Consider the following 57671-nt stretch of genomic DNA (forward strand, 5'->3'; position numbering starts at 1 on the left):
TCATCCTTGATCCTTGAAATGTCTGTCATCAGCTTCTCTATTTCAACAGCAAGGGCACTGCCCTGCAGTGATCGTCCACAAAACCTTTACTATGGTAAAGTGTTAACAAAGTAAAGGATACTGTTATCCTACCATGTGAGGTATTAACCGTCAATTCCTTGAATATGTTTTTGTTCACACCGGATGGACAAGCCTTCCTTTCGATGACAGGTAGTCCACTTTTATTGTCAAATTGTTACGCAGGTATACTTAATGGACTAATCACTTATACTGCAGCGGATTTTTCTTTCTGCTTCAGCAGCTCGAGTCTCGACTTTCGTGAATCGCCAGGCCGGCTGCCAAGCAGAAAAGGCGCTCCAGGGATCCAACGGAATGTGAAGGCCGCTACTCCCCAGGCCAGGAACAGACTAACCGGTACCCCCGCCCAAACCCAGACCAGGTAGGGAATCGATGCCGGATTCAGCGTATAACGGAATCTCCGGTAGATCAGCAGGAAGATCGGATGCAGCAAATAAATCGCGAACGATAGGGCCCCTAACCTGGACAGAAAGGACAAAACCGCCAAAGAGGCCTTCCGGTAAACCCAAAACGAAACCTGCAGCAGGACAAAAGCCGATAGAAACGTATGTATGTTCCAAAGCGCCTCATACCATAAGGAGTTGACCCATTTTCCATAGGCACGGCCATTATGATAAAGCTGAACGTGGACAAGGGCCGCTGTCAGCCAGCCGATCCATAAAGCGGCGGTAAGTCCTTTTTGACGTGAGGTCTGCTGCCGGTAGGCACGGGTGAGCCATCCTTTTATGTAATCAAAGTAATAAGCTAGAAATGCCCCCAGCAAATAATAGGACATATAAGTCGGCGCATAGCTGGCTTTGTTTACTAATTGGAGGTCATATTTATTCCATACCGCGAAACCCCATTGGATCAGAAATCCGGCCGGGAGCGCCCAGGCGATCAGGCGGGGGAACTTTTGAAACAGAAGCAGGAACAAAGGAAACATCAGATAGAACTGTAAGTTGATGAAGACGAAGTACAGGTGGGTATACGCCGTACCCGTGGCCAGATCCTGAGCCAGCCAAATCAGGTGGGAGCTGACATGAACATTCGGATTAAAAAAGCTCTCCGCCCCGCTGTACATATGTACTACGATGTAATAGCACAACGAAGCAGCCGTATAGGGGACAAGTATGTAAAGGAGTCTTCGCTTGTAAAAGCGGGCCATCAGCTCTTTGCCGGCCGGTCTGCCTAAATAGTTGTAGAACAAAACAAAGCTGCTCAGAAAGATGAAGCACGGGGTTCCGAATTTAAAGAAGATATTGACCAGGTTGAACCAGTAATAATAGGGGGAATCGACGGCTTGTACGCCTGCGGCATAGGAAGTGGCATGAACGTGAATCACGCCAAGGATAGCAAAAGCCCGGAAGAGATCGAGCTCGGGAAGCCTTTCTTTTTTCGCTGGGTCTTTCACAAGCATCTACTCCAATCTTTGGGATGGGTTCAATACAAGCGGCAACTTTGCGGTCTAATTTAGCGTTTATGTAACTATTTTACATGATTTAAAACGATTTTCCTTCCCTAGCGGTCTTATTTATAGAATTAGATTTCAGACTTACAGATTTAAAGGTTGGCCAAAGAGAGGGGGACATACGAAGCGTGCAGGACAACGAGTGGGCTGCAGCCGCCTGTTCGGGGGATGAGGAAGCCTTTAATCGGCTAATGACTTTGTACAGGCGCAGATTATACGGAATTGCCTACAGCTATGTAGGGAACGAAAATGACGCCTTGGAGGTGCTGCAGGAAGCCATCTGCCGGGCCTGGATCACGGTTCCTTTTTATAAAGGAGCCACTATCGAAAGTCCTATTACCGCTGTGTGGAAAGAGAAGAATTAAACAAAGGCAGGATGACGGCGGGCATTTAAGCCCTCCACTATCCTGCCTTTCTCTTTTTGGCTTGACGCTTAGCCTAAACTCACGGCCTCAGCTTTTCCCTGCCTTGATCACCTGCAGCGGATTCCCGCCCACAAACGCCCCGGGCGCTACATCGGTATGGACGACCGACCCCGCAGCCACTACGGCCCCGTCGCCGATCGTTACCCCGGCCAGGATGGTCGAATTGGCTCCTATCATTACTTCGCTGCCTATTCGCACCTCGCCAAGCCGGTATTCCTTAATCAGATACTCATGCGCCAGAATAGTCGTGTTGTAGCCGATAACGCTGTTGTCGCCAATGGTGATTTTCTCAGGGAAAAACACATCCACCATCACCATCAGCCCAAACGCCGTCTGCTTGCCGATCCGCATGCCCAGCACATGCCGGTAGATCCAATTTTTCAGCGGAAGAATTGGACAATACCGGGCAAATTGAATGAATATGAAATTGCGAATGCCTTTCCATGGACTGACGGTCCGGTAGAGCTGCCACAATGCATTAGGGCCCTCCACCGGATGACGCTCCAGCTTCCTCACTAGGCCTCGGACTCCATTCCCACAAGTTGATACAGATCCCGCATGTCATTCAGGATGTAATGCGGCCCGTATTCCAGCAGTTTTTCTTTGCCTTTCAGCGACCAGGCCACTCCCGCAGCCTGCACGCCGGCAGCCAGCGCCGACTGAATGTCGGCCGGACTGTCGCCGACCATCAGCGTAGTCGCCGGATTGGCTCCCAGCCGTTCTACAGCCGTCAAGACAGGCTGCGGGTCGGGTTTGGGATGCTCCACGTCTTCGAGTGTGACGATGGTGGACAGATATTTTTTCATACCGAACATCTCCAGCACCCGGTCCGTAGAGAACTTAACCTTCGTCGTCACCACGCCGAGCGTATAGCCCTGCTCATGCAGTTTGGCCATCACTTCGTCCACATGGGGGAATTCCTGAATCAGCGCATCATGGTGAATAGCCTGATAAGCTCGGTAATCCTTGACCATCAATTCTACATCCGTCATCCCTGTAAAAGCCTGGAGCTGCTGCTCCAGCGTCTGTCCCATGAAAGGAATGATCTTCTCGCGGGCGTAACCTGGCTGTCCCTGTTTCTCCATGATGTGCTGAAAACATTTGATGATTAATTCATTGGTATTTACAATAGTTCCATCCAGATCAAACAGTATGGTTTCTATTTTACTCATATCCTACTCCTATTCTAATCCTCTTTACGCTCTATCTCTGTTATCTCCTTATCTTCGGAGGATGATGTTTCGTTGCCGTCCACAGCCGGCGCAGCAGGGACTGTTGCTGCTTCTGTACGCGGAGCGGAAGCTTCCGCAACAAAAGCATCCTGCTTCGATTGTTTCGTTGAAACAATCGGATCCGAATAACGTGCAGGCCGAGGCTTCATATTCCGTCTCCAAACAATCAGCACCACCGCAACTACAACAAACAGAATCGCCAGCAGCTGCGAAATCCGTACGTTTCCGTACATCGGATCAAGGGCGCCGTGCTCAAATCCAAACCATTCCATCGGTTTCCACAAGCCGTTAACAAAAGCCGCCAAAGCATCGGAGCCTTGGAACGCCAGGCTGTCCGTACGCAGCCCTTCGATGAAGAAACGGCCAATCGAATACCAAATGAAATAGCTGAAGAACAATTCTCCGGCACGCAAGAATTTCTGTCTGCGAAGCACCAGCAAAATAATCAGGCCCACCAAATTCCAAAGCGATTCGTACAAGAAGGTCGGATGATGATATACACCATTTACATTCATTTGATTCACAATAAAGGCCGGAAGATGCAGATGATCTCGCAAAAAGGTTTCCGTAGTCGGCCCGCCATAGGCCTCCTGGTTCACAAAGTTCCCCCAACGGCCAATCATTTGGCCAACAATCAGAGAAGGAGCACAAATGTCGACGATTCTCCAGAAATTATAACCTTTATAACGGACGAAGAAAATCGCGCAAATAATCGCGCCGATCAAAGCTCCGTAAATCGCAATCCCGCCGTTCCAAATCTTGAAGACATCCCAGAGATTATTTTTGTAGTCATCCCACATAAACGCCACAAAATAAATCCGTGCGGCGATAATCGCCGAAGGAACGCCGAACAACAGCAAGTCCATAAAGAAGTCCTGCGGAATGCCAAAACGCCGGCCTTCATAAATGGCCATAAGGAGCCCCAGCAGGGCTCCGGCGCCGATAATCAGACCGTACCAGTGCACTTCCAATGAGCCGATCGAGAAAGCGATCGGGTTGAGCAGCAAAGTCTTCACTTGTTCACACTCCTAATCCAAATCATCGATATCTTCTGCAATGGTCTCGGTCAGTTTCGCTGTAAATTGAAGCGCTGCGTTGTAGCCCATCCGCTTCAGGCGGTAGTTCATCGCCGCCACCTCGATAATAACTGCCAAGTTCCGGCCTGGACGAACCGGAATCGTGACGAGTGGAACATCCGTATCAATAATCCGCGTCGTTTCCTCATCCAGCCCAAGACGGTCATACTGCTTCTCCTGCTGCCAGGCCTCAAGACGGACAACCAGCGTAATCCGTTTGTTGTTGCGGATCGCTCCTGCCCCAAACAAGGTCATCACGTTGATAATGCCTACCCCGCGAATCTCCAGCAGATGACGAATGAGTTCTGGCGCTGTACCGTGAAGCTGATTGTCCGACGTCTGGCGAATTTCAACCGCATCGTCCGCAATCAGCCTGTGTCCACGTTTGACAAGCTCCAGCGCGGTTTCACTTTTCCCGATGCCACTGCTGCCTGTAATGAGCATGCCCACACCATATACGTCCACCAGGACGCCGTGGATCGTTGCGGTCGGCGCCAGCTTGCTCTCCAGAAAGCCAGTAATGCGGCTGGATAAAATGGTAGTAGCCAACGAGCTTCGCAGCACAGGCAGTTGATTTGCTGAGCTTGCCTGGACAAGCTCCTCAGGCACCTCGAGACCACGCGTCACAATAATGCAGGGGGTCTCTTCGCTTTGACACAAACGTTCGATTCGCTCCTTGCGCTCGTTCGCCGGCAGCATACCTATAAAGTGAAGTTCCGTTTTACCGAGGATTTGCACCCGCTCAAGCGGATGATATTCAAAATAACCCGCCATCTCCAAACCGGGGCGATACAAGTCATCCACGGTGATGGTCCGCTTCAGGCCTTGTTCTCCGGATATAACCTCAAGCCCAAACTGGTTGACTAGCTCCGATACTTTTACCTTTTTAGCCATGACTGTTCTCCTTTATCCCCCAACTACTCGGGCGTACTTCAACACATTCCTTCTCCCATCGTAATGGAAAATGAAGTCTAAATCAATTGTATGCTGCACGCTTCCATTTTTTATCCTGGCACCCCAAATGTTAAAAAGCCGCCCAGGAGGGCGGCTTTTCTTACTTGTTCAGCTGAGCTTGAACTTAATGACAGCTTGTTATTAGCTGAAGAAAATGTTCAATTCAGTTTCTTTATCGAAGATATGAACTTTATTCATGTCGATCGCGAGTTTCACGTTTTCGCCTTCGCGAGTTGTGGAACGTCCGTCTACGCGTGCAATAATTGTGTCATTGCCGGCGCCGCTCAGGTAAAGCAGCATTTCGTGACCAAGGTTCTCAGTAACGTCTACACGGCCTGTGAATACAGTGTTTGGAGAAGCTTCCATGAATACTGGCTCTTCGTGAATGTCCTCAGGACGAACGCCCAGGATCACTTCTTTACCAATGTAGCCGCCTTGTTTCAGGATGCCCGCTTTGCCTTGAGAAACTTCCAGCTTCAGGCCTGGAGCCGTGAAAGTAGTAGTACCTCCTTGCTCAGTCAAAGTACCGTTAACAAAGTTCATTGTCGGGGAACCGATGAAACCTGCAACGAAGATGTTCGTTGGCTGGTTGTAAAGCTCTTCCGGAGAAGCCGCTTGTTGGATGATACCGTCTTTCATAACGACGATACGATCGCCCATTGTCATGGCTTCGATCTGGTCATGCGTTACGTAGATACAAGTAGTTTCCAAACGTTTAACCAGTTTAGTGATTTCGGCGCGCATTTGACCACGAAGTTTAGCATCCAAGTTGGACAAAGGTTCGTCCATCAGGAAGACTTGCGGGTTACGCACGATAGCGCGGCCCAAGGCCACACGTTGACGTTGACCACCGGAGAGAGCTTTTGGTTTGCGATCCAGCAAATGCTCGATGTCGAGGATTTTTGCGGCTTCGCGTACACGTTGGTCGATTTCTTCTTTTTTCGTTTTGCGAAGTTTCAAACCAAAGGCCATGTTTTGATATACGTTCATGTGAGGGTACAAGGCATAGGATTGGAATACCATTGCGATGTCACGGTCTTTAGGAGCTACGTCGTTCACGACACGGTCACCGATGTACAGTTTACCTTCACTGATTTCTTCCAGACCTGCGATCATGCGCAGCGTTGTGGACTTACCGCAACCGGAAGGACCAACCAGAACCAAAAACTCCTTATCGGCAATATCAAGATTGACGTCTTTAACCGTTGCTTTGTCGGAACCTGCATATTTCTTGTAAATGTGCTCTAAACGTACACCAGCCATCGTCATTTCCCCCTAAAAATTAATTTGAAGTATGATAAAATAAATTTTGAAATCGTATACATTTCACACTTTTATATTAACCGATTCAGCACCTGCCTGCCATACACAAACTGCACAAAAAACCTATTTTCTTTTCGTGACTTTATACAATAATAACGTCAGCTTCACTAAAACGGCGTCTTTAAAGCTTCGAACGTCCAGTCCGGTCTCCTGTTTAATCTTGTCCATCCGGTATAAAAGCGTGTTCCGGTGGATATAAAGCCGCTTGGCCGTCTCGCTTACATTGCAGTCCAGCAGAAAAAAGGTTTCGAGCGTCGACAGCGTCTCCGGATCGTTAAAGATGCCCATGGCAATATCGGTACGAGCCATAAACTGCTTGCGCTGCTTGTCCGGAATGCTGTAGACAAGCCGCTCCAGATAGAAATTCCAGGGCAAATGAATCTGCTCGGATACATGGAACATTTTCCCGAGGATCAAGGTTTCACGGAGCAGTTCCGTTACTTCCACCAGGCTCTGTTCAGGTATTACCGGCTGGGCCACGGATATGTGAAAATTCCCGACCCATTCATTTGCAATCAGCTCATAAACCCCTTGACCAAGATCGCCCAGCATCGCGCGTTCTGCCTCACGGCTCTCTTCGCTGACCTGACGGAGATCCTCCAGCTGGCCCTCGCCGACTAAAATCAGCCATTCCTGCTCTTCAACCGGAATCAGCAGCAGATCCGCTCCGAAATAACTCTTCAGCAGCTTGTTCAGCTTCTGATATTGCATATGCGGTTTGGTACGGCTTTCACTGCTAAGCAGAAAAGGGACACTGGCTTCCGACAGCCGCTTTTTTAATACAAACCGGTCCGGAACGATCTCCTGCGGGAGGTCCTCCTTTAATTGGGTACGAAGCCAGGCGCCAAGCTCGAGCACGGCTGCTTCCTCATTATCTTTGTCCGCTTGGGAAGGGCGCACCTGATTGGCCGCCGTCTGCAGAAGCAGTTCGATCAGCTGACTTTCCGAATCCTGAAGACTTGAGGGATCAATTTCCCATACATTCACATAATCCTCACTGAAAGACCAGGGCCAGCAGCACACTCCATCTATAATGAGTGGAAGACCGATCTGCCTGCTTTCGTTCCCACCAAGCTCCAGCCATTTAGGCCAAGGGATGGAATTCTCGCTTAGAGGAGCGTCAATGATTTGTTCGATTCTGTGTCTTAAATCAATCATGTTCATATCGGAATCTCTCCCAGCCTGAATCATTAATCTAAGTTGCTAGTAATGACTTATACCTTAAATCGATTGTAACACATAACCTCAAGCGCCGGAAAACAATCAGAACCACCCGTCCAACGGGTGGTTTGCACTAGGGGTATAACCCCTTGTTGCCAAACTGCGCCTAAAGACGCTAGCCTGACCACAAAGCGTTCAGGCTCAGTGTTATTTGTCTCTTTCACTTACCAGTTAAACTGGTTTTACTTTTTCTTGCTCTTGTTGCTGCTGAATGGATCTTCATACTCTTTTACACTCAGCTTATCCACTGCCTGGTCATGTGCCTCTTGCTCTCGAATGTATTTGGCGACGGTGGCTTCATTTAGCCCCACTGTACTTACGTAGTAGCCTTCCGCCCAGAATTTACGATTCCCATACTTATACTTCAAATTGGCATGCTTCTCAAAGATCATGAGTGCGCTTTTCCCTTTTAAATAGCCCATAAAGGAAGACACCCATATTTTCGGTGGAATCGCCACCAGCATGTGCACATGATCCGGCATCATATGTCCTTCTAATATCTCGACTCCCTTGTATTTACATAGACGCTTCATGATTTCAATTAGATCTCGTCTCACTTGATTGTAGATCTCTTTACGTCTATACTTCGGGGTGAACACAATGTGATACTTACACATCCACTTTGTGTGCGCTAAACTAAAGTTTTTATTTGCCATTTAAGACCATCCTTTCGAATTGAGCCTGAACATCTCAATTTTATCGGGATGGTCTTATTGGTGTAACCCTAGATCCCTCCACCCGCATAGCGGGTGGTTTTATATTTCGCGCGTTTCACGCGCTCAACAGGCTGAAGCCTAAAAACAAAAAGACCGTCAACATAATGTTAACGGTCTTCTGTACAGCGGATGAGCCATGAAGGACTCGAACCTTCGACACCCTGATTAAAAGTCAGGTGCTCTACCAACTGAGCTAATGGCTCTTAAAACTGGTGGAGGCTGATGGATTCGAACCACCGAACTCGTCAGAGAACAGATTTACAGTCTGCTGCGTTTGGCCACTTCGCTAAGCCTCCATGATCACTGGTGCCGGCGAGAGGACTTGAACCCCCAACCTACTGATTACAAGTCAGTTGCTCTACCAGTTGAGCTACACCGGCTTATTCAGTTTTAAATGGTGGCTCGGGACGGAATCGAACCGCCGACACGAGGATTTTCAGTCCTCTGCTCTACCGACTGAGCTACCGAGCCATAATTTTGGTCAAAAAAATAAAGTGGTGGAGTTTGTATCCTTCCCACTTTGCTGTGGAACTATACAATTGATAATAATGGCGGAACCGACGGGATTCGAACCCGCGGTCTCCTGCGTGACAGGCAGGCATGTTAGGCCTCTACACCACGGTTCCGCAATATTATTCCTGGTGCCGGCGAGAGGACTTGAACCCCCAACCTACTGATTACAAGTCAGTTGCTCTACCAGTTGAGCTACACCGGCGTATATGGTGGAGGCTGAGGGGATCGAACCCCCGACCCTCTGCTTGTAAGGCAGATGCTCTCCCAGCTGAGCTAAGCCTCCATATACTAATTATAAAATTGGTAGCGGCGGAGGGGATCGAACCCCCGACCTCACGGGTATGAACCGTACGCTCTAGCCAGCTGAGCTACACCGCCATATTAGAAATCACTTGAATGCTTGTACAATGGCGGAGAGAGAGGGATTCGAACCCTCGCACCACTTACGCAGTCTAACCCCTTAGCAGAGGGTCCCCTTATAGCCACTTGGGTATCTCTCCAAAAGTGAGCATTCAAGATTGATCCTTGAAAACTGGATACGAAACAATCAATTGCGATTTAGATACTTTTGGATAAGCCCTCGACCGATTAGTACTGGTCAGCTCCATGCATTGCTGCACTTCCACCCCCAGCCTATCTACCTCGTCGTCTTCAAGGGGTCTTACTAATTGGGAAATCTCATCTTGAGGGGGGCTTCACGCTTAGATGCTTTCAGCGCTTATCCCTTCCGCACTTAGCTACCCAGCTGTGCTCCTGGCGGAACAACTGGTGCACCAGCGGTGCGTCCATCCCGGTCCTCTCGTACTAAGGACAGCTCCTCTCAAATTTCCTACGCCCACGACAGATAGGGACCGAACTGTCTCACGACGTTCTGAACCCAGCTCGCGTACCGCTTTAATGGGCGAACAGCCCAACCCTTGGGACCTACTTCAGCCCCAGGATGCGATGAGCCGACATCGAGGTGCCAAACCTCCCCGTCGATGTGGACTCTTGGGGGAGATAAGCCTGTTATCCCCAGGGTAGCTTTTATCCGTTGAGCGATGGCCCTTCCATGCGGTACCACCGGATCACTAAGCCCGACTTTCGTCCCTGCTCGACTTGTCAGTCTCGCAGTCAAGCTCCCTTTTGCCTTTGCACTCTTCGAATGATTTCCAACCATTCTGAGGGAACCTTGGGGCGCCTCCGTTACTCTTTAGGAGGCGACCGCCCCAGTCAAACTGCCCACCTGACACTGTCCCCATACCGGTTCACGGTACTAGGTTAGAACTCCGATACGATCAGGGTGGTATCCCAACGGCGCCTCCAAGGAAGCTTGCGCTCCCTCTTCCTAGGCTCCCACCTATCCTGTACAAATCGTATCAAAGTCCAATATCAAGCTGCAGTAAAGCTCCATGGGGTCTTTCCGTCTTGTCGCGGGTAACCTGCATCTTCACAGGTATTAAAATTTCACCGGATCTCTCGTTGAGACAGCGCCCAAGTCGTTACGCCATTCGTGCGGGTCAGAATTTACCTGACAAGGAATTTCGCTACCTTAGGACCGTTATAGTTACGGCCGCCGTTTACTGGGGCTTCAGTTCATAGCTTCGGAGTTACCTCCTAACCACTCCCCTTAACCTTCCAGCACCGGGCAGGCGTCAGCCCGTATACTTCGCCTTGCGGCTTCGCACAGACCTGTGTTTTTGCTAAACAGTCGCTTGGGCCTTTTCACTGCGGCCCCCTCGGGCTATTCACCCTACCGAGGCACCCCTTCTCCCGAAGTTACGGGGTCATTTTGCCGAGTTCCTTAACGAGAGTTCTTCCGCGCGCCTTAGAATTCTCTTCTCGCCTACCTGTGTCGGTTTACGGTACGGGCACCTTCACCTGGCTAGAGGCTTTTCTTGGCAGTGTGAGATCATGACCTTCGCTACTGCAATTTTCGCTCCCCATCACAGCCCAAGGTTATGTAGCACGGATTTGCCTATGCTACCCTCTCACTGCTTGGACGGACATCCATCAGTCCGCGTCACTACCCTGCTGCGTCACCCCACTCGCTCATAACGGTTTACGGTGGTACAGGAATTTCCACCTGTTGTCCTTCGACTACGCCTGTCGGCCTCGCCTTAGGTCCCGACTTACCCTGAGCGGACGAACCTTCCTCAGGAACCCTTAGGCTTTCGGCGGATCAGATTCTCACTGATCTTTTCGTTACTCATACCGGCATTCTCACTTGTGTACTCTCCAGCGCTCCTTACGGTACACCTTCAACGCATACACAACGCTCCCCTACCCCTGATGCAAAGCATCAAGCCATAGCTTCGGTGGTGTGTTTAGCCCCGTTACATTTTCGGCGCAGAGTCACTCGACCAGTGAGCTATTACGCACTCTTTAAATGGTGGCTGCTTCTAAGCCAACATCCTGGTTGTCTGTGCAACTCCACATCCTTTCCCACTTAACACACACTTGGGGACCTTAGCTGATGGTCTGGGCTGTTTCCCTTTTGACAATGGATCTTAGCACTCACTGTCTGACTCCCGGTTAATCAGTCTATGGCATTCGGAGTTTGACTGAGCTTGGTAACCCTTGCGGGCCCCGCACCCAATCAGTGCTCTACCTCCACGACTGTACCACCGAGGCTAGCCCTAAAGCTATTTCGGGGAGAACCAGCTATCTCCGAGTTCGATTGGAATTTCTCCGCTACCCCCACCTCATCCCCGAACTTTTCAACGTTCGTGGGTTCGGGCCTCCAGTGCGTGTTACCGCACCTTCACCCTGGACAGGGGTAGATCACACGGTTTCGGGTCTACGCCCACGTACTATACTCGCCCTATTCAGACTCGCTTTCGCTGCGGCTACGGCTTCTCACCTTAACCTTGCACGGGAACGTAACTCGCCGGTTCATTCTACAAAAGGCACGCCATCATCCATAGATCGGACTCTGACTTCTTGTAAGCACACGGTTTCAGGATCTCTTTCACTCCCCTTCCGGGGTGCTTTTCACCTTTCCCTCACGGTACTGCTTCGCTATCGGTCACTAGGGAGTATTTAGCCTTACCAGATGGTCCTGGCAGATTCATACGGGGTTTCACGTGCCCCGCACTACTCGGGATCCGTCTCGGAGGGAATAGACTTTCGGTTACAGGGCTTTTACCTCTTCTAGCGGGCCTTTCCAGACCTCTTCGCCTACCCTATTCCTTTGTAACTCCATGTGAGACGTCCCACAACCCCAAGAGGCAAGCCTCTTGGTTTAGGCTCTTCCGCGTTCGCTCGCCGCTACTGACGGAATCACTACTTGTTTTCTCTTCCTCAAGGTACTTAGATGTTTCAGTTCCCCTGGTCTGCCTCTTCGCAACCTATGTATTCAGTTACGAGTGACTGGCTATTACACCAGCCGGGTTTCCCCATTCGGACATCCCCGGATCAAAGCTTGCTTACAGCTCCCCGAGGCCTTATCGTTGTTCGCCACGTCCTTCTTCGGCTCCTAGCGCCTAGGCATCCTCCGTGTGCTCTTAGTAGCTTAACCAACTACTAAACACTTGTTTTTGACACAAGTTTCAGCTAAAAAAGAATGTTCTAATTCGCATTTGTTGTTTCGTTATCCAGTTTTCAAGGATCAAAGCAGTTTCGAAAAACTGCGAACCTGTGTGAATTTCGATCAAACTATTTAGAATGATAAAATTCATGCGGTTATTTGAATCAATTATGGTGGAGCCAAGGAGGATCGAACTCCTGACCTCCTGCTTGCAAGGCAGGCGCTCTCCCAGCTGAGCTATGGCCCCATACTATATTCCAAAAGGGAATAAACTTATGAGAGTTAGGAATGGTGGGCCCTAGTGGACTCGAACCACCGACCTCACCCTTATCAGGGGTGCGCTCTAACCAGCTGAGCTAAGGGCCCTAACTTGCTATATAGTTGTAACCCTAGTTAGGGTTGCGCTTGGCGACGTCCTACTCTCCCAGGACCCTGCGGTCCAAGTACCATCGGCGCTGGAGGGCTTAACAGTCGTGTTCGGGATGGGTACGTGTGGAACCCCTCCGCCATCATCACCAAACGCATTGCTTGAAAGAGGCTTGCTCTCTCAAAACTGACCAACGAGTGAGAATATTTTGGTTAACTCATGGTTAACCGGTATTTGTACCGCTTCGCTGCGGAAGCGAGGTACTCCATAGAAAGGAGGTGATCCAGCCGCACCTTCCGATACGGCTACCTTGTTACGACTTCACCCCAATCGTCTACCCCACCTTCGGCGGCTGGCTCCCCTAAGGGTTACCCCACCGACTTCGGGTGTTGTAAACTCTCGTGGTGTGACGGGCGGTGTGTACAAGACCCGGGAACGTATTCACCGCGGCATGCTGATCCGCGATTACTAGCAATTCCGACTTCATGCAGGCGAGTTGCAGCCTGCAATCCGAACTGAGACCGGCTTCTAAAGATTCGCTCCAGATCGCTCCTTCGCTTCCCGTTGTACCGGCCATTGTAGTACGTGTGTAGCCCAGGTCATAAGGGGCATGATGATTTGACGTCATCCCCACCTTCCTCCGGTTTGTCACCGGCAGTCACTCTAGAGTGCCCAGCTTTACCTGCTGGCAACTAAAGTCAAGGGTTGCGCTCGTTGCGGGACTTAACCCAACATCTCACGACACGAGCTGACGACAACCATGCACCACCTGTCTCCCCTGTCCCGAAGGAAAGGCCTATCTCTAGACCGGTCAGGGGGATGTCAAGACCTGGTAAGGTTCTTCGCGTTGCTTCGAATTAAACCACATACTCCACTGCTTGTGCGGGTCCCCGTCAATTCCTTTGAGTTTCAGTCTTGCGACCGTACTCCCCAGGCGGAATGCTTAATGTGTTAACTTCGGCACCAAGGGTATCGAAACCCCTAACACCTAGCATTCATCGTTTACGGCGTGGACTACCAGGGTATCTAATCCTGTTTGCTCCCCACGCTTTCGCGCCTCAGCGTCAGTTACAGCCCAGAAAGTCGCCTTCGCCACTGGTGTTCCTCCACATCTCTACGCATTTCACCGCTACACGTGGAATTCCACTTTCCTCTTCTGCACTCAAGTCACCCAGTTTCCAGTGCGACCCGGAGTTGAGCCCCGGGATTATACACCAGACTTAAATGACCGCCTGCGCGCGCTTTACGCCCAATAATTCCGGACAACGCTTGCCCCCTACGTATTACCGCGGCTGCTGGCACGTAGTTAGCCGGGGCTTTCTTCTCAGGTACCGTCACTCGGATAGCAGTTACTCTACCCGACGTTCTTCCCTGACAACAGAGCTTTACGATCCGAAAACCTTCATCACTCACGCGGCGTTGCTCCGTCAGACTTTCGTCCATTGCGGAAGATTCCCTACTGCTGCCTCCCGTAGGAGTCTGGGCCGTGTCTCAGTCCCAGTGTGGCCGTTCACCCTCTCAGGTCGGCTACGCATCGTCGCCTTGGTGAGCCGTTACCTCACCAACTAGCTAATGCGCCGCAGGCCCATCCGCAAGTGACAGATTGCTCCGTCTTTCCCAGCTCCCTCATGCAAGGAAACTGCGTATCCGGTATTAGCTACCGTTTCCGGTAGTTATCCCAGTCTTGCAGGCAGGTTGCCTACGTGTTACTCACCCGTCCGCCGCTAAGCGGATCAGGAGCAAGCTCCCGATCCACTCCGCTCGACTTGCATGTATTAGGCACGCCGCCAGCGTTCGTCCTGAGCCAGGATCAAACTCTCCAATAAAGATGGAAGGTCCCTGCCACCCGAAGGCGGTAGGTTTTCCATTCAAAGTGTTTGTTTAGCTCATTTTGAATCTGACGAGATCGGAGCGAATTTCAAACCCACATGGATTTCAAATTCGTCCCAAAATATCTCATTTATTTCTCACTCGTTGTTCAGTTTTCAAAGATCAAACTTGGCTTTTTCATTCATCACCGCATCTCAGCGGCGACTTTTATAATATATCATATCGTCCAGTTAGCAGTCAAGCACTTTTTTCAAATCTTTTTTTCGACTCGTTTGTCGAGGCTTGTACCTTCAAGGGACGATGTTTAATGTATCACACGCAAAGATACCGCGTCAACTATTATATCCAAGTTAATTTCAAACCGATCAGAAGTCCAACCCCCGGCAAACCCAAAACAAGCACAGTTCCAATTGTCGCAGGATTTAAAGGGATATAGACGTCCGGTAACACCCCCGCAATATTAACGGCATAAATGCCTACAGCTGCAAGCGCAAAATGAAGGCCCAGCCTGGTGATCCAGGCGAAACCTATTCTTTTTGTAATCCAGATGTACAGAATCATCACAACAGAAAGCACCAAAATACCTGCCGCTATAAGCTTCATGATCCAAGTCTCCTTACCATTTGAGAGTTCGTTTGCCGGGGATAAATATGCTGACCCAGATGAATTTCAAGCTTCTTTGCCTCTTTGAGCTGAATTTGGTACCTTCTCTCCGCCGCTTCCAATGTATAGATCGCTACATCAACTTCATCTTTCCCTACAGCCGCCTGAAAAGCCAAATGGGCCCTTTCCCATTCCTTGTGTGCTTTTAACACCTCATGGTAAACCCTTTCCCGCTCCTCCAGCTCATGTCTTTGCTGTCTGCGGTCATTCGAATTCGAGAACAAAGAACCCCACTTCATGTCATCCTCCCTTTCTCCCTTTGACGCCGGGCAGCTCTTCTATCCAACAGATAGGACGGCCTTTTTATTTCATACTTACGCCAGGAGGACAAACTTAGAACTGGAACTTATATTTTCGGAAGACGGCAGATTTTAGGAAAATAAAAAAGAAGCCCGCATATACTGAGGCCACTGAAAAAGTCCATTTCACGAAAGAGGTACAGACCCTCAAGAAATTTGAGGAGTCTGTGCTTCTTTTTTTCGCTTATAATTAAGGCATCATGGAGAGCGGGTGAGCGGATGATTCGGCAACAACAATCATTGGTTTTAAGTCCATATGCAGGGTTGTATGACATCGTGGTGCCAAAGGACAATATGTTGCGCCAAATCAACGATCTGGTGGACTTCACTTTCATATACGATGAATTGAAAGATAAATACTGCTTGGACAACGGTCGCAGCGCGATCGATCCGATCCGCATGTTCAAGTACCTGCTGTTAAAAGCCATATTCGAGTTGTCTGACGTAGATATCGTCGAGCGCTCGAGGTACGACCTATCGTTCAAGTACTTTCTCGACATGGCACCAGAAGACCCGGTCATCGATTCGAGTTCGCTGACGAAATTCCGCAAGCTGCGGTTAAAGGACATGAATCTGCTGGACATGCTCATCGGCAAGACGGTGGTCCTCGCTGTCGAAAAAGATATCTTAAAAAGCAACTCGATCATCGTAGACGCGACCCATACGAAAGCAAGGTACAACCAAAAGTCTCCGCAAGAAATACTGCAAGATCGTGCGAGGAAGCTGCGCAAGGCCGTCTACGCGATGGATGAATCAGTGAAGGCGAGGATGCCGACAAAAAACACAACCGACGTACTGGAAGACGAAATTGAATATTGCCAGAAACTAATTTCCTTCATCGAGACGGAATCAGGGGTCGCTCAAGTACCTAAGGTGCTGGAACCGCTGAACCTGCTGAAAGAAACAGTGGAAGACGACGTAGAGCAGCTTCGTAGTACGGCTGACCAGGATGCTCGAGTGGGACACAAGAGCACAGATTCAGCGTTCTTTGGATACAAGACGCATCTGGCGATGACCGAGGAACGAATCATTACTGCGGCTGTTGTGACAACAGGCGAGAAGAACGATGGCAAGCAATTGCAGACGCTAATTGAAAAAAGCAAAGCAGCTGGCATGCAGGTGAAGACAGTAATTGGCGATACCGCGTACTCCGAAAAGGATAACATCTCTTACGCGAAGAATAACGAGATCGAACTTGTAGCTAAACTCAATCCACTCATCACGCAAGGCGGTCGGAAGAAAGAAGACGAATTTCTGTTCAACAAAGATGCCGGTATGTACGTATGCAAAGCCGGTCATATGGCAGTTCGCAAGGCGAGAACTGGGAAAAAGGGTGTAGGCGCGAACCAAACCGACACGTATTATTTCGATGTAGAAATTTGCAAGCGATGTCCGCTTAGGGAAGGTTGTTACAAGGAAGGTGCGAAGAGCAAAACTTATTCCGTGAGCATAAAATCTAACGAGCATAAGGAACAAATGGCTTTCCAGGAAAGCGAATATTTTAAGACGAAATCTAAAGAACGCTACAAGATCGAAGCGAAGAACAGTGAACTCAAACACAGGCACGGGTATGATGTAGCCACATCCTCGGGTCTTTTAGGTATGGAGCTTCAAGGCGCTATGGCGATATTTGTTGTGAACTTGAAACGGATACTAAAGCTTAGTGAGTAAGAAAACGGATAATGAGAGCATGAAAAGAGACATCAACCGGGATTCTCCCAAGATTAGATGTCTCTTTTGGTTTTTTAAGCAATTGTTAGTCTAAAAACCGGAAGTTCTTCAGTGGCCTCCATATACTCAGGCTTCTCATGGTCCTGTAATTCTTCTTTTCAAGAATATAAAACGAATCAGTTCAGCTCTCTCCGACCCTCAAGCGCCTTGGAGAGTGTAACCTCATCGGCATACTCCAAATCCCCGCCTACAGGCAAGCCGTGGGCAATCCGGGTCACCTTAATTTCAAACGGCCGGACCAAACGGGAAATATACATGGCAGTAGCTTCCCCTTCTATGTTTGGATTCGTAGCTAAAATCAATTCGTTCACACGTTCGTCGCTGAGACGGGTCAGAAGTTCTTTAAGCTTAATGTCATCGGGGCCAATCCCCTCCATTGGGGAAATAGCCCCCTGCAAAACGTGGTAATAACCGTTAAACTCCTTCGTACGCTCCATAGCCACCAAGTCTTTGGTCTCCTGAACAACACAAATGACAGACGGGTCACGGGTTTTATCCTGACAAATCTGACAGGGATCAGTATCGGTGATATTGCCGCAAACAGAGCAATAATGAAGATTGCGTTTGACGCTGACCAGCGCTTTGGCAAAATCGATGACATCATCCTCTTTCATTCGCAGCACATGGAAAGCGAGCCGGGCAGCTGTCTTCGGACCAACGCCGGGCAAGCGGGTAAATGCGTCGATGAGTTTGGCTATCGGTTCGGGATAATACAAAACGGGGGTCTCCTTTATGTTCGAATAAACCGGGTTATTGCCCGGAAAACATTCATTAAAAACTACCAAGTTATGAATAAACTTCGGAGGTGGACCCTCCGAAGTTTAGCGTAGCGTAGATCTTGGAACTTAGCCGCAAATTGAATTTGCACCTTAGCTGAAACAGAATGTTTAGAATAAACCTGGGATTTTCATGCCACCGGTAAATTTGCCCATATCTTGGTTGGCAATCTCTTCCGCTTTAGTCAAGGCATCATTAACAGCAGTCAGCACCAGGTCCTGCAGCATTTCTACATCGTCCGGGTCAACGGCTTCCGGTTTGATGGCGATGGACAGAATCTTTTTGTGTCCGTTGGCTTCAACTGTCACAACGCCGCCGCCGGAAGTTCCTTCAACGCGCTTGTCGGCCAGTTCTTCCTGTGCCTTCAGCATTTGCTCCTGCATTTTCTTCACTTGCTTCATCATTTGGTTCATGTTATTCATTCTAAATCATCTCCTTAGAAATTAAGTATATTTTCAGTCTTTGACGACAACTAAATCTTCGCCAAACAGCTGGACAGCTTCATCTACCCAAGGTTCTTTGCTTGCAGATGTTTCATCGCCATCAGGATGAGAAAGCTCAAAAGGCTCTTTGGCATCCGTCTCGGTCGCTCCTTGGGCTGTCGCATCAGTCCAGTCCTTCAACATCATGGTCAGCAGCCGGTAAGGCTTGCCAAGCTGCTGTTCCAGCACCCGCTCAATAACCTGCTTGTTGGCAGGCTTCTCGGTGGTTTCCCGGTGAATGTCATTCTTAAAGGCTACCAGAACCGCGTCTTCCCAAACGGAAACCGGTTCACCATTCATAAACCAGGCATGGATGGTCACCTTCTCCTCTTTCACCCGCTGCAGAATCGAATTCCATTTCTGCTGAATAGCCAGAAATTCCTGACTGTCGCGATTTCCGATATAACGGTCGATATGAGCCGGAATCCTGGCCGTACTGGAAATCCGCGGCGCAGGCGTTCTTGGCCGGGAGGTCTCAGTTTTGCCTCCGCCGCCGGCGACAGCACCTGATTTGAGCGCCTGCTCCAGCTTTCTTTCGAGCTCTTGCAGCTGGCGGCGAAGCTGATCCACCTGACCACCATCAGCCGAACCCGAAGCAGAGGATGGCACCGATGACGATTGGGCGTCAAAGCCAGCAGCATGAGCAGCTTGAGCTCCGCTTCCGCCTTCAGCAATGCTGCACAGTTTCAGCAAAGCCACTTCAAACAGCATCTGCGGCTGGACCGCATATTTCATTTCATTCTGATAATGGTTTAAGGTGTCAATGAACTGAAATAGCTGGGTTTTGGTGAAGGCTTCGGCTATTTCGGTAAAAGCTCCGGGCTCCAGCACCCTTTCCGTCAGCTTCTCGGCTTTCGGCACCATCTTGATCATCAGCAGGTCCCTGAAATAATACAGCAGGTTCTCCATGCATTTATCGGCACTCTTGCCCTCCTGCATCATTCGTTCGATGATCTGAAGCAGGCCGCCGATGTCTCCCTGAAGCAGGTATCTGGCAAGCTCCGCGAACTGACTAGAGGGAATTCCCCCCGTCATTTCGAGAACCTGTTTGTAAGATACTTGTCCTTCCGAGAAGGAAGCAATCTGATCCAGAATGCTTAGCGCATCCCTCATGCCCCCATCGGATAAGCGGGCAATATAATCAATCGCCTCATCATCGGCCTGAATGCCCTCTTCCTGGCAAATCTGCTTCAGACGCCCGCTTTGTTCCTCCAGAGAAACACGGCGGAAGTCAAAACGCTGACAGCGGGAAATGACCGTAGCCGGCAGGCGGTGAGGTTCGGTTGTTGCCAGAATAAACATGACATGCGGAGGCGGCTCTTCCAGTGTCTTCAGCAGGGCATTAAAAGCTTCCGTAGTCAGCATATGAACTTCGTCGATTATATAAACCTTTTGCCGAACTTCAGTCGGAGCATATTTGACCTTGTCTCTTAAGTCCCGGATCTCCTCAACCCCGCGGTTGGACGCAGCGTCGATCTCCAGAACATCCATAACGGCCCCGGCTGTAATCCGCCGGCAGGCCTCGCATTCATTGCAGGGCTCGGCAGCAGGGCCGCGCTCGCAGTTGACGGCTTTGGCCAGAATCTTGGCCGCAGTAGTCTTGCCGGTGCCTCGCGGACCGCTAAACAAATAAGCATGGGCCAGACGGTCTTCGCGGATCGCATTTTGCAGCGTGCGAATAATATGCTGTTGTCCCACCATGTCCTGAAACGACTGAGGCCGCCAAGCACGGTACAAGGCAACGTGTTCCACTTTATGCGGCACCTTCTTTCAAAACTTTGGGCTGTTGCCGTCCCGGGCAACCGGGTTAACGGCGTCAATAGTCCGTATCCCTTTTCCGTAACCGGAAGAAGGGAGCCGAGACCGCTTTCCTTATTATACTATACTCGGTACAGACAGAAAAACACAAAAAACCAGAGATCCACACTCGGCACAAGCAGCAATCTCTTCATCGTTCATTAAAAACTAAAAAGCATCCCCAACAGTTCGTCGAAGATGCTTATCATTACGCGCTTATTCAAGTATAAAGATTAGCCGTGCACCTGTTATCGATCATTGCGATCCAAGCGGCACCCTGCCGGAACACCTCGGGTTAGGCCGCCCTCCGGCACAAGAGTGGGACTGCTTATGGCTGCTTCCTTCCGGACCTGACCAGGTTCACAGATACTCATTGCGGAGGACCCAACCGTCAACGATGACCGACAGGACCAAACCTTACATCAGCAAGACCTCTAACAGGAATTCAACCTCGCTACAGCGGATTGCGAGTTACAGGGCACCGCTACCTCCCCGTCTAGCACGGTGAAAATAAGTATAGCTCATGCCTGTACAAATTGCAACCGGAACAGCCATCCTTATAATGCCATCGCTTGCGGCAAGGAGCAGAAAGCAGCTTTTATCATTAAAAATCCCCGCTCCAAAGAGCGGGGGATCGAATGACATACCGGATAGAATACGATAGTTAGATACCGTATTTCTTTTTAAATTTATCCACGCGTCCGCCGGCATCCATAAACTTCTGTCTGCCTGTGAAATAAGGATGGCATGCTGAGCAGATCTCTACCCGCAGATCCTGTTTCACCGAACCCGTTTCAAATTGGTTCCCGCAAGCGCAGGTTACCAGGGTCATGTTGTACTTCGGCTGAATAGCTGAATTCATGACTTTCACCTCTTTCCGCCCTGAGCCTCATGCGGGCCCAGAGTTATAATGGACAATCAGCCAGAATTATAGCATACCGCCGTCCGTACCGACAATCCATATGTTCCCCGGAAAAATGACCACATCTTACAGCAGCGATGGCTTCCGCTTGGCGCGGGCCAGCTCAGCAGGCGGTACATGGGTATAAGAGCCGATCACAACATCCGGAAGCTCCTCCTGGAAAATCTCGATCGCCTGCTTCATTCCCAAAATATCCCCTTTGGCTTTAGGAATCAGCCCCAAATAGCTTTCAGGGTCGATATTCAGGTTGCGCAGCTGAATCAGCTTAAGCTTCGTACGGCGCGCAAATTCGATCATCGCTTCCACTTCTTCTTCCCGGTCGGTTACGCCTGGGAAAATGAGATAGTTAATCGAGGTATACACGCCTTGGGACTCGGCATATTTCAGCGATTTCTCCACGTTGGCCAGCGTATAGCCACGCGGTTTGTAATAAGCATTATAGTGATCATCCAAGGCGCTGATTGTGCTGACCCGCATCAAATCAAGGCCCGCATCCACGATACCGCGGATATGATCGCTAAGGCCGGCGTTTGTATTGATGTTAATATACCCCATGTCCGTACGTTCCCGGACCTGGCGAATAGCATCAATGATCAATTTTGCCTGGGTGGAAGGCTCGCCTTCACAGCCTTGGCCAAAGCTGATGATCGACTCCGGCGTCTTGAGATGCTCCAGCATAACCTCCACCAGTTCCTCGGTGCGAGGGCGGAAGTTCATCCGGGTCTGCGGGGAGACAAAACCGCTGTCATCCGGCTGCTCGGAAATACAGCCAAAGCAGCCCGCATTGCAGGAATAAGAAACCGGGACAGCACCTTCCCAGCGGTTCAGGAACGTGTTCGAAGCCGTCAAGCATTCATAACCCAGCGCACAGTTGGACAAATGTTCATACAGGCGGTTCTCCGGGTATTCCTCTCTAAGGCGTTTAACGCCATTCTTCAAATCAAGCGGGTCGCAGTTGAGCGGATTCCACTTCTCGGGATCATCGCTCAGCCGGGCCGTGACATAGAACTGCCCGTCTTTCCAGACAACAGCCGAGTAACCGAACAGCGGCAGTTTATATTCCTTGTCCGTTTTGATATAGCCCGGCAGACAAAGACGTGTAAACCCTTGCGGAAGCAAAGCGCCGACAGCCTGGACATTGCCCGGCAGCGGCTGCATTTCACCCGTCTCCGGATCCATGCCTACAGGACGGGTACTTGGCAAGCCCACGAGCGTTGCTCCATCAGGAAGGGGGATCAATTCATCTTCCATAATTTCAACGATCATATCGCCGCTTCTGGCCAAGCCGTAAAGCGAATCATGATCGAATACGTTGCCTTGTTCATCTGCATATACCAAATACATAATAATCTCCTTATAAATCGGCGGGCCGGCGGGTATTCAGCCGGCCCGGCCAGGGTTTAGACGCCCGAGGGGGCTGATGAACCGGACGACGGGGATGAGGCGGCCGTTCTTGGGCGGCGCGTTGCAGAAGCCGCACCCGAGGCCGAATGGGACGAGCCGCCCTTCTCGGGCGGTGTATCAAACGAGGCGATAAACTCCTCGTTTGTCTTGGCATTGCGCAGCTTTCTCAAGAATCCTTCGACAAAGTCATAGGAATCGTTCATATTTTTGCGGACGCTCCACAACGTATCCAGCTCTTCCTTGGTCAGCAGAGCCTCTTCCCGGCGTGTGCCGGAGCGCCGAATATCGATGGCAGGGAATATGCGGCGTTCAGCCAGCTTGCGGTCAAGATGAAGCTCCATATTGCCTGTGCCTTTAAATTCTTCATAAATAATATCATCCATACGCGAGCCTGTATCCACCAATGCCGTAGCCAGAATGGTCAAGCTGCCGCCCTCTTCCACATTCCTTGCCGAGCCGAAAAACCGTTTCGGACGGTGGAACGAAGCAGGGTCGATACCGCCGCTAAGCGTTCTGCCGGATGGAGGCACAACCAAATTATAAGCACGCGCCAGACGGGTGATGCTGTCCATCAGAATCACGACGTCTTTCTTGTGTTCGACCAGACGGAGGGCACGCTGCAGGACAAGCTCCGCTACCTTGATATGGTTCTCGGGCAGCTCATCAAACGTCGAAGCTACAACCTCTCCCTGAACGGAGCGCTGCATGTCGGTAACTTCCTCGGGACGTTCATCGATCAGCAGGACAAAAAGGGAAATATCCGGACGATTCGTGGAGATGCTGTTGGCGATTTCCTTAAGAAGCATCGTCTTGCCGGCTTTAGGAGGGGCTACAATCAAACCGCGCTGCCCAAGTCCGACAGGGGCAAGCAGATCCATAATTCGGGTCGACAGATGGTTTGGCGATGTTTCAAGCACCAGTTTCTCCTGAGGATATAGCGGCGTCAAAGCAGGAAAATGGAGACGTTCGGAGGCCGTATCGGGGTTCTCTCCATTCACGGCATTAACCTGAAGAAGTCCGAAATAACGCTCGTTCTCTTTAGGAGCTCGGCATTTGCCGGATACAAGGTCCCCTGTACGCAGATCGAATCTGCGGATCTGAGAAGCCGAAATATAAATATCCTCAGTGCTTGGCAAATAATTGATCGGTCTGAGGAAACCATAACCTTCGGGCAAAATCTCAAGCACGCCTTCCATAAACATTAAACCGCTCTGCTCGGCTTGAGCACGTAAAATAGCAAAGATCAGTTCCTTCTTCTTAAGCTGCCCATAGTAAGGTATCTGATACTGTTTAGCCAGCTTATAAAGATCTGTAAGTTTTTTTCCTTCCAGATCGGCAATTTGAAGATCCATTGTGTAATACCACCTATTCAATTATAAATATCTATCTACTTGAGAGTATGAGATCTAGGAGACTAGCAGAGGATACTATAGTTATACCCGCCACAGAGAGGAGTTATGCCGCTTTTGTAAAATAAGGCGGATGACGCCGGTACCACGCTGCAGGACAAGTTCCGGATCATCGTGATCCCATGAGGAAAAACTTTGGACGTACAGGTTGGCCGACATATCCTGCTTTCCTGCACGTCATCAAAGCTTCAATTATTCGGTTTGACGCCAGACATCGGCGCCAAGCGCTCTAAGATTCGTAACCAGATGATCATAACCCCGGTCGATATATTCGACCCCGGTTACTTCCGTCACTCCTTCGGATACGGTCAGACCGGCAATAACCAAAGCAGCGCCTGCCCGCAGATCGGAAGCCGATACTTTGGCTGCATTCAGAGGGCCGCCTTCAATAACGGCAGATCGGCCTTCCACCCGGATTTTAGCTCCCATGCGGACCAGTTCGGGCACATGCTTAAAACGGTTGCTGTATACAAAATCGCTCAGGACACTAACGCCTGTACATTGTGTAAGAAGGCTGGTCATAGGCGATTGCAAATCGGTAGGGAACCCTGGATAGACCAGCGCCTTGACATCTACGTGGCCATAAGAGTCCGCTCCGATGACCCGAATGGACTCGTCCAATTCTTCTACCTGAACTCCCATTTCGATCAGCTTCGCGGTTAAGGCCTCCAGATGCTTGGGAATGACATTGTCGATCAGTACATCCCCGCGTGTAGCCGCAGCTGCGATCATATAGGTCCCGGCCTGGATACGGTCAGGGATGATCGAATGTCTGCAGCCGTGCATTTCTTTCACGCCTTCGATACGGATCGTCTCCGTCCCGGCGCCCTTAATGCTGGCCCCCATCGCGTTAAGCAAGGTAGCTACATCAATGATCTCCGGTTCTTTGGCCGCATTCTCAATTACCGTCGCACCCTCTGCGCGGGCGGCTGCCAGCATTATGTTAATCGTAGCGCCAACACTGCTGACGTCCAGATAAATCCGGGCGCCGCGAAGCCGTTTGGCATGCAGATGAATGGCTCCATGCTCGTTGGTCACCGTGGCGCCAAGCGCCTCAAAGCCTTTGATATGCTGGTCGATAGGGCGCGGCTCAAAGTTGCAGCCGCCGGGAAGCCCGATTACAGCCTCACCGAACCGGCCAAGCAGCGCACCCATCATATAATAAGAGGCCCGGAGTTTCTTAACCGGTCCATTGGGCATCGGGATAGACTTAATCTCGCTGGGGTCAATTCTGATCTGATTATTGGACCAGTTCACCTTCGCCCCAAGCTCTTCCAATATATGCGTATAAACCGCAACGTCGCTCAGCTGCGGCAAATTATCCAAGGTCACTTCGGATTCCGCCAGAATAGCGGCAGGCAGCAGGGCAATCGCGCTATTCTTGGCGCCGCTAATTTGAACCGTTCCGCGCAGTGGACGTCCACCGGCTATCATCAATTTTTCCATAATTCTTAAAAGTCCCCCTGAGTGCTTAAAAAGGTTCTGTCATACCTCACCATAATACCACTTAAACACAGAAAAGGGAAAGACGCCGCAATTGGAGCGGCGTTTTCCCTTAAATAGCCTCATGAGTAAGAGCAAAGCCGTCTCCGAGGAGACGGCTGATAAAACCTATTCTTACGCGTGGTTGCTTGTTCCGAACTCACGGATTTTGCCGATAACTGTAGCTTTGATAGCGTCGCGGCCAGGAACCATGTATTTACGAGGATCGTAAGCTTTAGGATTCGCATCCAGCACTTCACGAACTTTAGCTGTAAAGTTGATTTGGTTCTCTGTATTTACGTTGATTTTGGAAGTTCCCAAAGAAATGGCCTTCTGAATGTCGTGCAGCGGAATGCCTGTACCGCCATGCAAAACCAGCGGAATACGAACCGCATCGCGAATCTCTTCCATTTCTTTGAAGCCAAGGTTTGGTTCGCCATGGTAAGGACCGTGAACAGAACCAAGGGCTGGAGCCAATGTATCGATGCCGGTTTCTTTAACGATGCGTACGCATTCGTTCAGGTCAGCATATTGGATGCCGCCGATCACGTCGTCTTCTTGTCCGCCAACTGTACCTACTTCTGCTTCAACGGAAACGCCCTTAGCATGTGCATATTCAACGACTTTCTTAGTCATTTCAATGTTCTCGTCAATAGGGTGATGGGATCCGTCGATCATAACGGAAGTAAATCCGGCATCGATCGCTTCTTTACATTTCTCAAAGCTGGAACCATGGTCAAGATGAATCGCTACAGGAACTGTAATCTTCATGTCCTCGATCAGGCCTTCAACCATTTTCACAACCGTTTTAAATCCGCTCATATGACGTGCAGCACCTTCAGAAACACCGAGGATTACAGGGGCGTTCTCTTCTTGGGCTGCAGCCAAAATTCCTTGTGTCCACTCAAGGTTGTTGATGTTGTATTGACCAACCGCATACTTTCCTTCGAGTGCTTTGTTCAACATTTCGGTCATGGATACTAATGGCATGTTGCGTCCTCCTAAATAGGTATGTTTTTTATGTTATTAGCCGACATTCACACCACTTTAGTATACCACAATTCACGTCAATTACTAAACAAGCTTTTGCATGGTTTGACATGGTTTGTGATATTTTTATGGCGTTTTCGCAAATTTTCAATAAAAATCAGAAGAAGAACCCCTAGAAGGGGCCCTTCGTTACATAACCGCTTTTCCTTTCAGCTGATTGTTGACAGCCATCCGCATTTCGTCGATGTCAAACGGTTTGGTGAAATGCATTAATGCCCCAAGCTCCGTAGCCTGCTTAATCATATCAAGCTCTCCGTATGCGGTCATCATGATGACTTTGATTTCCGGATTTACCGCCTTAATATGCTTAAGAATTTCCAGTCCGTCCATACCCGGAATTTTCATATCGAGAAGCACCAGATCAGGCGAATCATTCCGAACGATTTCCAGAGCAAGTTTGCCGTTGGCAGCCTGGAATGTTTTATATCCTTCGCTTCCGAACACTTCCATCAATAAAATGCGGATCCCGTTCTGATCATCCACTATCAACACTTTCTTCTCTTCCATGAGAAACCCCCCAAAGAATCGGCACATACCGCTCAAAAAGCCATGGCCTTCGCAAAATCCCTGAACTTTCAATCTTCAGCGACGTCTAAAAAAGCTCGTATATAAGGAATATTCGCGTTAATTTTGTCAATTCCTTCTGAATCAAGAAAAAGACAGCAAAGGAAGTTAGAAAGATTAAACGTTGAAGAAACGGGCAGGGAGCGGATTCCCGCTCCCTGTTTCAAACTTTAAAACCAACTTTGGAAATCAAGCCTGCTCATCATATTGAATTGAAGCTTTAACGAATTCGCGGAAGAGCGGCTGCGGGCGATTCGGACGGGACGTAAATTCCGGATGGAACTGAACCGCCAGGAACCACGGGTGATCCGGAAGCTCTACGATCTCCACCAGTCGCCCGTCAGGCGATGTGCCGGAAATCTTTAGTCCTGCGCGCTCAATCTCTTCGCGGTAGCTGTTATTGAATTCATACCGGTGACGGTGTCTTTCATAAACCAGCTCTTCGTTATAGCATTCCATAGCCAGAGAACCTGGAACCAGCTTGCACGGATACAAGCCAAGACGCATCGTTCCGCCCAAATCTTCGATATCCTTCTGTTCCGGGAGCAGGTCGATAACCGGGAACTCCGTCTTCGGATTGATCTCCGAGCTGTTCGCCCCGTCCATGCCGGCCAAAGCCCGTGCGTACTCAATGACAGCAACCTGCATGCCCAGGCATATGCCGAAGAACGGAATGTTCCGCTCGCGCGCATAACGGATCGTGGTGATTTTCCCTTCGATCCCGCGGTCTCCGAAGCCGCCGGGCACCAGAATGCCGCTGATGCCGCCGAGCATTTGGTCCACATTTTCTTCGGTTACTTCCTCTGCGTTCACCCAGCGGATCTTCACATCCGCGTTAGCGTCAAAACCGGCGTGTGACAAGGACTCTACCACACTCAAGTATGCGTCATGCAGCGCTACGTATTTCCCTACGATCGCGATCTCAACCGTCTTCTCCAGACGGCTGATCCGGCCAACCAGACTCTCCCATTCCGTCATGTCCGGAGCAGGTGTAGTCAGCTTCAAATGGTTCACTACGATCTCGTCCAAACCTTCATCGCGAAGGTTCAACGGAACCTCGTAAAGCGTATTGGCATCGCGGCACTCTACAACAGCATTGGCGTCAATATCGCAGAACAAGGCGATTTTGGCCTTCATGTCAGCGGACAGCTCATGTTCGGTGCGGCACACAATGACGTTTGGCTGGATGCCGATGCTGCGCAGCTCCTTGACGCTATGCTGGGTTGGTTTGGTCTTAACTTCGCCCGCGGCCTTGATGTAAGGAATCAAAGTAACGTGAATGTACATCACATTCTCACGGCCGATGTCGCTTTTGATCTGGCGGATAGCTTCCAGGAAAGGCAAGCTTTCGATGTCGCCTACAGTACCGCCGATTTCAGTAATAACTACGTCAGAGCCGGCTTCCCGGCCTGCACGGAATACACGTTCTTTGATCTCATTGGTAATGTGGGGAATTACCTGCACGGTGCCGCCCAAATATTCGCCGCGGCGCTCCTTGCTGATGACCGAAGAATAAATTTTGCCTGTTGTCACATTGCTGTTCTTAGACAAGTTGATATCAATAAAACGTTCATAGTGCCCAAGGTCCAAATCGGTTTCGGCGCCGTCATCCGTAACGAACACCTCTCCATGCTGATAAGGACTCATGGTTCCTGGGTCAACGTTAATGTAGGGGTCGAATTTCTGGATCGTTACTTTCAAACCTCTGTTCTTCAGCAATCTGCCGAGGGACGCAGCAGTAATCCCTTTGCCCAGGGATGACACTACGCCGCCTGTTACAAAAATATACTTTGCCACTGTTAAAAAACCTCCCAAATAAACATAGTGCCGGGCAGCGGCACTTTGATGTGATCCATCCAATAAACATCCAGAAAATCCATCCGACTAGGCTTTAGCGTAACCCAATTTACAGCTAATCACCCGCAATAAAACCCTCAAAAAAACAAAAAAAGTGCCACCCGAATTGGTCGGGGCACTTTCCAAACTTCAACTTATTTATAGATCCGATTCATAAGCCCAAGCAATAGTTTAACTGTTCCGGCTGCGGCTTGTCAAGCAACCAGAAAGGAATCCCAGGGGCGATTTTGCACCCCGAAGAAAAGCCTGGCATGTCTGGATTTAATATGAAAAAAGGAGCGGCAAGCCTCCCATCGAAAGCTTACCGCCCTTTTCAATGAACTAGTCTTTCAAATCCTCATCATCGCTATCGAGGTCCTCTTCTTCTTCACTTTCCTCATCCAGATCCTCATCCTCCAGCTCTTCGTCGTCCAGAAGAGGATCTTCTTCTACATCCGCATCGTCATCTTCGTCGGCAAAGAGGCCTTCTTCATCTTCCTCTTCATCTGCGGCATCATAGTCCTCGTCGTCCGCCGTGTAGGAATCCTCTTCCTCCTCCGTGAAGTCTTCGTCGTCCAAATCGTCGTCATCATCATTGATAATGCGCGGACGCGAAGCGTTGGCGATCGGATCTTCGGATTTCTCAATCGGGTACCAGCGTTTCAGGCCCCAAAGATTGGTTCCCACACAGGCAAAACGACCATCAATATTGATCTCCGTATATAGCTGCGCAATGGCTTCCTGCATCTGCTCGTCGGTCATTCCGCGAAGCTTGGCCACTTCGTTCATTAAATCACGGTAATAGTAAGGCGTATTAGCTGCTTTCAAGATCATAAAGGCGAGATCCACCATGGGAGTTTCTTGAACTTTCTCCGGATCGATTTTTAAATTGAGCGGCGTACTCACTTACAGACACTTCCTCTCAGGCAATGTTAACGGTTGCGTTCCATACCGGACGGCTTAGCCGGCAAATATGAACATCCCCTAATTTAACTCGTCGAACTCATATCACACAATAGTAAAACCTATTTGGAAGGAAAAAGCAAGTTTTTATCCCGCCTTACCGCACGCCGCTTCTAACATCGATTCGGTTCGCCGGAGGGATAACAGCAAGAAGCGGAGCGTCCGCACGCTCCGCTTCTGCTGACTGTATCCTCTTCGAAAGAAAGACGGATTCTCCGCTTTCTCCCGGGAAGTGGGAAGCCGATCCCTTCGGCTTCCTTCTTCCATGGTATGTATGCATTTGCAGATTGACACGGTCGCAGATGTTGAACCGGCAAAAAAGTCGAATTTTTGCGCATCTCCGCCCGTGCCTCTTCCCCAAAGCCCCGCCCTGCACTTCATTCGCCTATTTCGCCGCAACCGGGCATGTTCCCCATTCAGCCGATACCTCCTTGTCATAAAATACTGCAACACGCTTTGGTCAGGGGGCTGCTTTGCATGAATATACCGGAATTGCTCCGCTTTCTGAGCGAATACTTTACTCCCTCCCGGGATGAAGGATCCCGCCACATTCTCTCCTTCCGCAATCCTTCTGACTATGAGGCCTTTCTGAACGAGCTTCAGCTGAATATCCCCGGCATCAACCCGGAAGTCCGTCAAACGCTTAAAGAGGCCGTAGTCCGGCAAGGGCTGGCCGGTTCTCTGGAGTCCGCCGACCTCCCGCCGCGCTTTCGGCGTGCGCTGCGGGTCGAAGAAGACTTCCGGGTGAATGTGCATGCGCTTGCCGCTCAAGAGAAACAGATCAACCCCGGCATTCCCTGGGGGGTAAGACGAATCCGCGCACCGGAGGTTTGGTCCCAGTCCACCGGCCTAAACGTCCGCATCGGCATCGTGGATACCGGCGTCGATTTTGGTCATCCCGACCTCAAATATTGCCTGGCCCGAGGGGTCAATTTGCTCAGCCGCCATCATTGGCCGCATGACGACAATGGTCACGGCACACATATTGCCGGAACAATCGCTGCCGCGGGAGGGGCAGAGGGAATTACCGGGGTGGCCCCCCGCGCGATCCTCTATCCTGTTAAAGCCTTCGACAATAACGGTGCCGCCTATGTGTCCGATATTATCCGCGGCATAGATTGGTGTGTGCAAAACGGCATGCAGATCATCAATATGAGCTTCGGCATGAAAAAGAAAAGCGCAGCGATGGAAGAAGTGGTGGAGCGCGCCACCGCAGCCGGTGTAGTTATTGTAGCTTCCGCCGGCAATGATAAGAAAAAACGAAATATCGATTATCCCGCCAAGCTCCCCCAAACCATTTCGGTCGGCGCAACCAACCGGGAACGCCGCATTGCCGGCTTCAGCAACCTGGGCCCTTACATTGATATCTATGCGCCCGGCGATCAGATTCGCTCGTCCTGGCTTGGCGGCAAACACCGCAAGATGAATGGAACGTCCATGGCCACCTCACACGTCAGCGGGGCGATCGCACTGCTGCTTGCGAAAAGGCCTGGACTTACACCGGCCGAAATCAAATCGCTGCTCCGGCGAACCGCCCGGCCTTTATCCCCTCTGGAGGACAGAACCAAAGGGACCACCGGCGAGCTGGATGCCTACCGGCTTGTTCGAAGACGCGCCAAACCAGCATCCAAAACAACCAAGAAAAAAGTCTGATGATCCTGCGGAGGGCGATCAGAGAGACTCCGCCAGATCGAAGGATCGAAAAAAAAGCCCTGAAACGGTCTCTTTGAAAAGAGCCGCTTCAGGGCTTTTTGGATTTACATCCGCTCAGGAGCTTCCACACCGATCAGCTTCAGCACATTAGCAATCGTAATGCGGACGGCGCCGAGCAGCGCGAGACGGGCAGCGGTCTGCTCCGCGTCTTCCGTAATGACGCGCTCTGCTCTGTAGTAGCTGTGCAGCAAAGCAGCCAGCTCGTATACATAACGCACGATACGATGCGGCGCATAGCCATTGGCAGCCACTGCGATTTCTTCCGGCAGCTCGCCGATCTTGCGGAGCAGGTCGTATTCATGTTCAGTGGTCAGCTTGTGGAACGGAACGCTGTCCGGTGCAGGAAGCGCCACTCCCTGTTCTTCCGCCTGGCGGAAAATGCTGCAGATCCGGGCATGCGCGTATTGCACATAATAAACCGGGTTCTCATTCGATGTCGAAATAGCAAGGTCCATGTCGAAGTCGAGATGGGAATCCATGCTGCGCATCGTAAAGAAGTAACGGATAGCATCAACGCCGACTTCATCCATCAGGTCTACCATCGTGACAGCTTTGCCGGTACGCTTGGACATTTTGACCTTCTCGCCGTCCTGGAACAGGCTGACCATCTGTGCAATCAGCACAGTCAGTTTATTTGGATCATTGCCAAGCGCCTCCATCGCCGCTTTAAGGCGCGGAATGTAGCCGTGGTGGTCGGCACCAAAAATATTGATCATCCGGTCGAAGCCGCGGTTGTATTTGTTGCGGTGGTAAGCCACGTCAGGCGTCATGTACGTGTACGTGCCGTCATTTTTCACCAGAACGCGGTCTTTGTCATCCCCGTAATCGGTTGTGCGCAGCCAGGTTGCCCCGTCCTGCTCATAGGTTTGTCCTTTGGCGCGAAGCTCCTCCAGAGAAGCTTCCACTTGTCCATTCTCATACAGCGAACTTTCGCTGAACCAGACGTCAAAACGTACGCGGAAACGGCCAAGATCGCGTTTGATTTTGTCCAGCTCTTTCTCCAGTCCGTATTTGCGGAAGAAAGCCGCCCGTTCGTCCGGCGAATAGGACAGCAGCGAATCGCCTTTCTGAGCCACGAGCTCCTTGGCAAAACCTTTGATGTCTTCGCCATGGTAGCCGTCCTCCGGTATCTCGGCTTCTTGTCCGAGCTCCTGCAGGTAACGGGCCTCGATCGATTTGCTCAGATTCACGATCTGATTGCCGGCATCGTTAATGTAATATTCGCGGGTTACGTCGTACCCGGCGAAATCCAGCACATTGCACAAGGCATCGCCTACAGCCGCGCCGCGGGCATGTCCCAAATGCAGGCTTCCCGTAGGATTGGCACTGACAAACTCGACTTGTACCTTTTGTCCGCTGCCGATTTGAACGCGCCCGTAATTTTCACCTTCGGCGTATACCTGGGTAATGACCGGATAAAGATAGCTTTTTCCAAGTGTAAAATTGATGAACCCCGGCCCGGCGATTTCCGCTTTCTCAATCGAAGCTTTGCCATAATCCAGATGGTTCAGGATATCCTCCGCAATTTGGCGCGGATTCTTCTTGGCGATTTTGGTCAGCTGCATAGCTGCGTTGGTGGCCAGATCGCCATGTGCCTTGTCCTTAGGCACCTCGAGGGCAATCGCCGGAATTTCTTCGGCAGAAGCCAGACCGGCAGCCGTAATGGCTTCGACAATCGCTGTTTTGACCGCCTGGTTGATCTGCTCTAACGGGTTTTGGGTTGACATGTTCAGACTTCCTCCTGTATTTGCAAACTAATGGTGAACCGGCCTGCCAGTTCCTCATAGACATATAAATCGTAAACCCAGTCCAGCGTCCCTTCGGCTCCGTTTAACCGGATATCGACCGACTTCGTATCCGTCGAAAGGTTAAAGGTCGTAAACGGGGAGCGGTAGAAACCGGGAAGCTTTTGACCGGCGCTGAACGTCTGCTGCGACTCGACTTCACCGTGGCGCAGCACTCTAAGCTCGCCGCCGCTGATTCGTACGGTAGTCCGCGTCTTGCCGCCTTTCGGTCCGGGCTCCGGCTCTTCATAACGGATATAGCTGCCCGCCGCTCCCTGCACCAGTTCGCCGCGCATATGCTGCACCGTCTTATCCGTTCCATCAAAGCTTGTCAGGGTAATGGCCACAGCCTGACTGCCTGGCATTGCTTTCAGCCCCATTTCTATAATCTCTTTATCATACTCTACCATATAACCTTGTCCAAAGTCTCCGATCTTAAGACGTCAGACCTGCATCAAATATTGATTATAACCGATTCCGGCCTCTTTCGTTAATTGAAAAATCAAAAAAGGGCGCCGCCAGGCGGCGCCCTTCTTATAGAAGCCTTATTTAAGATCTTATATGAACCCTTAGTTTAGATACCATCTAAGCTAAAGGCTCAGGAAACAGCATCCGGGATCTTGAATTTCTGATTCCAGCTGACACCGCCGTCATGCGTAACATAGACGGCCGTTTCCGTCGCACTCGTAACCGTAAGCCAGCCTGTTTTCTGCGACGGGAAAGAGATGCGGGCATCATAACCTTTAATCACTGCCGGAACGTTCGTCCAGCTTCGGCCGCCATTATAGGAACGGCCGACACCCACAACACCTCCGGCAGGCGAGCTGCCAGCCAGATAGGCTGTGCTGCCGCCGATCAAAGCCATATTGCCCGGATGTCCTCCGGGAGATGCCGGACCTTTGGCAGCCAGCGCCTTCCCGCTGCCTGGTGCAGGACCGCCGCCGGCGGTCTCCTGGCCGATCACGCGCGTCCAGCTTGCCCCGCTGTCAGGGCTGGCGTACAGGCTGTACGAAACCTGCGACATGCCGGATTCGCCGTACACCAGCGCCCAGACCTGGCCAGCCCTGCTGTACAGCTCACCGCCGATGACCGATCTGGAAGGGATCGTCAGCACCGTCTGCCAGCTGCTGGCGCTGTTCGAAGTCTTCATAACCTTGTAGCCGCCGCCGGGAACAACCGTCAGCACATATCCCGTTTGCCCGGAAGCGTCATTAAAGGAGCCCGCGCGCGTGTTGGGCGGCGTGTTCACCTTTTTCCAGCTGTGGGCCCCGTCTGTAGATTGATAAATGCTGTTCGAAGTGAAGTGCCGCCCACCGTCTTCAGATTTTTGAAATGCTCAGGGATACTGTCGATCCGTTTCCAATGGGCGCCCCCGTCCGCGGTCGAAATCAGATAGTTGGGACCTTGGTCTGAAGCCGCTGCCAAGGCCCAGCCCTTCACGTTGTCAGGGAAATCAATCTGCGTGAACTGCCAGGCTCCCTTGTAAATCTCCTGCCAATGGCAGCCGCCGTCCGAGGTGCCGATCAAGAACCCGTTCCCTGCGGCACGCCCCGTCAAATCGTTCAGAAAGTGAATGTCGGTGAAATGCAGCGGCTGCTGATCCGGCTCCTTATGCTTCTTCTGCAAATCCCTGAGGAGGCCATGGTCGCCGCTGCCGCAAACCGGGCTGGCCGCCGCTGATACCTGGACAGATACGGAAGAAGCCATTCCCGCCATGGAAAGTCCGGCTGTTAGAACAGCTGAAGCCGCTATCTTCATTAAAGAACTCATCATCCGTCTGGTCTCTGTCATATGAAAGCACCTCCATACCCTTGCATACGTTTCTTACTGCCTGTTTAGTATCATTACCCGGCTTTTTTTCAATGAAGCATTTAAACGTGTTGGGTATCTGCTCTATCTCACCAAATCTTCGACAAATTTGGGCAGGACAAAAGCGGCTTGATGCAGACGAGGCGAGTAATATTTCGTTTGCAGCTCCGGGATTTTGCTGATGTCCACCTGAAGCGGATCGTGGGCCTTGCTGCCCATCGTGAACGTCCACAGTCCGGAGGGGTAAGTCGGGATATTAGCCCCATACACGCGCACGATTGGAAAAATCTCTTTGACATCCTTAGTAACCTTCCGGATCAAATCCGACTTAAACCAAGGATTGTCCGTTTGGGCCACAAAGATGCCATCCTCCCTGAGCGCCTCATAAATGCCCTGATAGAAGCCGCGCTCGAAGAGCGGCGCGGCCGGTCCCACCGGCTCGGTGGAGTCGACCATGATGACGTCGTATTGATTTTTGCTTTCAATAATATGCATGTAGCCGTCGTTCACCAGCACCTCAACCCGGGGATTGTCTAACTCGCCGGAAATTTCGGGCAAATATTTCTTTGAATATTCGATCACTTTGCCGTCAATCTCCACCAGAACGGCCTTCTCCACTTCGGGATGCTTCAGAATTTCGCGGATCACGCCGCCGTCGCCTCCGCCTACCACTAATACCTGCTTAGGATTGGGGTGAGTGAACAAAGCGGGATGAGCCACCATTTCATGATAAACAAATTCGTCTTTAATCGTGGTCATGACCATCCCGTCCAGCACCAGCATGCGGCCAAACTCTTCGGTATCCAGCATCGCTAAATCCTGAAATTCCGTCTTCTCCGCAACAAAGGTTTCCGTCACTTTGGCCGTAATGCCAAACGCAGGGGTCTGCTTCTCCGTAAACCACAATTCCACCATACCTACCTTCTTTCCTTCTGATCCGACTTTCCACCAGATCCATAATTTCTTCCTCTTTAATAATGTACCCAACCTGAAGGAGACCATGAATCCCAGCATTCGTCCCCTTCTCCTTCCAGCGTGAATATCCATCCTAAACTTTCCCAATAATAAGCATTACAGCCGCCGGATTCCCTTATTTTCCGGAAAAGGCAGCTCCTGCTGCTGCGCCTTTAACGATTATGCTCATCCGACAGGAGGTTATTCCTATGCAGAGACGATCTGGAAATGCCCGCAAACCGAAAAGGGGGCGACTGAGAACGCTGTTCAGGCTGACTTTGGCTGTTGCCGCGCTCGGTGCAGCCGCTTTAGGCATTCTGCTTGTTTATTTATATCAGTCTCCGCTGCCGCCGATAGATTCCGACCAGAACTCTATTATGTTCGATGCCAGCGGTGAACCGGCAGCCGTCTTCTCCCCCGCCGAGAAAAATCAGGCGAACGTCAAGCTGGACCAGATTGCCCCTTCCCTGATTCAGGCTACGCTGGCCGTCGAGGACCGGCATTTCTACGAGCATATCGGCTTTGATTTTAAAGGGATGGCCCGGGCCGTTCTCGTGAACCTCGAGCATCTGGATAAAGTTCAGGGCGCCAGTACGCTGACCCAGCAGCTGGCCCGGAATCTGTATCTGACCCATGAGCGGACCTGGACACGCAAAGCAAAGGAAGCTTTATATACGGCTCAGCTGGAGATGAAGTACAGCAAACCGGACATTTTGCAGATGTATTTGAACCAGATCTATTATGGACATGGCGCCTACGGCATTGAAGCCGCAGCCAGAACGTATTTCGGCAAACCCGCCAAGGATCTGACGCTGGCAGAAAGCGCTATGCTGGCCGGAATCCCGAAGGGACCTACTTATTATTCGCCTTTTAACCATATGAAGAATGCTAAAGACCGCCAGAAGACGGTGCTTGGCACCATGGTCGATAACGGCTATATTACGCGCGAACAGGCCGATCAGGCTTATACGCAGCTGCTGAACTTCCAGTCTCCTTCCCTGCGGACAACCGATGATAAAGCGCCCTATTTCCGCGACTACGTTCGCAGCGTCCTGATCGACGATCTCGGCATCAGCGAAGATCTGCTGGATCATGGCGGCCTGAAGGTTTATACCACGCTCGACACGGAGGCGCAGGCAGCGGCAGAGGCAGCGGTGCAATCGGGCGTTGGCAACGATGGAGAGCTCGAAGCCGCACTGGTTTCAATCGACCCGCGAAACGGGTACGTCAAAGCGCTGGTAGGTGGAACCAACTATATAAAAAGCCAATACAATCACGTGTTTGCAACCACCCGCCAGCCCGGTTCGTCCTTTAAGCCGATCATGTATTTAACAGCGCTGGCGTCCAAGAAAATGACGGTGGCCAGCCAGTTTAACAGCGAACCCACCCTGTTTCATTATGATGATAACCGGAAGACCTACAGCCCCAAGAACTTCGGTGAAAAATATCTCGGCGAAATCAACATGAAACGGGCAATCGCCGCCTCGGACAACATCTACGCCGTAAATACCCTGATGACCGTTGGCGCGGACAACGTCATTGATATGGCCCGGCGGATGGGCATTACGAGCAAGCTCCAGGCGGTCCCATCGCTTGCGCTCGGAACCTCGCCAGTCAGCCCGTTTGAAATGGCGTCGGCCTTCGCCGTCATCAGCAACCAGGGCCGCAGCGTCAAGCCCGTTGCCGTCCTGAAAGTGACGGATGCCTTCGACAGCGTGCTGTATGAAGCGCCGAAGGCGCAATCGGTGCAGGTGGTCGAACCCGCCGCTGCTTATGTGCTGACGCACATGATGGAGGGTGTGTTCGACACCGGCGGCACCGGCAGCCGCGTCTCGGCGCTGATGAAGCGCCCGGTCGCCGGCAAGACGGGCACGACCAGCACCGATGCCTGGCTGGTCGGCTTCACGCCGGAGCTGTCCACCGCCGTCTGGGTCGGCTACGACAAAGGCAAGACGCTTGGCACCGCCGCCTCGCGCAAGGCAGCCCCGATCTTCGCCACTTACACGGAGAAGGCGCTGGCGAAGGTGCCGCCCAAAATGTTCCCGGTGCCGGAGGGCGTGGTCAGCGCCTATATCGACACGGCTACCGGCAAGCTGGCCGACGCTAGCTGCGGTGATAAGGAGCTGGAGGTGTTTATTGCCGGCACCGAACCAAAAGAAACCTGCACCGGCTCAGCTCCGCCGGCTAAATCGGAGCCCGCTCCGGAACCGGCCAAGGAGCAAAGCCATTCGTGGTGGCAGGATTTGAAGCGCTGGTGGATGGAATAAATGGGATAGATGGGATAGATGGAAAAGGCGCAAAAAGGGAAGGCCCTTGTCTCCAAGACATAAGGCCTTCCCTTTTACCGTTTCTACCGCTCCCTATAAGGGGTAGAAACAAACCGTTATCCGTTAATTCAAAGCCGCTTTAAAAGCTTCCGGCGTCCGATCCCACCATTCTTCATTGTGGCTCATCAGCAGCTGCTTAAGCGCTGCTTTCTCTTCGCTGCCCAGATCGTCCAGCATGATCTTGCGTTTAAGCGCGTAATCGAGCTTATTGACATGATCGGCAAGGATCTTCCAGCCGCGTTTCGCATCCGTATCGATCAGCATCTCACAGGCGGTCGCTCCGCCGTAGCATTTGCCCTCTTCTGTCTGGTCCACAGCCACCCAAACGACCCATACCTGGCGTCCGTTCGGCACGTCCTCCCGGTTGGCAGAGAACTTGATGCCCCGCTCCACTTTGCTTTTCGCGTGCATGGCTCCAATATCAATCTTGGCTTCCCCGCCGTCGATGATGACCGGAGAAACGTTGTTCAAATCGATGGATCCCGCTCCAAAACCTTTGTGTTTGCTGCGGTCATTGCTGCTTATAATATTCAAACTCAGCGGTTTCTTGCCCGCGTTCGGCGTATTGTCCATAATTCCCTCCAAGGTTAAAGGCGCTTCCATTCACACCTTGTACATTAATTTTATTTTAGCTAATAATCTTCCAAATGCAAACATATACATGCTGTAGATGCTTGTCAACGGGAGGTATCAATCTATGTTTGCACCAAGGAAACGGACCAAAACCTTAACCATCCTGGCGGCCGCCCTGCTCCTGCTGGGCGGGTCGCTTTGGGGATTTACACAGCTGCGTACGGGCCAGCCGGCTGCTCCTGCTCTTTCTCTTGCTCCCGATCAGGCCAAGCCCTCTCTCACGGATGCTGCAAGCCCTCCCGTAAAGGAGAGCGTACAGCAGCCCAGCGCCGAGGTGCTCAGCAACCGGGTCACCGAATACCACATCGACGCAAAGCTGGATGAAACGAACGGCAGCCTGATCGGTACGGAGACGCTCAGCTGGACTCATCCCGGCAAGAAGCCGGTCAACGAGATTTATCTTCATCTTTATGCCAATGCTTTTTCGTCAGCGGATTCAACCTTTATGAAGGAATCGGGGGGCGTTCTCCGGGGAGACGCGATGCCCCAGAACGGATGGGGTTCGATCAGCCTGACGGAGATCCGGACGACCGACGGACTTTCCCTGCTCCACCGCCTCCAGTATGTGCAGCCCGATGACGGCAACATAAAGGACAAGACCCTCGTTAAAGTCCGCTTGCCCCAAGCAGTTCAAGGCGGCGAAACCCTAACGCTCAAGATCGGATTCCAGGTCAAGCTGCCCAAAGTATTTGCGCGGATGGGCACAGCCGGCAATTTTGTCATGGCCGGACAGTGGTTCCCCAAGATGAGCGTCTATGAGCCGGCCGGAACTCGCGGCAGAGCGCAGGAGGGCTGGAACCTCCATGAATATCACGGCAATTCCGAGTTTTACTCCGATTTCGGCATATACAGTGTCAAGATCAATGTGCCGCAAAATTACATCGTCGCCGCCACCGGCTTCCCTACTAAATCGGCTGCCGTTAAGGATGCCAGAAAGACCTATCAGTTCTACGCCGACGATGTGCATGATTTTGCCTGGGCCGCCTCCCCCGACTTCGTATACGCCGAAGAGCCGTTCGCTTCGGACAACGTGCCCGGCGTGCGGATCAAGCTGTACCTCGACCCGGCCCACAAGGATTTAAAGGACCGTTATTTCTACGCTGCCAAAGCAGCACTCGCCTCCTACAGCAAATCCTACGGGCCTTATCCTTACTCCACGCTGTCGATCGTGGTGCCTCCGGCGGACGGCAACGGAGCAGGGGGCATGGAATACCCGACGCTGATTACGGCGTTTGGAGCAACCAGCGACTCGCCGGGTTACGATCTGGAGAGGACTGTGGTGCACGAGATCGGGCACCAATATTTTTACGGGATGATCGCCAGCAATGAATTCGAGGAGCCTTGGCTGGATGAAGCCTTCACCTCCTATGCCGAGGACAAGGTGATGGAGAAGGAATACGGCGTGAACGCCAATCTGACGATCCAATCCGCGATGATCACTCATCCGCAATCGCTGGATCAGGCAGCCTGGAAATATGGAGATTCGCGCACTTACGCGCTGAACGTCTATACCCGGGGCAAACTCGTCTTGATGGATATTGAACGACAGATCGGCACCAAACAGATGAACAAGGTCATGAAGACCTATGCCCTTAAATATCGCTTCAAGCATCCTACGACCGCCGACTTCCAGCGTGTGCTGGAGCAGGTTACCAAGAAAGCCTGGGGCGATTACTTCAATAACTATGTATATAACGGAAAAATGGCCGATTATGCCGTAGACAGCATCGCCACGGATCAGAAGGAGCAAAACGGCGAAACCGTCTATGAAGCGACTGTATCCATCAGCCGCCGGGGGGCGTCTACGACGCCGGTGCCAATCCTGTTTACCTTCACCGACGGCCATGAAATCCGCAAGGAATGGGACGGCAAAGTGCCTTTGGCTGAATTCAAAGTCCAGTATAAACAACCTTTGGCTTGGGTCATGATTGACCCCGCCTATACGCTCCTGCTGGAGAATCAACATATCAACAACTTCCTGAAAGCCGAAGTGGATCCGTCCGTCGGATTCAGATGGAATCTGGGCATCGCCAAGCTTGTAGACGCTCTGCTTGGGCTGCTGTCATGGTGAGGTGAAGGAGACAATGACTTATATTCGAATTGGTTGGTCTAGTGCCGTCAAGCAGCTGCCCATAGCCATTCTTCTGTTTCTGTACCGGCTGCTCTGGAGCGTATTTCTCTATAAAATTATTCATTCCGCTATTTTTCCCGTCCTTCAGCGTTACCCTGATTCGGGACCCGGCGAGCTCAGCCGCCTGTTATTTCTGGTGGAAGGCCAAATCGGGCTGGCCGGCAACCGTCAGCTCCACCTGTTCGGGGGACTCCTTGCGGGCATGATGCTGATCCGCCTGCTGCTGACTCCGCTGATCCGCTCCGGAATTTACCACGGACTCCTGGAAGAAAGAGACCGCGATGGAGCCGGCTGGCTGTTCTTTGAAGGGATTCGGAAACGCTGGAAGCCAGTCAGCCTGTTCTATCTGATCGAGTTGGTTCTTGGCCTGGCTCCCGCCTACTGGCTGGTTCCGAGCATCTACAATCAGTCCATCCCGCTGCTGAACGGAGATCATCACGCGATGTGGTGGATTGGAGCCGCACTCGCGAGCTGGGGGGCCTGGTTCTTCCTGGTCAAAAAGCTGCTCGAATACGCGCTGCTCGGCTGGATCTCCGGCACTGGCCTGCTCCCTTCCCTGCTTTGGTGCATAAGACGCCTGGTTCAGGTCATCTGGGTTTCCCTGCTCCTCGGCGGGCTGAGCCTGCTGGTCTGCGGGCTGTTTACCGCCAGCTCCTGGATCTGGACCGGCATGCTTGGCCTGGTTCTTCATCAGGCCTACCCGCTGATCGGCAGCTTTCTTGGAATCTGGCAGACCGCCTCCCAATTCCACCTCTGGAAGACAGGGGCCGAAAAATAAAATAAGAACCGGACACCAAGCAGCCAACACAGCGCTGCACAAGGCCCGAGCCTGATGGCTCGGGTTTTGTTGTGTCTGTCCGGCTCTCTTTTTTGTAAAAATAGGCATTGCCAAAATGTACCTCTGCTGTTACAATGACTTCAACCAAACAAGTAACAACTTTGTAATTCTTTTTTAATCATTTAGCAGGATTTATGAAAAAGATGTCGAATAAGTAGCTTCAGATGCCATAAAGAATAAGCCTAATCCCAGGCATCAGGGGAACGGGGGAACCACTTTGGGTGAATTGGTCTCGCAACGGAGGGGCCATAGGGGAAACCTTCTACCGAATCCTTAAGCTAACCTCGTAGGCGTTGGAAGGGGTACACAAGTTTTGAAGAAGAAGTTGGCAGCAGCAGCAGTAGGTTTTGCATTAATGTTCACGCTGGGTACAAGCGCATTTGCAGCGGACACTCAGCTGGACAAAGCGGTGAGCGGTGCTTTGGGTACGCCTTATAAAACTGGAGGAACAACCACCAACGGTTTCGATTGCTCCGGCTTTACAAGATATGTATTCGCCAAGCTCGGCATCACACTCCCGCACCAATCCGGATCGCAGTTCAAAATGGGCAAGGCGGTAGAGAAAAACCAGCTCATTCCAGGCGATCTGGTGTTCTTCAACACTAGCGGCAACGGGGTTTCCCACGTAGGGGTTTACGTAGGAGACGGCAAATTTGCTCATGCATCCTCTTCTAAAGGCGTGATCATCAGCAAATTGAGCGAAAGCTATTATGTCAACCGCTATGTTGGAGCCAAACGCATCATGAGCAGTGACGTTTACCAGTCGGTTGCCGCAGAGGACTCTGTGGATGACGACAACGTAGAATAAGACGTCATCGTCTCACCAGCCTTTAAATCATTCTTGCCGGAATGGTTTAAAGGCCTTTTTTATGCCCGCTGCTCTCGGAGAAGTTACAAAATTGACTTGTAGGAGAGTCCCGAATAAAGCGATTCACTTAGGACTAAAAGACGATTTTGGGGGATTTACAAGATAAAATGCGGACACGCCTTGCTTATTTCCCCTCACTTTGTTACAATTGCCAACGTATTAGTAACAAATTTGTAATCGTTGTCGGAAGTAAGTTGCAAGTGATGAATGAGCCTTATTAAGTCTTTGCTAAGTCTACTAAGTCCTCTTCATCCGTAACCGCATTGTCAGGTGCCATTACTACATCAGCCGAATTCCCCGCACCTGGGAAACGGGGGAACCAAGTTATGGGTGAATTGACTCCACTGTCAGAGAGTCATAGGGAACCTTCGACCGAATCCTCAAGCTAACCTCGCAGGCCTTGGAAGGAGTTTTACATCTTGAGAAAGACATTAACAGCTGCGGCAGTGGGTTTAGCCATTCTTCTGTCCGCCGGAACATTAGGGACAAGCACGGCCTCTGCATCGACACTGAGCTCCGTTGTCAGCTCGGTATACGGTACCCCATACAAAATGGGAGCTACCGGCAACGGCGCGTTTGATTGCTCCGGATTCACGAAATACGTATTTCAGAAAATGGGCGTAACCCTTGCCCGCCAATCGGCCGCACAGTACAAACAAGGTACTGCCGTTGCCAAAAGCCAATTGAAAGCCGGGGATTTGGTCTTCTTTAACACACTCGGCAACGGCGTCTCCCATGTCGGGATTTACATGGGCAGCGGCTCCTTTGCGCACGCCTCCTCTTCGAAAGGCGTACGCGTAGACAAGCTCAGCAACAGCTACTATGCCAACCGTTATGTTGGAGCCAAACGCATTTTAAGCCAATATTCGTACAAAACTTTTGCTGTGAATCTGTAATCTTTAAAATCTTCTTTCGCCCTGCCAGGCGAAACCTGCATGTTTATTTCTTCTGAGCCGCACGATTCTTGCCGGAATCGCCTGCGGCTTTTTTGTTGTTGCCTACTCTTTAAACGTGGGTTCCGGCCGAAAGGTTCCATTTATTTGGGAGCCCTCGCTAATTTTTTTCAGCTCCTGAACCCGCTTGAGGACGCCTTTCTTGAGGAAAAGATTCCCACAACCTTTATATACCCTGTCTATTGGCGGTTAAACGTGCTTAGGGCCTATTTTTTTCCCTTTTTGCAAAACCTTTTGTTCTCGGTTACATTAAACGTATCGTAATAGATCTGAGTCAGGAGGGATGGGCTTTGGCCAAACAAACATACAGCTTTCAGGTGGTCCCCATGGAAGAGCACCACGGAGCCGAAATTTGTACCTGGAAGTATGAGCCTCCCTATAACATATATGGCTGGCTCCCCTGGGAGCAGATGAAAGGACTCGGCGTTGAATTCGGCGATCCGGAGATTCGCAGGCAGCAGTATGCAGCTCTGCTGGATGATGGCGGCATGCTGTGCGGATTCGCGCAGTTCTTCCCGCTCGAAGGTGTCACCCGGCTCGGCATCGGCATGAAGCCGGAGCTGTGCGGACACGGCCGGGGAGCAGCTTTTGTTGCTGCGATTGTCCAGGAAGCACTTCGCCGCAAGCCGGAGAATGAAGTCGATCTGGAGGTGCTGACCTGGAACAGCCGAGCCATCCGCGCTTATCAGAGGGCCGGTTTTACCATAACAGATTTGTATGAGCGCCAGACGCCGGACGGTATGATGCCGTTCTACTGCATGGTGTATCAGCCGGGCGGAGATGGGGAGGCTGACGGGCCGGAGCGCGAACCAAGCACAGAAGGCCCTTAAGGGAGTCCTCTCTTAGGGAATGTGCTTACAAGCAAAAAAATAAAGTGCGCCCTGGCCTGCCGGCCGGGCGCACTTTATTTCTCCTATTGCTCTTTGTAGAGGCAGTAGGGTGAACGACGTAACCTTCACTCTGCGCTGCGCATCTTCTCAAACGCTTCGTTATATTGCTGAGCTTCCTTAATATCCACACCCGTAATGCCGCCTTCCTCCCAGGAAGTCAGACGGAGCGTTACGACCTTGTAATCTATCGTAATAAAAGGATGGTGCTCGAAAGCCTCTGAAATGGCCGCTACCTCAGTTACAAATGCAATTCCTTTCATATAGCTGGAGAAATTGAACTTCCGCACGATCCAGCGGCCTTCCTCCAGTTCCCAGCCCTCAAGCTTCTGCAAATGCGTTTCAACCTCTTCAGGTGAAAATGGCATTTTTTTATTCCTCCCAACTTAAAAGGTCACGCTGATGGTTAAACCGAACAAGACCTTGTAGCATCCCAACATTCTAACATTTTTCAACAGAAAAAGCCATTATTCGACACAACCGTGGCCTGTCTTCGTTAAATGAGGGAAATGGAAGTTAACTCTTCCTCGCCGATCAAAACGTTAATTCGATGTACCGCTGAATCATGCATGACTACAGCGCTTCCGACATTGATCACAGGCTGCTCTCCCAGTCCATAGAACAAATCCTCCGCAAGCGCTTCCCAGACTTCCGAACGGTCTGCCTCAGGCAGATGTTCCCAATCCTCCGGGTCCATCTCGAAAAAAATATAACTATCCGGAACAGCCGCCATAGCCTCCGTTAGATCTGCCAAAATCAAAGCATAGTCTCTTCCGTGTTTAACACCCATGCCCAAAGCCCCTTTCTACTTTTGTTTCTACCCAGGCTTACCCTTTATTATACCTGAAATTATGCCTTAAAAAAAAACAGAAATCTGTCGATAAAAGAGGTAAACCGTTTCGTGCTTCTCTTTCCGGAAGGATGCCGGGAAGATGGAAAGGATTCAATTCTCATGGATGAGGTGTATGGATGGAAATTTCAACGATAGTCGGCATTATTTTAGGTTTGATTGCGCTGATCGGCGGGATGATTCTGAAAGGCGCTCCGGTAGCCGCTCTGGTCACCAATCCGGCCGCTTATGTCATAATTCTCGTAGGGACTGCGGCTTCCCTGTTTGTTGCGTTCCCGATGTCGGAAATGAAGCGACTGCCTAAACTGTTTAAAGTTTTGTTCTTCCCTAATAAAATGCTCAGTAAGACAGAAATTATTACCATGTTTACCGAATGGGCGTCGATTACACGCCGCGAAGGCCTGCTTGCTCTGGAAAGCAAAGTCGAAGAGATCAACGATGATTTCCTGCGCAGCGGGATGCGAATGATTATAGACGGCAATGATCAGGAATTTGTCAGCGACGTTCTGGCAGAAGACATTGCAGCCACGGAAGAACGTCACCGTTCAGGAGCGCTGATCTTCTCCCAGGCCGGCATGTATGCTCCTACGCTGGGCGTACTCGGCGCCGTGGTAGGTTTGATTGCCGCTCTCGCCGATATGACGGATATGGAGAAACTCTCCCACGCTATTGCGGCTGCCTTTATCGCAACACTGCTTGGTATTTTCACCGGTTACGTCCTTTGGCACCCGATCTCCAATAAATTAAAGCGGATGTCCAAACGCGAGATGGAAATCCGCCTGATGATGGTAGAAGGTCTGCTCTCCATTCAATCGGGGGTATCTACCATTGCTATTCAGCAAAAACTGTCCGTATTCCTGACACCGGCCGAACGTGCAAAACTGCAGGATAAGGAGGCGGACAGCGGTGAGCAAAAAGAATAAAAAACATGAGCCCCACGAAGAGCATAATGACGAAAGCTGGCTGTTGCCCTACTCCGACCTGATGACTCTGCTGCTGGCGCTGTTTATCGTGCTGTACGGCATGAGCACCCTTGATGCCAAGAAGTTCGAGGAGCTCAGTCAGGCCTTTAACGCCGCGTTGACCGGCGGAGTCAGCGTGCTGGATCAAAGCACCATTAACGGCAAGACAAAGAACACGCCGACCAAAGAACAGGACAACCAAAACACAAGCACGCTCACTGCGCAAAACATGACCCAGCTGCAGAAGCGCAACGAGCTTAGGAAGCAGGAAGAAGAAGATCTGGAGAAGCTGAAGAAGCAGCTGGATCAGTATATCAAACAAAGCGGCTTGACCAGTCAGCTGGCCACCAAGCTGAACCAATCGCAGCTGCTGATTACGATCAGCGACAACGCCTTGTTCCCGTCCGGCAGCGCCCTTGTCAAACCGGAAGCAAGCGCCCTGGCTAAAGCGCTGTCCGGCATGCTGCAGAAGTTCCCGGACTATGAGATTCTGATCTCCGGCCACACGGACAACGTACCGATCGACAACGACCAGTTTGCCTCCAACTGGGACCTCAGCTTCGCTCGGGCCAGGAACTTTATGGAGATTCTGCTGCAGAACAATAAACTCGATCCAAAAATGTTCAGCCCGATCGGATACGGTGAATACCATCCTGTAGCTGACAATAATACGGAAGTTGGCAGAGCGAAAAACCGCCGGGTCGAAATCTCAATTATCCGGAAATATCAGGATCCGGACAGTCAGGTCACGATTACGCCATAAACAGGAAGAACCCGGGATATCGTCCCGGGTTCTTCTGTGCTACAACAATTTATAATTCAACTGTGCCCCGAGCTCCGCTTTCTCCTGAGGCGTCAAATCCCGCCATTCCCCTGTCTTCAGGCTGCCCAGATGGATATTCATAATCCGAATCCGCTGCAGCTTCCTGACGCTGTATCCTAGCGCCGAACACATGCGGCGGATCTGCCGGTTTTTCCCTTCGGTCAATATAATCCTGAATACCCTTTCCGAAATCCGGGTAACTGTGCAGGGCAGGGTCATCTCGCCCAAGATCTTAACTCCCTCCGACATCGCCTGCAGAAATCTTGGCGTAACCGGCCTGTCAACCGTCACGATGTATTCCTTCTCATGTTTGCCTTCAGCACGAAGAATTTTGTTGACGATATCCCCGTCGCTGGTCATCAGAATCAAACCTTCCGAGTCTTTGTCCAAACGGCCGATCGGGAAGATCCGCTGCTTGTGGCCGACAAAATCGACGATATTCCCTTTCACATGCTGTTCGGTTGTGCTCGTGATTCCGACCGGCTTGTTAAGTGCAATATATACAGCCCCTACCGGTTTCGGGATGAGCGGCTTCCCGTTAACCCTGACATCATCGCCTTCCTCCGCCTGGCTCCCAAGCAGGGCCACCTCACCGTTAATGGTGACTTTCCCGGCTTCAATCAGCTTGTCCGCCTCCCGGCGAGAACAAAAGCCGGTTTCACTTATAAATTTATTAATTCGCAAAGCTCTATTCCTCCTGATCCTTTCCACTGTCGCCGCTGTCCAGACTAGTTACAACCGGCTGTTCCTCCCCGTCCGGATCCGGATGAACCAGCGGCAAAGTAATGGTCACCATCGTTCCCCAGCCGACCATACTATTTATATTTAGAGTGCCTTTGTGCGCCTCGATAATGCGCTGGCTGATCATCAGCCCAAGTCCGGTTCCCTTTTCCTTGCTGGTATAAAAAGGCTCCCCAAGCTTCGCCAGCCGTTCGAACGGTATGCCTTCGCCTTCGTCAATGATGCCGATCAAAGCCTGATTGTTCTCCTTGATGATCTTCAGACCGATGCCGCCGCCTCGGGGCATAGCTTCCATAGCATTTTTCAAAATATTGATGAACACCTGCTTCAGCTGGTTCTCTTCACAATAGACCTCTATCGGTTCCTTCTCAAAGTCGGTCACGAATTCAATGCCATATAAATGCGCCTGGCTGTCCAGCAGCGAGACAACATCCCCGAGCACATAACGGATATCCTTGTTCTGGAAAATGCTGGCCTGCGGCTTGGCCAGAATCAGAAACTCGCTGACGATCAGATTGATCCGGTCCAGCTCGGACAACATAATATCGACATGCTGGATGTTTAGAGCTCGGGTTTGCTGCTGCAGCTGCATGAAACCGCGGAGTGTCGTCAGCGGATTGCGAATCTCATGCGCAACCCCGGCCGCGAGCTGGCCAACCGTTGTCAGCTTCTCAGACTGGCGCAGCAGCTCCTGCATTTTATTATGTTCGGTCATATCGCGGGAGATTGTGATATAGGCGATAATCCGGTTATTTTTATCAAAAATGGGGGATTGGCTAATACTGACTTCCACTTCACTGCCGTCCTTGCGCAGACGAACTGTCTCCACACTTGGCAGCGCATGCCCTTCGGCCAGCGCCTTCTCCCACTGCTTCCATTCTTCCCAAACCCAGGAAGGGACAAACGGCAGCGGCTCGCCGACGATTTCGTCTTCGCTCCAGCCGTATAAGGCCTCAAAGGCTTGATTCACCCGAATGACCCGCCACTGCGGATCGGACAAATGAATGGCGTCAGCCGTCTGGTTGATGACCGACTCCAAATATTCGCGCATGGAACGGTTCTCCTCGTTCATCTGCTCCAGTTCGGAGGTATAATGGTCCAGATTGTCCGCCATATGGTTGATATGTTTGGCCAGCACTCCAAGCTCATCCCGGCTGTTTATGTATAATCTCGTATCAAACCGACCTGCCGACATGTCTTGAACCTTGACCAGAATATGGCGAAGCGGACGCATCAGCACCCTTGAAGTGAAATAAATGCTGAGCAGGGCCAGAAGCAGCACAAACAGGAAGATCAAAAGATGGAGGACCATTTGCTCTTCCAATCCGGAAGACAGCGGCCCATAGCTATAGACCATACGAAGAATGTATGCCGCTCCATCCGGTGTGGAAACCGGCAGGTAGCTTTGAATATAATGCTGTCCTTCCAGGAATAAATTCGAAACCCGCGCCTCTCCCTGTTCCGACGCTTCTTGGATCCGCAACTCTGCTTTCTCATCGACCAGGCTGTAGCTGCCGAACTGAATCTGATTCTGGACGGCCGATGCTCCTTCTTGCAGGACAGCCCCATTCCGAAGCGGTCTAAAGCCTGTAATCTCCAGAATGTTCGGATCGCTCTGCTTAATCCGTTCGATCACCGCCGAAGGCCCCATTTGGGCAAGTTCGCTTTGAATATCCTCCTGGCGCAAAAAGACGTGAATCAGATAATTTCTTTGCCCGTCATAATAATAACCCATTTGTTCTTCAGCGTTTCCGTCAGCCCCCAGCTGTTCAAAATCCGTCCAAAAAGGCGCCTTCATCTCTACGCTTGTGCGGTTGTCCAAGGATGGAAAACCAGCATCTGCGGAATCGAAGGTTTGGGTAACTGCTCGGCCTAAACGCTGCGGATCTGTGGATTGTCCGATCAGCAGCTCATTATCTTTTTTATATACTAGAGAGAAACCGCTTACGCCCGTCCTCCGGCTCAGATCAGCCAGCTGTTCTACCGTAACTCCACTCCAATTGGGACCCAACTCGCTTGCGGCTGTCTGGGCGGCTCTCTTTAAGTTCTCCTCCAGCTCCCCTTCGAAATAGGTCAAGCTGTCCCTGCTTTGCTCCAGCGATACCGCCGCCTGCTTCGTTAATAAAATCAATTGGGATTCATGCATGTCACGCAGGTTGCTTCTCGCCCGGGAATAAATCAGAATCATGTTAATAACCAGTATGGTAACGAGCGAAAATACGAATAACAGGATCATTTTCCTTCTAATCGACAAGCTGCCCGCACCTCCAAGCCAGGAATGGCTAATATTGGCTCACTCTAACATGATACAATTTTCGACGTCATTTGCCTATACATTGATAACCCTAAATGGGATGTTTACAATGAAGAATAATCAGGTTCTTGAAGAACCTATCTAGAACACTTCAAACTGAATCTGTTGAGCCTATTTATTCATCAACATTTTGTCCACAAACTGTGCACAATTCCACAGCATTTATTCAACATTGTTAATAATTCTGTGGATAATAGCTGGGTTATGCACAGGTTTATCAACATCATGTTAACAATCGAATGAGTGTTCGTTGGATAATATCCACAAACTATTTGCAAGGAGCTGTTTGTCAACCATGACTGAAACCGAAGCGACCCCCTTCCCAGCTGAACGCTATTCAGATGAATACTGGATGCGCCAGGCCATAGAGGAGGCCAAGAAAGCCGAGGCTATCGGAGAAGTGCCCATAGGGGCGGTTATCGTCAAAAATAACGAGATTATCGGCCGTGGTTATAATCTCCGAGAAACCACACATGATTCTACGGCTCATGCCGAAATGATTGCAATCCGCCAGGCCAGTGAGCATCTGGATGCCTGGCGGCTGCTGGACTGCCGGCTTTACGTTACCCTGGAGCCGTGTCCGATGTGCGCCGGGGCGATTGTGCAATCCCGGCTCCCCGCCGTTATTTACGGGACAACCGATCCCAAAGCCGGCTGCGCGGGCACGCTGATGAATTTGCTGCAGGAGCCGCGTTTCAATCACAGGACGGAGGTCGTTGCAAACGTCCTTCAAGAGGAATGCAGCTCCCTGCTAAGCGATTTCTTCCGCCGCCTGCGCCGGAAATAAACAGAAGAGCCCGCCCGGATTCCCGGTGCGGGCTCTTGTTGATGAAATATAAGGCAGGCAGCTGCTTTCTCCATGCTTATCCACCTTATAGGCATTTCCCTAGTTAATGAATATCTCGTTTCTTAAAACGTCCGCCTTTGACGTCGTGAATATTGCCGACAGCCAGAAAGGCGTTCTCGTCAAAATGATTCACAATCTCCTTCAGTTTGGCCTCTTCCAGACGAGTAATAACACAGAAGATCACCCGTTTCGGATCTCCAGAGAAACCGCCCTCGCCGGATAAATAAGTGACCCCGCGGCCAAGCCTGCTTAGAATCGCATCGCCAATGTCTTGTATGCGATCGCTGATAATCCAGACCGATTTCGATTCATTTAAGCCGTCTACCGTAATATCAATGGCTTTGGAGGCAATATAGTAAGCTAATATAGAGAACAATGCGGAATTCCAGTTAAACACAAAACCCGTACTTCCCAGGATGAACAGGTTAAAGAACATGATGATTTCTCCGACTGAAAACGGCAGCTTCTTCGCCAGCAGTATCGCAATAATTTCCGTCCCGTCCAAAGACCCGCCAAAGCGAATGGCTATGCCCGAACCAAGTCCCAGCAGAATGCCGCCAAACACGAACGCGAGCAGCGTATCCTGCACAACCCCGTCTACGTGGTGCAGCAGGACGGTCACAACTGACATCACGGAAATCCCCAGCAGAGTGGATAAAGCAAACGTTTTGCCGATCTGCCTGTAGCCGATCAAGAGAAAGGGAAGATTAAGCAGGAACAGGAACAACCCCAGGGACCAGCCGCTTAAATGGGCAGCTATAACCGCAATGCCTGTTATCCCTCCATCCGTAATCCGGTTAGGAACCAGAAACAGCTCAAGCGCTACCGCATAAATAACCCCGCCGATAATAATCGATAAGCACCGGCCTAAAATATTGGCAAGCGAACGCCTGTTATGCTGTGTAGGAGGAAGCTGGGCCTCCTGCAGGCCATGTTCGCCGTTGGCTAAATGGAACATATCATTACACCTCTCTTCCATAAAGTGTAGATCTCAGACTCCGTTTAGACTGATTTCGAAGCCCTTATGACCAGATTCTCACATTGGGCCCTATTCTTTTATTATGACACTAAATCCCTCGGATGTCTGCTGTTAACTTGCTTCACATCAAAGTAAATTGCATTTATTCCCCAGGCAAGGATAAAAAATGGAGCTGTCCGAAAGTCTGAACGGCTTTCAGGAACAGCTCCAAATTCAATCAGGAGGATACTGCTTTAGCTGGCAGGATCAATTATAAAGATTCAGCTCGGCAATGGACCACCACCAGGCCGGCTCTTCCTCGGTTTGGACAATCTTCACATAACGAGCCGTTTGAACCGGGAAGACCTCTTCCATATAAGCCGAGCTGCCGGCTTGCTGAGCCAGCGGAGCCCACTGCTCGCCGTCTTCCGAAATCAGGATTTGATAGCCGCGGGCATAATCATTGCTGCTTCCCGCCGAGTCCATCGTCAGCTTCTTGAAGCTCTTAGGACTGCCTAAATCAATTTGAATCCATTGACCAGGTGTCTGCCCCGCGCCGGTGGTCCAGCGTGTGGCTTTATTTCCGTCGATCAACTCCCCTGCAGGAGCATCGTCTGCGCTGGTTGATGCCGTAACGATCCATGCAGACCGATCAAGCGGCAGCGGCTCAGCCTTGCCGCTGTCCGGAAGACTGGGATTCAAATCAGCCGTAAAGAGCTGCAGCTCGGAGATGGACCACCAGTGAGAATCCGATCGGGTTTGGACAAGCTTCACATAACGAGCGGTTTGCAGCGGGAAAGCTGCCGTGACCAGAGAGCTCTTGCCTTCACCCGACGCAACCGGATTTCCCCAGCTCTCGCCATCATTCGAAACATAAACTTCATAACCTCTTGCGTAGTCGTCGGCATTATTGCCGCTGTCCATAACGACCTTGTCGAAGGTTTGTTCCTGACCCAGGTCAAGAACTACAAAATCACCATTTGTTTGCGGGTTTCCCGTCGACCAGCGCGTATCCCGGATTCCATCCAACATGGCTTGAGGATCCTCCCCGCCTGCCGTGGAAGAAGCCGTGACGGTCCAGCCGTCAGATATAACCGGTTGTTGTTTGCCGATTCCGTCATTGCCGACATTCAGTTCGGCAATCGACCACCATTTGTCCGCTTCGCCGGTTTGCACCATTCGGATATAACGGGCATTCTGGATCGGGAAAGTGATGGTCATCGTTCCGGCCTGGCCGCTGCCGGCTGCAACGACCGTTCCCCAGCTGTCGCCATCCTCGGACACGAACAGTTGATACCCCCGCGGATAATCATCAGCGGCGTAACCGGAATCCAAAGTAACGGAATCAAAGGTTTGCTTGCTGCCGAGGTCCACTTGCAGCCATTGGCCATTCGTTTGTGGACTGCCGTTCGTCCAGAGTGTGCCGCGGTCTCCATCCAGCATATTGGCCGGTACGTCGGTGCCTTGGGTGGACGAGGCCGTTACGGTCCAAGCCGGACGGTCATCCGGGGCACCGCTGTCATCGCCATCGCCCGAAGGAATTTCCGCAGAAGAAGCGCCAAACTCCGCCAGCTTGATTTCCGAAATCGACCACCAGCTATCATTAGGTTCAGTCAGGACGATTTTAATAAATTGAGCCGTCTGCAAGGCCGGGAACGATATAGCGAGGCTTGGCGAGCTTCCGCTGCCACTTGCTACAGGTTCGCCCCAATCCTGTCCGTCTTTCGATACATAGACCTCATAACCGTGGGCATAATCGTTCCAGTTCGTTCCCGAGTTCATAAACAAGGTATCAAAGGACTGTTCAGCGCCCAGGTCGATCTGCAGCCAGTCACCAGCTTCCTGCGTTTTGCCTGAGGACCAGCGTGTGGACAAATCATTGTCCGTCAGATGTTCCACAGGTTCACCGGTTTTCGAAGCGGTAATCATCCAAGTTGAGCGATCCAGGTATTTAATGCCCTTCGTTGGATCTGGACCATCCAGCACGGTGTTTTTCAGCGGATTCACGGATACCAGTGCATTTGCATACACGGTTGCAGATCCGAGAGCCCCGTCTTTATTGAAGAAATGAATGGTTTTGGCGCTTTCCGAAGGGTTCCAGATTTGAGCGGTGTATACGCCATCTTTGTTGTACACGGTGACTGCAGGATCGTCGGCCCAAATATCGGCGCTCCGGTGTCCAAGCGTTTCCATGCTGTGTACGAACCAGTAGGCGTTAAAGGCCTCATTTTGCTGCATATTCGTGGTATCCCACTTGCTCAGTACGGAATCCGGATCGAAGATCGATTCGAACGGCCAAATGATATGGAACCAGGTGCGTTCCGGCTGTCCGCCCAAATCTTTGATCATCCCTTGATAAACAGCAGCCGTCTTCTCCGGTTGACGACCATAATAAGTCATCCATTCCGCTGGCGGAAGCCAGTGAATACCGTAGACATACTCCGGATCTCCGCCAAAGAAGGTTGTAAATGCGGTCGCACTGCCATAAACCTGGCCGGCCGTAGCATGGGTATAGCCATCCACCCAGTTATCGCCGTCATAGTTGAACCAGTACTGCTCAACGGCTTTCTCTTCCGTCGTAAAACCCCAGATACCCGCATCGCGGTACGTATCATTATCGGTTACGAGTCCCCACATGTATTCGCCGACCCAGCTGAACAGCGATTCGCCGGCAGCCTCCTGGTTGTTGCCGCTGCGGTTATCCGCATAGCCGCCTGCCCAGGAGTGGCCTTCATAAGGATCAAAATTCCGGAACCAAGGGAACTGGCTGTCATCCTTGTTAGGATTAGCATAGTCCCGGATCAGGGTTTCTACCATGTCCCCATAATCACGCAGGAACTCTTTGTCATAAGTCGCAAGGACGGCCGAAGCAAAGATGTAATATCCATAAGTGAAATGATGGTCTGTCAGACCGGTGTTAATGCCGAACCCACTGGCATATGACATCAGGGAGCCCCAGTACTTCGAGTAATGGAAGTAATAAGAATGCAAAGGTTCATCTGGCGAATAAGTGTACCAATCCGTCAGAATCGTCTTCAGATCTTTCAAATACTGGTCTCTGCGCTCTGTATCGCCAAGCTGATCGCTGATCAGCACCGCCAAGGCGAGAGGATGGAGTTTCTTCCCCTGCCAATAAGGATCCTCAACCATAAAGCCATTGGCCAGATCGGCATCCAGCTGATCTAGGTACGCCACCAGCTGAGCGCGCGAGTAAGTCGGATCGTTTGGTTCGACAAACTGCGGAATTAATCCGTTAAAACGGTCCGAGGTCGTAAACGTGTTGCCAACCCTCACTTTAAGGGTGCCGCGGATGGACGGATAGCTCAAGTCCGTAAGCGGTGTGTTTGAGATCTTCCATTGATGCGGAAGCAAAGTCATGATCGTATCGGCCGAGAAGCCCGGACGTTTCACTTCGGTAGAAGTTGTGAAATTTGTCGTTACGAGCGACACGTTCTCATCAAAGTGGTAGTCCACTTTCGTATCGGTAACAAAAGCATAAGCATGCTGGTAATACTCGCCAAGCTCAGACGCGGAAGGAAGCGCCGCCAGCGACAGGTAGTTCTCGCCGGAGCCAAGCTTAATCTTGATCGTATTGCCCAGCTTCATGAAGGTCGTGCCTTCAGGAGTAAAAATCCCATAATGACGGACAAAGGTTTGCGATGTAGGGGCTCTGTCCTTGTTGGTCACTTCCAGACCAATATGGTCAGCCGTGTAGACGTCACCGTCGTTCAAGAGTACCGGGTTGTTGTTGTCATCAAACAGACGGGTCATGACCGGTGACTGAAGAATGACCGCATCCGGATTTTCGTACGTATTGTAAATAAAAGGCGATCCTTTTACAAAAGTGGTGGTCATTTTGGCTGTATCGTCATCACTGAGGATCACGCTGGCGGAATAATCGCCATAGCCGGAAATTTTCGTTTCTATGTTGGCTGGATTGATATTGTTGCTGGAAAGATACAAATCCGGATCTCCATCGGCATCAATGGAATCCCCATGGGCATAACCGGCCCCAGGGTTTAACACAGCAAGGCCCTGTTTCGTGTACCAATTCTTAAGCGGCAGGGTAATCAAGCTGTTTCCGTCGCCCAGATTGGAAATCAGGATCGATTGCCACCAGTCGTTGGATGGAATCGGCGTATCGATGTCGGATGTTCGATATGTAGGGTTTTTGGGTTCTAATTGGGTAATATCGTTAATCTCGTAGCTGCCTGCTCCTACTTGTACCGCAGAGGCAGCCGGAATATCTGGGATGTCATAAACGGGCTTTGGATCCCCATCGCGGTAAGCATGGACCTCAAACTCAAACAACGAATAACCATTGGTTGATCCGCGGGCAATGCCGGCCATTTTCACATAACGGGCTTTGGCATACAGCGGGATTGTTTCTTTACCGCCATTGCCGTTGAGCTGACGGTAAATCGTTGTCCAATGCTCGGCATCATCCGAAACCTGGATATCGTAAGCACGTCCAAACGCGGCTTCCCATTTGAAGGCTACGCTGCCGATCTCGCTTTCCTGGCCCAAATCGACATAGATCCATTCGTTATCCTTATAGATGGAAGACCAGCGAGTGTCCGGATTTCCGTCGGTTGCATTTTTCGCCAGGTAGTTCTTCTCTTCCATTTTGGCTTTATCTTCATCCGATCTGCTTGGCTCGTCAATCTCCAGAGAAGAAGCCTTTACCGGCTTATTCAAGGCAAGATTCGGAGCTGCCGGTTTCGGAGGCCCGCCAACGCCGCCGGTTCCGTATACGTTAAACTCGAAGATCGAAACGCCGTAAGCCTGCTGGGCGCGTTCCGTACTGTAAAGACGGACATAACGTCCCTTTCCGGACACGTCTGTGCTGACTTCGCCGGCTTTCCCTTGTATTACCGGGGAAATATTGTCCCAATGAAGCTCATCTTCGGAAACTTGAAGGGTATATGCGCTGGAATACGCATTTTCCCAATTTACGCTTATTTTACTGATCGTCGCGCTCGCTCCTAAATCCACATAAATCCATTGCGGATCTTTCTGCCATTCGCTTTCCCAGCGGCTGTTCACATTCCCATCCACCGCCAAATCAGGCGTATTGCCGCCCAAAGAGGATGAGGCATAAACCGGCCGGTTTAACGAAAGCAGGTAATCCTCAGGTTCAGCCGCATGAGCGGTTAGAGCAGGCAGGGACGGCACGCTGCCGATCATCAGCAGCAGAGCCATTAAAG

General features: G+C 51.1%; 45 protein-coding genes, 11 tRNA genes, 3 rRNA genes, 1 other RNA gene and 2 riboswitches (1 of these 62 cut by a window edge). Of the genes, 12 read left to right on the plus strand and 48 right to left on the minus strand.

Going from position 1 to position 57671, the window contains the following annotated elements; genetic code table 11:
• Positions 1 to 265: 265 nt before the first annotated feature.
• Positions 266 to 1471: an acyltransferase gene (locus tag AWM70_RS18260; protein ID WP_237167753.1), complete on the minus strand. Its 1206-nt coding sequence runs from the start codon at positions 1469 to 1471 to the stop codon at positions 266 to 268.
• A 185-nt stretch (positions 1472 to 1656) separates the two neighbouring features.
• Here AWM70_RS18260 and AWM70_RS18265 point away from each other — a divergent pair, with 185 nt between their 5' ends.
• Positions 1657 to 1893 carry an RNA polymerase sigma factor gene (locus AWM70_RS18265; protein WP_068698799.1) on the plus strand — a complete coding sequence of 79 codons (237 nt, stop codon included), beginning with the start codon at positions 1657 to 1659 and terminating at the stop codon, positions 1891 to 1893.
• An 87-nt stretch (positions 1894 to 1980) separates the two neighbouring features.
• Here AWM70_RS18265 and AWM70_RS18270 read toward each other — a convergent pair whose 3' ends face one another.
• From AWM70_RS18270 to AWM70_RS18380, 23 genes are all read right to left on the minus strand, one after another.
• A complete protein-coding gene (locus tag AWM70_RS18270; protein ID WP_068698801.1) occupies positions 1981 to 2469 on the minus strand; it encodes an acyltransferase in 489 nt (162 codons plus the stop codon).
• Positions 2469 to 3125 carry a pyrophosphatase PpaX gene (gene ppaX, locus AWM70_RS18275; protein ID WP_068698803.1) on the minus strand — a complete coding sequence of 219 codons (657 nt, stop codon included), beginning with the start codon at positions 3123 to 3125 and terminating at the stop codon, positions 2469 to 2471. The genes AWM70_RS18270 and ppaX overlap by 1 nt, the downstream gene beginning before the upstream one ends.
• A 14-nt stretch (positions 3126 to 3139) precedes the next feature.
• A complete protein-coding gene (gene lgt / locus AWM70_RS18280) occupies positions 3140 to 4201 on the minus strand; it encodes a prolipoprotein diacylglyceryl transferase (RefSeq protein ID WP_068698805.1) in 1062 nt (353 codons plus the stop codon).
• 12 nt (positions 4202 to 4213) lie between these two features.
• Positions 4214 to 5155: an HPr(Ser) kinase/phosphatase gene (gene hprK, locus AWM70_RS18285; RefSeq protein ID WP_068698807.1), complete on the minus strand. Its 942-nt coding sequence runs from the start codon at positions 5153 to 5155 to the stop codon at positions 4214 to 4216.
• Positions 5156 to 5356: 201 nt separating this feature from the next.
• Positions 5357 to 6478, minus strand: coding sequence for an ABC transporter ATP-binding protein (locus AWM70_RS18290; RefSeq protein WP_068698809.1), 1122 nt, complete (start codon positions 6476 to 6478; stop codon positions 5357 to 5359).
• Between the two features lie 123 nt (positions 6479 to 6601).
• On the minus strand, positions 6602 to 7702 hold the full coding sequence (locus AWM70_RS18295; protein ID WP_068698811.1) for a PucR family transcriptional regulator: 1101 nt from the start codon (positions 7700 to 7702) through the stop codon (positions 6602 to 6604).
• 239 nt (positions 7703 to 7941) lie between these two features.
• A complete protein-coding gene (gene tnpA, locus AWM70_RS18300; protein WP_068694372.1) occupies positions 7942 to 8415 on the minus strand; it encodes an IS200/IS605 family transposase in 474 nt (157 codons plus the stop codon).
• A gap of 190 nt (positions 8416 to 8605) precedes the next feature.
• A tRNA-Lys gene (locus AWM70_RS18305) sits at positions 8606 to 8678 on the minus strand.
• Positions 8679 to 8685: 7 nt separating this feature from the next.
• Positions 8686 to 8771, minus strand: a tRNA-Tyr gene (locus tag AWM70_RS18310).
• An 8-nt stretch (positions 8772 to 8779) separates the two neighbouring features.
• Positions 8780 to 8855, minus strand: a tRNA-Thr gene (locus AWM70_RS18315).
• Between the two features lie 15 nt (positions 8856 to 8870).
• Positions 8871 to 8946: transfer RNA gene (locus tag AWM70_RS18320), tRNA-Phe, on the minus strand.
• Between the two features lie 78 nt (positions 8947 to 9024).
• Positions 9025 to 9101 (minus strand) — tRNA-Asp (locus tag AWM70_RS18325).
• 13 nt (positions 9102 to 9114) lie between these two features.
• Positions 9115 to 9190 (minus strand) — tRNA-Thr (locus AWM70_RS18330).
• A 5-nt stretch (positions 9191 to 9195) separates the two neighbouring features.
• Positions 9196 to 9271, minus strand: a tRNA-Val gene (locus AWM70_RS18335).
• Positions 9272 to 9289: 18 nt separating this feature from the next.
• Positions 9290 to 9366 (minus strand) — tRNA-Met (locus AWM70_RS18340).
• 30 nt (positions 9367 to 9396) lie between these two features.
• Positions 9397 to 9488, minus strand: a tRNA-Ser gene (locus AWM70_RS18345).
• Positions 9489 to 9556: 68 nt separating this feature from the next.
• Positions 9557 to 12487 (minus strand): 23S ribosomal RNA (locus AWM70_RS18350).
• Positions 12488 to 12667: 180 nt separating this feature from the next.
• Positions 12668 to 12743: transfer RNA gene (locus AWM70_RS18355), tRNA-Ala, on the minus strand.
• Positions 12744 to 12785: 42 nt separating this feature from the next.
• A tRNA-Ile gene (locus tag AWM70_RS18360) sits at positions 12786 to 12862 on the minus strand.
• Positions 12863 to 12899: 37 nt separating this feature from the next.
• Positions 12900 to 13016: ribosomal RNA gene (gene rrf / locus AWM70_RS18365) — 5S ribosomal RNA — on the minus strand.
• 118 nt (positions 13017 to 13134) lie between these two features.
• Positions 13135 to 14689, minus strand: a 16S ribosomal RNA gene (locus tag AWM70_RS18370).
• The 16S, 23S and 5S rRNA genes sit together here with 11 tRNA genes alongside, the layout of an rRNA operon.
• 343 nt (positions 14690 to 15032) lie before the next feature.
• A complete protein-coding gene (locus tag AWM70_RS18375) occupies positions 15033 to 15296 on the minus strand; it encodes a pro-sigmaK processing inhibitor BofA family protein (protein ID WP_068698813.1) in 264 nt (87 codons plus the stop codon).
• Positions 15293 to 15595 carry a DUF2508 family protein gene (locus AWM70_RS18380; RefSeq protein WP_068698815.1) on the minus strand — a complete coding sequence of 101 codons (303 nt, stop codon included), beginning with the start codon at positions 15593 to 15595 and terminating at the stop codon, positions 15293 to 15295. Before AWM70_RS18380 ends, AWM70_RS18375 begins: the two co-directional genes overlap by 4 nt.
• A gap of 279 nt (positions 15596 to 15874) precedes the next feature.
• Between AWM70_RS18380 and AWM70_RS18385 the strand changes: the two genes are divergently transcribed.
• Entirely contained in the window at positions 15875 to 17326 is a 1452-nt protein-coding gene (locus tag AWM70_RS18385) for an IS1182 family transposase (RefSeq protein WP_068698817.1), read from the plus strand.
• A gap of 176 nt (positions 17327 to 17502) precedes the next feature.
• Here the strand turns inward: AWM70_RS18385 and recR are convergent, their stop codons facing one another.
• The 12 genes from recR to rpoE form a co-directional block, all read right to left on the minus strand.
• On the minus strand, positions 17503 to 18102 hold the full coding sequence (gene recR / locus AWM70_RS18390) for a recombination mediator RecR (RefSeq protein WP_068698819.1): 600 nt from the start codon (positions 18100 to 18102) through the stop codon (positions 17503 to 17505).
• A gap of 171 nt (positions 18103 to 18273) precedes the next feature.
• Positions 18274 to 18585: a YbaB/EbfC family nucleoid-associated protein gene (locus AWM70_RS18395; RefSeq protein ID WP_068698821.1), complete on the minus strand. Its 312-nt coding sequence runs from the start codon at positions 18583 to 18585 to the stop codon at positions 18274 to 18276.
• A 33-nt stretch (positions 18586 to 18618) separates the two neighbouring features.
• A complete protein-coding gene (gene dnaX / locus AWM70_RS18400; RefSeq protein WP_068698823.1) occupies positions 18619 to 20397 on the minus strand; it encodes a DNA polymerase III subunit gamma/tau in 1779 nt (592 codons plus the stop codon).
• Between the two features lie 282 nt (positions 20398 to 20679).
• Positions 20680 to 20947, minus strand: an RNA gene (gene ffs / locus AWM70_RS18405) — signal recognition particle sRNA large type.
• Positions 20948 to 21106: 159 nt separating this feature from the next.
• The gene (gene rpmE, locus AWM70_RS18410) at positions 21107 to 21304 is read right to left on the minus strand and encodes a 50S ribosomal protein L31 (RefSeq protein ID WP_068698825.1); all 198 of its coding nucleotides are present in this window, start codon (positions 21302 to 21304) and stop codon (positions 21107 to 21109) included.
• A gap of 126 nt (positions 21305 to 21430) precedes the next feature.
• Positions 21431 to 22708 carry a radical SAM family protein gene (locus tag AWM70_RS18415; protein ID WP_068698826.1) on the minus strand — a complete coding sequence of 426 codons (1278 nt, stop codon included), beginning with the start codon at positions 22706 to 22708 and terminating at the stop codon, positions 21431 to 21433.
• Between the two features lie 56 nt (positions 22709 to 22764).
• On the minus strand, positions 22765 to 24120 hold the full coding sequence (gene rho / locus AWM70_RS18420) for a transcription termination factor Rho (protein WP_068698828.1): 1356 nt from the start codon (positions 24118 to 24120) through the stop codon (positions 22765 to 22767).
• Positions 24121 to 24369: 249 nt separating this feature from the next.
• Positions 24370 to 25623 carry a UDP-N-acetylglucosamine 1-carboxyvinyltransferase gene (locus tag AWM70_RS18425; protein WP_068698830.1) on the minus strand — a complete coding sequence of 418 codons (1254 nt, stop codon included), beginning with the start codon at positions 25621 to 25623 and terminating at the stop codon, positions 24370 to 24372.
• A 171-nt stretch (positions 25624 to 25794) separates the two neighbouring features.
• Positions 25795 to 26649, minus strand: coding sequence for a class II fructose-1,6-bisphosphate aldolase (fba, locus tag AWM70_RS18430; protein WP_068698832.1), 855 nt, complete (start codon positions 26647 to 26649; stop codon positions 25795 to 25797).
• A 189-nt stretch (positions 26650 to 26838) separates the two neighbouring features.
• Positions 26839 to 27216 carry a response regulator gene (locus AWM70_RS18435; RefSeq protein WP_068698835.1) on the minus strand — a complete coding sequence of 126 codons (378 nt, stop codon included), beginning with the start codon at positions 27214 to 27216 and terminating at the stop codon, positions 26839 to 26841.
• 246 nt (positions 27217 to 27462) lie between these two features.
• Positions 27463 to 29070, minus strand: coding sequence for a CTP synthase (locus AWM70_RS18440; protein ID WP_068698837.1), 1608 nt, complete (start codon positions 29068 to 29070; stop codon positions 27463 to 27465).
• Between the two features lie 381 nt (positions 29071 to 29451).
• Entirely contained in the window at positions 29452 to 30015 is a 564-nt protein-coding gene (rpoE, locus tag AWM70_RS18445; protein WP_068698839.1) for a DNA-directed RNA polymerase subunit delta, read from the minus strand.
• Positions 30016 to 30549: 534 nt separating this feature from the next.
• Between rpoE and AWM70_RS18450 the strand changes: the two genes are divergently transcribed.
• A complete protein-coding gene (locus AWM70_RS18450; RefSeq protein ID WP_068698841.1) occupies positions 30550 to 31725 on the plus strand; it encodes a S8 family peptidase in 1176 nt (391 codons plus the stop codon).
• Between the two features lie 104 nt (positions 31726 to 31829).
• On the opposite strand, the gene argS is transcribed toward AWM70_RS18450, so the two are convergent.
• The 5 genes from argS to speE all read right to left on the minus strand — a co-directional run bounded on the left by argS (position 31830) and on the right by speE (position 36290).
• Entirely contained in the window at positions 31830 to 33512 is a 1683-nt protein-coding gene (argS, locus tag AWM70_RS18455) for an arginine--tRNA ligase (RefSeq protein ID WP_068698843.1), read from the minus strand.
• A gap of 2 nt (positions 33513 to 33514) precedes the next feature.
• Positions 33515 to 33979 (minus strand): YwiB family protein, encoded by a 465-nt coding sequence (locus AWM70_RS18460; protein ID WP_237167754.1) that lies wholly within the window; start codon positions 33977 to 33979, stop codon positions 33515 to 33517.
• Between the two features lie 188 nt (positions 33980 to 34167).
• Positions 34168 to 34818 (minus strand): beta propeller repeat protein, encoded by a 651-nt coding sequence (locus AWM70_RS23155; protein WP_068698845.1) that lies wholly within the window; start codon positions 34816 to 34818, stop codon positions 34168 to 34170.
• Entirely contained in the window at positions 34815 to 35360 is a 546-nt protein-coding gene (locus AWM70_RS23160) for a WD40/YVTN/BNR-like repeat-containing protein (protein WP_068698847.1), read from the minus strand. The genes AWM70_RS23155 and AWM70_RS23160 overlap by 4 nt, the downstream gene beginning before the upstream one ends.
• A gap of 102 nt (positions 35361 to 35462) precedes the next feature.
• A complete protein-coding gene (speE, locus tag AWM70_RS18475) occupies positions 35463 to 36290 on the minus strand; it encodes a polyamine aminopropyltransferase (protein ID WP_068700836.1) in 828 nt (275 codons plus the stop codon).
• 251 nt (positions 36291 to 36541) lie between these two features.
• Between speE and AWM70_RS18480 the strand changes: the two genes are divergently transcribed.
• Entirely contained in the window at positions 36542 to 38599 is a 2058-nt protein-coding gene (locus AWM70_RS18480) for a transglycosylase domain-containing protein (protein ID WP_068698849.1), read from the plus strand.
• Positions 38600 to 38722: 123 nt separating this feature from the next.
• Here the strand turns inward: AWM70_RS18480 and AWM70_RS18485 are convergent, their stop codons facing one another.
• Positions 38723 to 39232, minus strand: coding sequence for a YwhD family protein (locus AWM70_RS18485; protein ID WP_068698851.1), 510 nt, complete (start codon positions 39230 to 39232; stop codon positions 38723 to 38725).
• A 124-nt stretch (positions 39233 to 39356) separates the two neighbouring features.
• On the opposite strand from AWM70_RS18485, the gene AWM70_RS18490 reads away from it, so the two are divergent.
• The 5 genes from AWM70_RS18490 (at position 39357) to AWM70_RS18510 (ending at position 44912) form a co-directional block, all read left to right on the plus strand.
• A complete protein-coding gene (locus AWM70_RS18490) occupies positions 39357 to 41363 on the plus strand; it encodes a M1 family metallopeptidase (RefSeq protein ID WP_068698853.1) in 2007 nt (668 codons plus the stop codon).
• A 13-nt stretch (positions 41364 to 41376) separates the two neighbouring features.
• Positions 41377 to 42201, plus strand: coding sequence for a hypothetical protein (locus tag AWM70_RS18495; RefSeq protein WP_068698855.1), 825 nt, complete (start codon positions 41377 to 41379; stop codon positions 42199 to 42201).
• 229 nt (positions 42202 to 42430) lie between these two features.
• Positions 42431 to 42569: riboswitch (cyclic di-AMP (ydaO/yuaA leader) on the plus strand.
• Between the two features lie 5 nt (positions 42570 to 42574).
• The gene (locus tag AWM70_RS18500; RefSeq protein ID WP_068698857.1) at positions 42575 to 43069 is read left to right on the plus strand and encodes a C40 family peptidase; all 495 of its coding nucleotides are present in this window, start codon (positions 42575 to 42577) and stop codon (positions 43067 to 43069) included.
• 336 nt (positions 43070 to 43405) lie between these two features.
• Positions 43406 to 43544: riboswitch (cyclic di-AMP (ydaO/yuaA leader) on the plus strand.
• A 4-nt stretch (positions 43545 to 43548) separates the two neighbouring features.
• On the plus strand, positions 43549 to 44025 hold the full coding sequence (locus AWM70_RS18505) for a C40 family peptidase (protein ID WP_068698859.1): 477 nt from the start codon (positions 43549 to 43551) through the stop codon (positions 44023 to 44025).
• A gap of 383 nt (positions 44026 to 44408) precedes the next feature.
• Positions 44409 to 44912 (plus strand): GNAT family N-acetyltransferase, encoded by a 504-nt coding sequence (locus tag AWM70_RS18510; RefSeq protein WP_068700838.1) that lies wholly within the window; start codon positions 44409 to 44411, stop codon positions 44910 to 44912.
• Positions 44913 to 45037: 125 nt separating this feature from the next.
• On the opposite strand, the gene AWM70_RS18515 is transcribed toward AWM70_RS18510, so the two are convergent.
• Together AWM70_RS18515 and AWM70_RS18520 are read right to left on the minus strand one after the other, a co-directional pair.
• A complete protein-coding gene (locus AWM70_RS18515) occupies positions 45038 to 45337 on the minus strand; it encodes a 4a-hydroxytetrahydrobiopterin dehydratase (protein WP_068698861.1) in 300 nt (99 codons plus the stop codon).
• A 128-nt stretch (positions 45338 to 45465) separates the two neighbouring features.
• The gene (locus AWM70_RS18520; RefSeq protein ID WP_068698863.1) at positions 45466 to 45759 is read right to left on the minus strand and encodes a hypothetical protein; all 294 of its coding nucleotides are present in this window, start codon (positions 45757 to 45759) and stop codon (positions 45466 to 45468) included.
• A 179-nt stretch (positions 45760 to 45938) separates the two neighbouring features.
• On the opposite strand from AWM70_RS18520, the gene motA reads away from it, so the two are divergent.
• Together motA and motB are read left to right on the plus strand one after the other, a co-directional pair.
• Complete coding sequence (gene motA, locus AWM70_RS18525) at positions 45939 to 46742, plus strand: flagellar motor stator protein MotA (protein WP_068698865.1); 804 nt, start codon at positions 45939 to 45941, stop codon at positions 46740 to 46742.
• The gene (gene motB / locus AWM70_RS18530; protein WP_068698867.1) at positions 46726 to 47544 is read left to right on the plus strand and encodes a flagellar motor protein MotB; all 819 of its coding nucleotides are present in this window, start codon (positions 46726 to 46728) and stop codon (positions 47542 to 47544) included. The genes motA and motB overlap by 17 nt, the downstream gene beginning before the upstream one ends.
• Positions 47545 to 47583: 39 nt before the next feature.
• Here the strand turns inward: motB and rluF are convergent, their stop codons facing one another.
• Both rluF and AWM70_RS18540 read right to left on the minus strand, forming a co-directional pair.
• Positions 47584 to 48288, minus strand: a complete 705-nt coding sequence (gene rluF / locus AWM70_RS18535) for a 23S rRNA pseudouridine(2604) synthase RluF (RefSeq protein ID WP_068698869.1) — start codon at positions 48286 to 48288, stop codon at positions 47584 to 47586.
• A gap of 4 nt (positions 48289 to 48292) precedes the next feature.
• Positions 48293 to 50599, minus strand: coding sequence for a HAMP domain-containing sensor histidine kinase (locus AWM70_RS18540; RefSeq protein ID WP_068698871.1), 2307 nt, complete (start codon positions 50597 to 50599; stop codon positions 48293 to 48295).
• Positions 50600 to 50954: 355 nt separating this feature from the next.
• On the opposite strand from AWM70_RS18540, the gene tadA reads away from it, so the two are divergent.
• Positions 50955 to 51446 (plus strand): tRNA adenosine(34) deaminase TadA, encoded by a 492-nt coding sequence (gene tadA, locus AWM70_RS18545; RefSeq protein ID WP_068698873.1) that lies wholly within the window; start codon positions 50955 to 50957, stop codon positions 51444 to 51446.
• A 103-nt stretch (positions 51447 to 51549) separates the two neighbouring features.
• Here the strand turns inward: tadA and AWM70_RS18550 are convergent, their stop codons facing one another.
• A complete protein-coding gene (locus AWM70_RS18550) occupies positions 51550 to 52464 on the minus strand; it encodes a YitT family protein (RefSeq protein WP_068698875.1) in 915 nt (304 codons plus the stop codon).
• Between the two features lie 267 nt (positions 52465 to 52731).
• Positions 52732 to 57671 carry the 3' portion of a discoidin domain-containing protein gene (locus AWM70_RS18555; protein WP_068698877.1) on the minus strand. The gene runs 52 nt beyond the window's last position, so only the last 4940 of its 4992 coding nucleotides appear in the window; its start codon lies off the right edge, out of view — the gene reads right to left on this strand; it ends in the stop codon at positions 52732 to 52734.

Source organism: Paenibacillus yonginensis (genome assembly GCF_001685395.1).
GTDB classification, from domain to species: domain Bacteria; phylum Bacillota; class Bacilli; order Paenibacillales; family Paenibacillaceae; genus Fontibacillus; species Fontibacillus yonginensis.

Coding starts and splice junctions, on each gene's coding strand:
- AWM70_RS18485 (WP_068698851.1), bottom strand. CDS start 39,232: ATGGACAATACGCCGAACGCGGGCAAGAAACCGCTGAGTTTGAATATT.
- AWM70_RS18510 (WP_068700838.1), top strand. CDS start 44,409: ATGGAAGAGCACCACGGAGCCGAAATTTGTACCTGGAAGTATGAGCCT.
- AWM70_RS18460 (WP_237167754.1), bottom strand. CDS start 33,979: ATGGTAGAGTATGATAAAGAGATTATAGAAATGGGGCTGAAAGCAATG.
- rho (WP_068698828.1), bottom strand. CDS start 24,120: ATGGATCTTCAAATTGCCGATCTGGAAGGAAAAAAACTTACAGATCTT.
- AWM70_RS18450 (WP_068698841.1), top strand. CDS start 30,550: ATGAATATACCGGAATTGCTCCGCTTTCTGAGCGAATACTTTACTCCC.
- rpmE (WP_068698825.1), bottom strand. CDS start 21,304: ATGAATTCAGCTATTCAGCCGAAGTACAACATGACCCTGGTAACCTGC.
- tnpA (WP_068694372.1), bottom strand. CDS start 8,415: ATGGCAAATAAAAACTTTAGTTTAGCGCACACAAAGTGGATGTGTAAG.
- AWM70_RS18550 (WP_068698875.1), bottom strand. CDS start 52,464: ATGTTCCATTTAGCCAACGGCGAACATGGCCTGCAGGAGGCCCAGCTT.
- argS (WP_068698843.1), bottom strand. CDS start 33,512: ATGTCAACCCAAAACCCGTTAGAGCAGATCAACCAGGCGGTCAAAACA.
- AWM70_RS18375 (WP_068698813.1), bottom strand. CDS start 15,296: ATGAAGCTTATAGCGGCAGGTATTTTGGTGCTTTCTGTTGTGATGATT.
- motA (WP_068698865.1), top strand. CDS start 45,939: ATGGAAATTTCAACGATAGTCGGCATTATTTTAGGTTTGATTGCGCTG.
- AWM70_RS18290 (WP_068698809.1), bottom strand. CDS start 6,478: ATGGCTGGTGTACGTTTAGAGCACATTTACAAGAAATATGCAGGTTCC.
- AWM70_RS18395 (WP_068698821.1), bottom strand. CDS start 18,585: ATGAATAACATGAACCAAATGATGAAGCAAGTGAAGAAAATGCAGGAG.
- AWM70_RS18415 (WP_068698826.1), bottom strand. CDS start 22,708: ATGTATTTGGTATATGCAGATGAACAAGGCAACGTATTCGATCATGAT.
- AWM70_RS18490 (WP_068698853.1), top strand. CDS start 39,357: ATGTTTGCACCAAGGAAACGGACCAAAACCTTAACCATCCTGGCGGCC.
- AWM70_RS18385 (WP_068698817.1), top strand. CDS start 15,875: ATGATTCGGCAACAACAATCATTGGTTTTAAGTCCATATGCAGGGTTG.
- AWM70_RS23160 (WP_068698847.1), bottom strand. CDS start 35,360: ATGACAGAGACCAGACGGATGATGAGTTCTTTAATGAAGATAGCGGCT.
- AWM70_RS18435 (WP_068698835.1), bottom strand. CDS start 27,216: ATGGAAGAGAAGAAAGTGTTGATAGTGGATGATCAGAACGGGATCCGC.
- ppaX (WP_068698803.1), bottom strand. CDS start 3,125: ATGAGTAAAATAGAAACCATACTGTTTGATCTGGATGGAACTATTGTA.
- AWM70_RS18295 (WP_068698811.1), bottom strand. CDS start 7,702: ATGAACATGATTGATTTAAGACACAGAATCGAACAAATCATTGACGCT.
- hprK (WP_068698807.1), bottom strand. CDS start 5,155: ATGGCTAAAAAGGTAAAAGTATCGGAGCTAGTCAACCAGTTTGGGCTT.
- AWM70_RS18380 (WP_068698815.1), bottom strand. CDS start 15,595: ATGAAGTGGGGTTCTTTGTTCTCGAATTCGAATGACCGCAGACAGCAA.
- AWM70_RS18520 (WP_068698863.1), bottom strand. CDS start 45,759: ATGGGTGTTAAACACGGAAGAGACTATGCTTTGATTTTGGCAGATCTA.
- AWM70_RS18480 (WP_068698849.1), top strand. CDS start 36,542: ATGCAGAGACGATCTGGAAATGCCCGCAAACCGAAAAGGGGGCGACTG.
- AWM70_RS18515 (WP_068698861.1), bottom strand. CDS start 45,337: ATGCCATTTTCACCTGAAGAGGTTGAAACGCATTTGCAGAAGCTTGAG.
- AWM70_RS18425 (WP_068698830.1), bottom strand. CDS start 25,623: ATGGAAAAATTGATGATAGCCGGTGGACGTCCACTGCGCGGAACGGTT.
- tadA (WP_068698873.1), top strand. CDS start 50,955: ATGACTGAAACCGAAGCGACCCCCTTCCCAGCTGAACGCTATTCAGAT.
- AWM70_RS18495 (WP_068698855.1), top strand. CDS start 41,377: ATGACTTATATTCGAATTGGTTGGTCTAGTGCCGTCAAGCAGCTGCCC.
- fba (WP_068698832.1), bottom strand. CDS start 26,649: ATGCCATTAGTATCCATGACCGAAATGTTGAACAAAGCACTCGAAGGA.